Source organism: Streptomyces flaveus, from assembly GCF_014647675.1.
Lineage (GTDB): Bacteria > Actinomycetota > Actinomycetes > Streptomycetales > Streptomycetaceae > Streptomyces > Streptomyces flaveus.
This window is the reverse complement of the sequence record NZ_BMPQ01000033.1, coordinates 55,664-99,145: the sequence shown is the minus strand read 5'-3', so window position 1 is coordinate 99,145 and position 43,482 is coordinate 55,664. Positions and strand designations below refer to the sequence as shown.

Annotated in this window: 40 protein-coding genes and 1 pseudogene; 18 read left to right on the top strand and 23 right to left on the bottom strand. The window is 70.0% G+C overall.

The features are described 5' to 3' along the window. The 3 genes from IEZ21_RS39190 to IEZ21_RS39180 all read left to right on the top strand — a co-directional run. Nucleotides 1-680 (top strand): transposase family protein (locus IEZ21_RS39190; RefSeq protein ID WP_506004891.1); only part of this gene is annotated, 680 nt, incomplete at its 5' end. Between the two features lie 68 nt (nt 681-748). Further along, nucleotides 749-1,291 (top strand): DUF5753 domain-containing protein, encoded by a 543-nt coding sequence (locus tag IEZ21_RS47225; protein WP_308429690.1) that lies wholly within the window; start codon nt 749-751, stop codon nt 1,289-1,291. After that, nucleotides 1,288-1,485 (top strand): DUF397 domain-containing protein, encoded by a 198-nt coding sequence (locus IEZ21_RS39180; protein WP_189326586.1) that lies wholly within the window; start codon nt 1,288-1,290, stop codon nt 1,483-1,485. Before IEZ21_RS47225 ends, IEZ21_RS39180 begins: the two co-directional genes overlap by 4 nt. Before the next feature lie 149 nt (nt 1,486-1,634). Here IEZ21_RS39180 and IEZ21_RS39175 read toward each other — a convergent pair whose 3' ends face one another. After that, nucleotides 1,635-2,114 carry a helix-turn-helix domain-containing protein gene (locus IEZ21_RS39175; protein WP_189326585.1) on the bottom strand — a complete coding sequence of 160 codons (480 nt, stop codon included), beginning with the start codon at nt 2,112-2,114 and terminating at the stop codon, nt 1,635-1,637. Between the two features lie 192 nt (nt 2,115-2,306). Here IEZ21_RS39175 and IEZ21_RS39170 point away from each other — a divergent pair. Continuing rightward, nucleotides 2,307-2,645, top strand: a pseudogene (locus IEZ21_RS39170) (STAS domain-containing protein); the annotation flags it as partial. A 101-nt stretch (nt 2,646-2,746) separates the two neighbouring features. Here the strand turns inward: IEZ21_RS39170 and IEZ21_RS39165 are convergent. After that, entirely contained in the window at nt 2,747-4,249 is a 1,503-nt protein-coding gene (locus tag IEZ21_RS39165) for a carboxylesterase/lipase family protein (protein WP_189326584.1), read from the bottom strand. A 118-nt stretch (nt 4,250-4,367) separates the two neighbouring features. Between IEZ21_RS39165 and IEZ21_RS39160 the strand changes: the two genes are divergently transcribed. Both IEZ21_RS39160 and IEZ21_RS39155 read left to right on the top strand, forming a co-directional pair. Continuing rightward, on the top strand, nt 4,368-7,496 hold the full coding sequence (locus IEZ21_RS39160; protein WP_189326583.1) for an NACHT domain-containing protein: 3,129 nt from the start codon (nt 4,368-4,370) through the stop codon (nt 7,494-7,496). Between the two features lie 209 nt (nt 7,497-7,705). Beyond that, on the top strand, nt 7,706-8,353 hold the full coding sequence (locus IEZ21_RS39155; RefSeq protein WP_189326582.1) for an HAD family acid phosphatase: 648 nt from the start codon (nt 7,706-7,708) through the stop codon (nt 8,351-8,353). A gap of 93 nt (nt 8,354-8,446) precedes the next feature. Here IEZ21_RS39155 and IEZ21_RS39150 read toward each other — a convergent pair whose 3' ends face one another. Continuing rightward, on the bottom strand, nt 8,447-10,972 hold the full coding sequence (locus IEZ21_RS39150) for an ATP-dependent Clp protease ATP-binding subunit (RefSeq protein ID WP_033329255.1): 2,526 nt from the start codon (nt 10,970-10,972) through the stop codon (nt 8,447-8,449). A 433-nt stretch (nt 10,973-11,405) separates the two neighbouring features. Between IEZ21_RS39150 and IEZ21_RS39145 the strand changes: the two genes are divergently transcribed. Beyond that, nucleotides 11,406-11,987 (top strand): SCO3374 family protein, encoded by a 582-nt coding sequence (locus IEZ21_RS39145; protein WP_189326581.1) that lies wholly within the window; start codon nt 11,406-11,408, stop codon nt 11,985-11,987. Here the strand turns inward: IEZ21_RS39145 and IEZ21_RS39140 are convergent. From IEZ21_RS39140 to IEZ21_RS39095, 10 genes are all read right to left on the bottom strand, one after another. Continuing rightward, nucleotides 11,966-12,301 carry a histone-like nucleoid-structuring protein Lsr2 gene (locus tag IEZ21_RS39140; RefSeq protein ID WP_033329257.1) on the bottom strand — a complete coding sequence of 112 codons (336 nt, stop codon included), beginning with the start codon at nt 12,299-12,301 and terminating at the stop codon, nt 11,966-11,968. The genes IEZ21_RS39145 and IEZ21_RS39140 overlap by 22 nt on opposite strands. Before the next feature lie 239 nt (nt 12,302-12,540). Beyond that, nucleotides 12,541-13,113 (bottom strand): amino-acid N-acetyltransferase, encoded by a 573-nt coding sequence (locus tag IEZ21_RS39135; RefSeq protein WP_033329258.1) that lies wholly within the window; start codon nt 13,111-13,113, stop codon nt 12,541-12,543. Between the two features lie 9 nt (nt 13,114-13,122). Next, nucleotides 13,123-13,575 (bottom strand): BlaI/MecI/CopY family transcriptional regulator, encoded by a 453-nt coding sequence (locus IEZ21_RS39130; RefSeq protein ID WP_246568613.1) that lies wholly within the window; start codon nt 13,573-13,575, stop codon nt 13,123-13,125. 121 nt (nt 13,576-13,696) lie between these two features. Next, the gene (locus IEZ21_RS39125) at nt 13,697-13,888 is read right to left on the bottom strand and encodes a hypothetical protein (protein WP_033329260.1); all 192 of its coding nucleotides are present in this window, start codon (nt 13,886-13,888) and stop codon (nt 13,697-13,699) included. Between the two features lie 50 nt (nt 13,889-13,938). Further along, complete coding sequence (locus IEZ21_RS39120) at nt 13,939-14,565, bottom strand: hypothetical protein (protein ID WP_189326579.1); 627 nt, start codon at nt 14,563-14,565, stop codon at nt 13,939-13,941. A gap of 313 nt (nt 14,566-14,878) precedes the next feature. Further along, entirely contained in the window at nt 14,879-15,676 is a 798-nt protein-coding gene (locus tag IEZ21_RS39115) for a type III pantothenate kinase (RefSeq protein WP_033321657.1), read from the bottom strand. Nucleotides 15,677-15,685: 9 nt separating this feature from the next. After that, nucleotides 15,686-16,690, bottom strand: a complete 1,005-nt coding sequence (gene nadC / locus IEZ21_RS39110) for a carboxylating nicotinate-nucleotide diphosphorylase (protein ID WP_189326578.1) — start codon at nt 16,688-16,690, stop codon at nt 15,686-15,688. Next, entirely contained in the window at nt 16,687-18,417 is a 1,731-nt protein-coding gene (locus IEZ21_RS39105) for an L-aspartate oxidase (protein WP_189326577.1), read from the bottom strand. Before IEZ21_RS39105 ends, nadC begins: the two co-directional genes overlap by 4 nt. Continuing rightward, nucleotides 18,414-19,406: a pantoate--beta-alanine ligase gene (gene panC / locus IEZ21_RS39100; RefSeq protein ID WP_189326576.1), complete on the bottom strand. Its 993-nt coding sequence runs from the start codon at nt 19,404-19,406 to the stop codon at nt 18,414-18,416. Before panC ends, IEZ21_RS39105 begins: the two co-directional genes overlap by 4 nt. Beyond that, nucleotides 19,403-20,347 (bottom strand): Rossmann-like and DUF2520 domain-containing protein, encoded by a 945-nt coding sequence (locus IEZ21_RS39095; protein ID WP_189326575.1) that lies wholly within the window; start codon nt 20,345-20,347, stop codon nt 19,403-19,405. The genes panC and IEZ21_RS39095 overlap by 4 nt, the downstream gene beginning before the upstream one ends. Nucleotides 20,348-20,504: 157 nt before the next feature. On the opposite strand from IEZ21_RS39095, the gene IEZ21_RS39090 reads away from it, so the two are divergent. Beyond that, nucleotides 20,505-21,692 carry a threonine aldolase family protein gene (locus tag IEZ21_RS39090; RefSeq protein WP_189326574.1) on the top strand — a complete coding sequence of 396 codons (1,188 nt, stop codon included), beginning with the start codon at nt 20,505-20,507 and terminating at the stop codon, nt 21,690-21,692. 9 nt (nt 21,693-21,701) lie between these two features. Here IEZ21_RS39090 and IEZ21_RS39085 read toward each other — a convergent pair whose 3' ends face one another. Then, the gene (locus IEZ21_RS39085; RefSeq protein ID WP_033321663.1) at nt 21,702-22,373 is read right to left on the bottom strand and encodes a response regulator transcription factor; all 672 of its coding nucleotides are present in this window, start codon (nt 22,371-22,373) and stop codon (nt 21,702-21,704) included. A gap of 86 nt (nt 22,374-22,459) precedes the next feature. Continuing rightward, nucleotides 22,460-23,659, bottom strand: coding sequence for a sensor histidine kinase (locus IEZ21_RS39080; RefSeq protein WP_033321664.1), 1,200 nt, complete (start codon nt 23,657-23,659; stop codon nt 22,460-22,462). Between the two features lie 118 nt (nt 23,660-23,777). Between IEZ21_RS39080 and IEZ21_RS39075 the strand changes: the two genes are divergently transcribed. Further along, nucleotides 23,778-24,947, top strand: a complete 1,170-nt coding sequence (locus IEZ21_RS39075; RefSeq protein ID WP_189326573.1) for an SAM-dependent methyltransferase — start codon at nt 23,778-23,780, stop codon at nt 24,945-24,947. Here IEZ21_RS39075 and IEZ21_RS39070 read toward each other — a convergent pair. Next, nucleotides 24,912-26,063, bottom strand: a complete 1,152-nt coding sequence (locus IEZ21_RS39070; protein WP_189326572.1) for an NADH-quinone oxidoreductase subunit D — start codon at nt 26,061-26,063, stop codon at nt 24,912-24,914. The genes IEZ21_RS39075 and IEZ21_RS39070 overlap by 36 nt on opposite strands. A gap of 31 nt (nt 26,064-26,094) precedes the next feature. Here IEZ21_RS39070 and IEZ21_RS39065 point away from each other — a divergent pair, with 31 nt between their 5' ends. Both IEZ21_RS39065 and IEZ21_RS39060 read left to right on the top strand, forming a co-directional pair. Beyond that, entirely contained in the window at nt 26,095-26,613 is a 519-nt protein-coding gene (locus IEZ21_RS39065) for a PH domain-containing protein (RefSeq protein WP_189326571.1), read from the top strand. Next, entirely contained in the window at nt 26,610-27,944 is a 1,335-nt protein-coding gene (locus IEZ21_RS39060; protein ID WP_189326570.1) for a PH domain-containing protein, read from the top strand. The genes IEZ21_RS39065 and IEZ21_RS39060 overlap by 4 nt, the downstream gene beginning before the upstream one ends. A 112-nt stretch (nt 27,945-28,056) precedes the next feature. On the opposite strand, the gene IEZ21_RS39055 is transcribed toward IEZ21_RS39060, so the two are convergent. Beyond that, nucleotides 28,057-29,541: a coiled-coil domain-containing protein gene (locus IEZ21_RS39055; RefSeq protein ID WP_189326569.1), complete on the bottom strand. Its 1,485-nt coding sequence runs from the start codon at nt 29,539-29,541 to the stop codon at nt 28,057-28,059. Between the two features lie 305 nt (nt 29,542-29,846). Between IEZ21_RS39055 and IEZ21_RS39050 the strand changes: the two genes are divergently transcribed. The 6 genes from IEZ21_RS39050 to IEZ21_RS39025 all read left to right on the top strand — a co-directional run bounded on the left by IEZ21_RS39050 (nt 29,847) and on the right by IEZ21_RS39025 (nt 34,936). After that, the gene (locus IEZ21_RS39050; RefSeq protein ID WP_189326568.1) at nt 29,847-31,688 is read left to right on the top strand and encodes a phosphatidylglycerol lysyltransferase domain-containing protein; all 1,842 of its coding nucleotides are present in this window, start codon (nt 29,847-29,849) and stop codon (nt 31,686-31,688) included. Between the two features lie 106 nt (nt 31,689-31,794). Next, the gene (gene folP / locus IEZ21_RS39045) at nt 31,795-32,673 is read left to right on the top strand and encodes a dihydropteroate synthase (protein WP_189326567.1); all 879 of its coding nucleotides are present in this window, start codon (nt 31,795-31,797) and stop codon (nt 32,671-32,673) included. Then, a complete protein-coding gene (locus tag IEZ21_RS39040) occupies nt 32,670-33,200 on the top strand; it encodes a nuclear transport factor 2 family protein (RefSeq protein ID WP_189326566.1) in 531 nt (176 codons plus the stop codon). Before folP ends, IEZ21_RS39040 begins: the two co-directional genes overlap by 4 nt. A 236-nt stretch (nt 33,201-33,436) precedes the next feature. Continuing rightward, entirely contained in the window at nt 33,437-33,796 is a 360-nt protein-coding gene (folB, locus tag IEZ21_RS39035; RefSeq protein ID WP_033321671.1) for a dihydroneopterin aldolase, read from the top strand. Continuing rightward, nucleotides 33,793-34,404, top strand: a complete 612-nt coding sequence (gene folK, locus IEZ21_RS39030) for a 2-amino-4-hydroxy-6-hydroxymethyldihydropteridine diphosphokinase (RefSeq protein ID WP_189326565.1) — start codon at nt 33,793-33,795, stop codon at nt 34,402-34,404. Before folB ends, folK begins: the two co-directional genes overlap by 4 nt. Nucleotides 34,405-34,450: 46 nt before the next feature. After that, complete coding sequence (locus IEZ21_RS39025; RefSeq protein WP_033321673.1) at nt 34,451-34,936, top strand: DUF3180 domain-containing protein; 486 nt, start codon at nt 34,451-34,453, stop codon at nt 34,934-34,936. A gap of 162 nt (nt 34,937-35,098) precedes the next feature. On the opposite strand, the gene folE is transcribed toward IEZ21_RS39025, so the two are convergent. The 6 genes from folE to dacB form a co-directional block, all read right to left on the bottom strand. Beyond that, a complete protein-coding gene (gene folE / locus IEZ21_RS39020) occupies nt 35,099-35,704 on the bottom strand; it encodes a GTP cyclohydrolase I FolE (RefSeq protein ID WP_033321674.1) in 606 nt (201 codons plus the stop codon). A gap of 142 nt (nt 35,705-35,846) precedes the next feature. Then, nucleotides 35,847-37,889, bottom strand: coding sequence for an ATP-dependent zinc metalloprotease FtsH (gene ftsH / locus IEZ21_RS39015; protein WP_033321675.1), 2,043 nt, complete (start codon nt 37,887-37,889; stop codon nt 35,847-35,849). Between the two features lie 206 nt (nt 37,890-38,095). Beyond that, nucleotides 38,096-38,656 (bottom strand): hypoxanthine phosphoribosyltransferase, encoded by a 561-nt coding sequence (gene hpt, locus IEZ21_RS39010; RefSeq protein WP_033321676.1) that lies wholly within the window; start codon nt 38,654-38,656, stop codon nt 38,096-38,098. Between the two features lie 79 nt (nt 38,657-38,735). Further along, entirely contained in the window at nt 38,736-39,800 is a 1,065-nt protein-coding gene (gene tilS / locus IEZ21_RS39005; RefSeq protein WP_189326564.1) for a tRNA lysidine(34) synthetase TilS, read from the bottom strand. A 172-nt stretch (nt 39,801-39,972) separates the two neighbouring features. Continuing rightward, nucleotides 39,973-41,100 carry an Rv3626c family coenzyme F420 biosynthesis-associated protein gene (locus IEZ21_RS39000; RefSeq protein WP_033321678.1) on the bottom strand — a complete coding sequence of 376 codons (1,128 nt, stop codon included), beginning with the start codon at nt 41,098-41,100 and terminating at the stop codon, nt 39,973-39,975. A gap of 191 nt (nt 41,101-41,291) precedes the next feature. Further along, entirely contained in the window at nt 41,292-42,890 is a 1,599-nt protein-coding gene (gene dacB / locus IEZ21_RS38995; RefSeq protein ID WP_189326563.1) for a D-alanyl-D-alanine carboxypeptidase/D-alanyl-D-alanine endopeptidase, read from the bottom strand. A gap of 79 nt (nt 42,891-42,969) precedes the next feature. On the opposite strand from dacB, the gene IEZ21_RS38990 reads away from it, so the two are divergent. Next, nucleotides 42,970-43,461, top strand: a complete 492-nt coding sequence (locus tag IEZ21_RS38990) for an inorganic diphosphatase (RefSeq protein WP_033321679.1) — start codon at nt 42,970-42,972, stop codon at nt 43,459-43,461. Nucleotides 43,462-43,482: the final 21 nt, after the last annotated feature.

The following is a 43,482-nucleotide window of genomic DNA, read 5'->3' as shown; positions in this document are numbered from 1 at the left end:
CCCGAGGCACCACCGCGCGCCGGGACGCGCAGGTGCGGCACGCCTGCTCCGCACTGATCCGGCAGGCGAAGACCACCGGGGCGAGTGCGCTGGTGATCGAGGACCTCGGCTTTGACACCGGCCGCGAGCGGTGCGGCTGGATGGGCAGATCCGGCCGGGCGTTCCGCAGCACGGTGGCCGGGATGCCGACCGCGAAGTTCGCCGCCCGTCTGGTGGCGATGGCACACCGGGCGGGCCTGGCGGTGATCGTGGTCGATCCGGCGTATTCGAGCCGCTGGGGCGCCGCCTACTGGCGCGCCACCACCGGCACAACAACACATCAGACGTCCCGGCACGACGCTGCGGCGATCGTGATCGGGAGGCGTGGCCAGGGCCTGGGCGCGCGACGCAGGGCAGAGAAGACCGTACCCCTCAGGAAGAAGGAAGCCGCCCCAGCCGGTAACGGCGAACCGTGTGCGACGACACGCGGCCGGGCCGGTACGGAAGACCATCGCCCCCACATCGCGCACACACCCACCCGGCCCCACCACGCACCCAGGGTCCGCGCCTGCCCCGAGGACCGTGCACGCGATGCACGCCGCCGACGAAAACAGGCAACGGCCCAGCCCGCCGAAGACCGTTCGCGGCGGGCCACTGACAGGCAGTCCTGGACGCAGGACTGCCTATGGCTCAGTGAATAGGAACGGTGAACAGGGTGTAGGTGCGTGGAAGTTCCATTGCTGACGCCTCCAAGGCGCGATGCGGCTGAGTGCTGAACGTGGGATCTCGGAAGCGTCGTCGACGCGGGCGCCGGTCGCGGTGGCTCTGCCGCCCCCATGGGAACGGGCTCGTCCGGTACGGCCCGTGGATCCGGCGGTGCACTTCCGCGACGGCGAACGTCCCCCCGCGTCTGCACGCCATCATTCACGAGGCGGCCCTGCACATGGTGATCGGCGGCCCTCATGTCATGCGCGACCAACTGGCACACCTGATCCGCGCCGCCGCCCACGAACACGTGACGGTCCAGGTCCTCCCGTTCGACCGGGCCCATCACACCTGGGTCAGTGCCCCGTTCCTGTTCCTCAGCCCAGGTGTGCCAGGCTTGGAGACCGTGTTCATCGAGCACCCTGCCGCAGCACTCAGCCTCCACGAAGCCCAGGACCTGGCCCACTACCGTGCGACCGTCGCCACCCTGGCGCGCAACGCACTCCCGGCGATCGTCCCCACGGCCTCACCCGACCGTCATGAAGAACGCGACTCCTGGGGCCTCATCCAGCACGTGCTGTACACCCATCGAGGAGCACCCCAATGACCGAACTCACCTGGCAGAAGTCGTCGTTCAGCGAAGCCGGGGGCGCCAACTGCCTCTACGTCGCCACCACCCCCACCGGCACCGTCCACCTCCGAGAGAGCGACACCCCGGACGCCGTCCTCACCACCACCCCCACCACCCTGGCCACCCTCATACGAACGCTCGCCCGAACCCCACACGTTCGGGTGACATGAAACGGTTCGCCCCCGCGTAACGATCACCGTGCGCGAGCCTCGCCTCATGCACGAGAACGTCGAGGCCCTGCCCTCCTGGGACAAAATGGCCCGCACCCGGCCGGAGCCGATTGTCCAACAGCCTGTTGGACAATTGCCGCGTGGCCACATCACGGCCCTGCGTCGCCGGACCGTTCGGCCCCCGCCGCACTGCCCCCCGCCGTCACCCCCGCCACCTGCTCCGCCACCGCCCCGATCTTCGCCAGCCGGGCCAACGTGGGCCTCGACAGAACCTCCCCTATGTCATGCAGGGCCACGATCAGCTCGTCGACCCCGTCCAAGGGCGCGTCCTTGCCCGCGTACAGGAGGATCCCCCTGTACTCCTCGGGCGAGATGGTCCGGCCCGGCAGTTCGATCTGCTCCGCTTCCGCGAGGAACAGCGCGGGGACCGAGGTGTCCAGGGCCAGGGCGATGGCGGTCAGTTCGGCTGCCGTGAAGGCGCGGCGGCCCCGTTCGGCCTGGTGGACGGCCTGGCGGCTCCAGGGGCGGTCGAGGTACTGGCCCATCGCCTCGCCCAGTTCCGTCAACGAGAGCCGTCGCGCCTCCCTGAAGCGCGCGATCTGCTTTCCGATGGCCTCTTCGACCCGCACCCGTGCTCCTCGCGTCATCCCCCACAATCCGCTACGTCACTCTTCATGATGACAGCGAAAGTCCACCGTTGACAAGCCTCATCGGCCGCCCTACCGTAGTTCCACACAACTCGCTGTCACTCCACGGAATGACAGTGCGATGACGGCACAGTGCCGACTCAAGACGACCCAACGCCGACACAGGAGACCGACGTGCGCGACTTACACCTGAACTCCATCCCCGCCGGCAGCAACTGCGCCGTCCTTCAGGTCGCCGGCGAGATCGACGTCTACACGGCTCCGACGCTGCGCGAAGGCATCATCGACCTCCTCGACAAGGACGTCGTCCACGTCATCACGGACATGCGGAACGTGGATTTCCTGGACTCCACCGGCCTGGGCGCCCTCGTCGGCAGCCTCAAGCGGCTGCGCACCCGCGAGGGTTCGCTCAGACTCGTGATCGACAGCGACCGTATCCACCGCATCTTCCGGATCACCGGACTCGACCGCGTCTTCTCCATCCACCTCTCGCTCCAGGAGGCGATCACTGCCGACGGACACTGGCGAGCGGCCGTAGAAGGCGGCGGCCACAGCATCGAAGAGTGGTGCCATCGGCACGAGTTGCTCCCGGACCAGCCCGGACAAGCCCCGGACTAACCTCCCAGCGGCAACGCCCCGAACACATGCCCCCGCCAAACCCCTCGCGACCCCTCCTCCGGATACGCCGCCACAGCCGGACTCGTATCGAAGAGCTGGACGAGCCGTCGTTCCAGGTCGTACGCGGGCCAGCCGGGGCCATCACCGGACGCGAAGCCCGTCCATGCGGAGCGGAAGTGGGCGGACAGCTCCTCCGCCTCCGCAGGCGGCGTCTCGCCGAACAGCATCGCGGGCAGGCCCCCGTCCAAGTTGCCGAACACCAGCGGCACATCGAGCCCATGGCAGGCGCCGAGCCCTCCGCCCATACCCGGCGCGGCCCACGTCAGCTCGTAGAAGTGCGCGCTCCCGCCCGCCTCGACCTGCGCCTCGGCCAGCCGCAGCGACGGCATACGGAACAGCCAGTCGGAGTTGACGAGTTCGTACAGTTCCTCGGGGCCGGCGTCCGGGAAGGCGGCGCGGTACGCCTTCTCCCCACCGGGAGCGAACGCCTCCAGCGCCACAGTCGCCTGAGCCTCCGTCACCTCGCCGATCATCCCGCCGAGCGCCATGAAGAGGCGGTACTCGTCACGCGTGTGCCCGACGACGAGCTCGATCTCCCGCCCGGCCCCGTCGGCCAGCGCCTGCCACGGATCGACCGGCAGAACATCTCCGTCGACGACCGGCGCGAGCGGAACCGACGTAAGCGCGACCGGCCCCCACCGCTCCACGGACCGGCGCATGGAAGCACTCACCGCATCCCCCGCCGCGGGCAGCCGACTCGGCGCCACCGAGCCCAAATCGGCCACCGTCGGCCGCAGCCCCAGCTCGTCGGCGAAAGCACCGGCGAAATCGGCCGCGAGCTCGGCCGAGAAGAACGTACCGGGCACGCTCTGCGCGACAGCCCGCCGAAAGAGCCCGGCCGCGCGCGGCATCGCCAGCAGCGCGGCCACCGATCCGGCCCCCGCCGACTCGCCGAACACCGTCACCCGGTCCGGATCGCCGCCGAAGGCCCGGATGTTCTCGCGCACCCACTCCAGCGCGGCAACCTGGTCGAGCAGCCCCCGGTTGGCCGGCGCCCCTTCTATGAGCCCGAATCCCTCGATCCCCACCCGGTAGTTGAGCGTCACCACGACCACGCCCTCGCGGGCCAGCCGCGCGCCGTCGTACTCGGGCAGACTGGCCATCCCGATGCTGTACGCACCCCCGTACAGCCACACCATCACCGGCAGCCCGGCGCCCGAACCCGGGTCGGGCGTCCACACGTTGAGCGTCAGCCAGTCGTCACCCGCGTCCTGGGACAGCGCGTCCATCCCGAACGCCGACGACTGCGGAGGCGGCGGCCCGTACGCCACAGCCTTCCGTACGCCGTCCCAACCCCGAACGGCCCGTGGCGCCCCGAACCGCAGCTCACCGACCGGCGGCTGAGCGAAGGGAATCCCGCGGAACACCGCAAGCCCCGACTCCCCTTCCCCTCGCAACACCCCTGCTGTCGTACGGACTTCGGGTTCGTCTGCACTCATCGTGACTCCCTCTGAAGGCAGGTCGGACACCGCGGATCCTCCCGCGACCCGGCCCCCGGAGCCAATGGGTTTACCGGCTACGCTGATCACCCACCCGCCATGCCCTCGGGGGAGAGACATGGAACCAGCGTCCATAGGCGTCCGGTTGGCGTCGAGCGTGATCAGCCCGCTCGTCAGAAAGCTGTTCGTGACGGAGGGTCCGGGAGCGGGCCTGGTCGACAAGCCCGTACGCATATCGGCGTACGTCTCCTTCACCGGCGAGAAACGGTCCCTGACCGAGAAGGACGTCACCAAACTCGCCGCCGAGCTGGTCCGACGGGCCCTGAAGAGCGGCGAACGCCCCTTCCCCGCCGACGAGGAGCAGGCCGTGGTCCACGCCCTGGCCGGCACCCTCCACGCCCTCGGCGACCTCGCCATGACGGACGTACAGGCGGTGGAGCTCGGCCACTCGGGTCTCGCTCTCCACCTGCGCCAGGCCGCCGGGAACCCCGACCGTGACCTCGCCTTCGACTCGGCGCTCTTCTACGAGCGGCTCCTCGACACGGCCTGTCTGCACATCCTGCACTTCTTCACACAGCGGTCGGCCTTCGTACCCCGCACACTCGTCGAGCAGACCCGCCGCCAGGCCGAACTCCTGGCGAAGATGGACGAGTTGATCGCCCGAAACCCGCTTCCCAGCAGCGTGGACGAGACCTTCGAACGGCGCTACCTCTCATACGTAGCGACCAGACACAGTCAACTCACCATCTACGGCATCGACTTGGCCAACTCGCCCGACCGCTGGCCCCTGGACGCCGCCTACCTCACCCTCCAGGCCCTGCGCCCCACCGACGACCAGGAGCCGGAGGGCGGCGGCTACATCGCCTCGCCCGGCAGCCCGCTTCCCGCCGAAGAGGCCTTCGCCGACCACGGCCTGGTCCTGCTGCGCGGCGTGGCGGGCTCGGGCAAGACGACGCTGGTGCAGTGGCTCGCCGTGACGGCGGCGCGGGGTGAGCGCGGGGACCGCGTCCCCTTCGTACTGCCGCTGCGTACGCTCGTCCGCCGCGCCGACGGACTGCCCGCGCCCGCCGACTTCCTGGCCGCCGCCCGCGTCCCCATCCACGGCGCGGCCCCGGACGGCTGGCCGGACCGGGTGCTGACGGCGGGCCGCGGACTGCTGCTCGTCGACGGCCTCGACGAGATCCCGGAGCCCGACCGCGAACGCACCCGCCGCTGGCTGCGCGACCTGATCGACGCCTACCCGGGCAACCAATGGCTGGTCACCTCGCGCCCCTCAGCCGTACGCGAGGACTGGCTCGCCGCGGACGGCTTCACCGAACTGGCCCTCTCTCCGATGAGCCCCACCGACGTGGCCGCGTTCATCGAACGCTGGCACACGGCGGCCCGCATCGACGCCCCGGACCCGGAACGCCTCACCGCGTACGAGACCTCGCTCATCGAGGCCGTACGCACCAAGCCGGACCTGGGCCGACTCGCCACCAACCCCCTGATGTGCGGCCTCATCTGCGCCCTGCACCGCGACCGGCGCGGCTATCTTCCGCACGAACGGCAGGAGTTGTACGACGCCGCCCTCTCCATGCTCCTCGCGCGTCGCGACCAGGAACGCGACATGCTCCCCCAGGATCCGCGCGACGGCATCCAGCTCACCGAACTCCCCCAGATCCAGCTCCTTCAGCGCCTTGCCTACTGGCTGATCCGCAACAACCGGCTGGAGATGGACCGCGAACGCGCCGAACGCATCATCGCCGACGCCCTGCCGTCCCTGCCGGCCGTCGCAAGCCAGGGGGACGCCTCCGCGATCTACCGCTATCTCCTCATACGCAGCGGACTACTGCGCGAACCCGCCATGGGCACCGTCGAGTTCGTCCACCGCACCTTCCAGGACTACCTCGGCGCGAAGACCGCGGTGGAGGACGGCGACTTCGGGCTGCTGGTCCGGAACGCGCCCGACTCCCAGTGGTCGGACGTGATCCGTATGGCCGTGGCCCATGCTCGGCCTCGCGAACGGGCCGCGTTTCTGAGCGACTTGCTCGACTCAGCCTCGGCCGACCACATCGGCGGCGGTGCCCGTGACCGCATCCGGCTGGTCGCCCTCGCCTGCCTCGAACACGCCACGGAGCTCGACCCGACGGTCCGGGCCGCCGTGGAGGAACAGGCGGCCACGCTGCTTCCGCCGCGTTCTACGGAGGAGGCCCGGGAGCTGGCCTCGGTGGGTCCGCTCGTCCTGGAGCTGCTGCCCGGCCCGGAGGGCCTGTCCGACGCGGAGGCCAGGGCGGTGGTGGTCACCGCCTCGCTCATCGGCACGGACGCGGCCGTCCCGGTGCTGGCCCGCTTCCGCACGCACGCGTCCCTGTCCGTGCGCGCCCAACTCTCCTGGACCTGGCAGCGGTTCGACACCGAGCAGTACGCGACCGACGTCATCGCCCACCTGCTGCCGGACGAGCTCTTCTTCGTCGTCCACTCGACCGCCCAACTGCGCGCCCTGTACTCGCTCGGCGGTCGACCCCAAGTACAGGTCATGGGGGACATCGAGCCGGCGGAACTGAGTTCCTGGCTCGTGCCGGACGAAACCCGCCAGCTCGCCCTGCGGCGCAACCAGAAGCTGCGTGACCTGAGCTTCGTTTCGCGGCTGAGCAGGCTCGATTATCTGGACATTAGCGAGAGTCGGTACGTGGACGACCTGGCACCATTGGCCGAGCTGCCGCTGAAATGGCTGTCTTTGGACCTTATGGCGAGCTTGGAGAGGCCGGGTGCGCTGGCCGCGCTTTCGGCTTCGGCCACCCTGCGCGAGTTCGACACCGGCGTTCCCCTTCACGGTGATTCCGTCGATGCCGCACTCCCCGAGCTACCGCTCACGTATCTGCGATTCACCAAGAATGCCCTCAAGTTCACCGGACTGCGCGGACTGCGTCATATGCGCTCGGTGAAGACGCTGAGTCTGGGACGCCTCTTCGAACCGCTCGCCCCCGAGGACTACGAAGAGGTCGCACTGCTCCCGGAGCTGACGGAATTGCGCCTCAACTGGACCGCGGTCCCGTGGACCCGGGGACCTGTTCTGCCAGGCATTAGGCACCTTCACTTCAACAATTTCACCGGAAACGAAGATCTCTCGGCGGTACCGGCTTTCTTTCCAGGGTTGGAGTCGGTCTCATTCCGCCTCGCCCCGGAGGCGACCGAAGTCCCGGAACGCGTCCTCGCGCTTCTGCCCGGCACACACACCGTCCGGAAAGACCACATCGTGCTGTAGCCCTGCCCACGGCACAGCCGAGCACCGACCTCTAGCCCAACTCCACTTGGGCACCCTACAGTTACCAGCCGGTAAGGCCTTGGCCTCCCTGTGGCCTCACACGCCCGTGACGATGCAGCGCGACCCATGTCCCGCAGTACTTCCCGTAGTACTTCGCGCAGCGCTCCACGCGGTGCTCCAACGCGACTCAGACGCGAGAGGAACCCCCCATGACAGGAAGAACCTGGAAGCGCCTCATCGGCGTGACCGCCGCCGCCACGGCCGTCACGGCGGCCCTGATGACCCCGGCCGCCACCGCGAGCCCGGCAGCAGCCCCCGCCGCGGCACCGGCCGTGGCCACCACCACGGCCGCCGCAGCGGCCGACGTCGACTACGACACCTGGCAGAAGGACTGCCGGGCGGTCATGGACGAGGCACTCCCGTACCTCAAGCAGCGCATCGCCGACGCCGCCGCGGGCGAGAAGCAGGCGATCGTCTTCGACATCGACAACACCACGCTGGAGACCGACTTCGGCTTCAGCTACCCGTCCCCGGCCAACGCGCCCGTCCTCGAAGTCGCCGAATACGCCCAGGACCACGGCGTCGCCCTGTTCTTCGTCACCGCGCGCCCGGACATCATCGCCTCCGCGACCGACTACAACCTCAAGCACGCCGGCTACAAGGTGTCCGGGCTCTATGTCCGCAACTTCGGCGATCTCTTCAGGGACAAGGCCGAGTACAAGACCGCCAAACGCGTGGAGATCGAGGCCAAGGGCTACACGATCATCGCGAACATAGGCAACACCCCCACCGACCTCTCCGGCGGCCACGCGGAGAAGACGTACAAACTGCCGGACTACGACGGCCAGCTGTCGTGAGCCACCCGTAGCCCCCTGTCGGGCACGCGAAGGGGGCCGGTGCTGAAAAGCACCGGCCCCCTTCGCGATTCTCTGCGGCTCGACCCCGGAGGGTCAGGCCTCCTTGCTCAGGTTGGGACCAGCCCCACCAGCGGCCTGCTCGATCGGCGGGACGTCCGGCAGCGCAGCCTTCTCCTCGCCGCGGAAGGTGAAGGTCTTGGTCTCGCCCTCGCCCTCCGTGTCGACGACCACGATGTGGCCGGGACGCAGCTCGCCGAAGAGGATCTTCTCCGACAGGCTGTCCTCGACCTCACGCTGGATCGTGCGACGCAGCGGACGCGCGCCGAGCACGGGGTCGTAACCCTTCTTGGCCAGCAGCTCCTTCGCGGACTGGGAGAGCTCGATGCCCATGTCCCGGTCCTTGAGGCGCTCGTCCACCTTGCCGATCATCAGGTCGACGATCCGCAGGATGTCCTCCTGGGTCAGCTGCGGGAAGACGACGACATCGTCGACGCGGTTGAGGAACTCGGGCCGGAAGTGCTGCTTCAGCTCGTCCGAGACCTTGTTCTTCATGCGCTCGTAGTTGGACTTCTTGTCGCCCGAGGCCGCGAAGCCCAGGTTGAAGCCCTTGGAGATGTCCCGCGTGCCGAGGTTGGTCGTCATGATGATGACCGTGTTCTTGAAGTCCACGACCCGGCCCTGGGAGTCGGTCAGACGACCGTCCTCCAGGATCTGCAGCAGCGAGTTGAAGATGTCCGGGTGGGCCTTCTCGACCTCGTCGAACAGGACGACCGAGAACGGCTTGCGGCGGACCTTCTCCGTGAGCTGACCGCCCTCTTCGTAGCCCACGTAGCCGGGGGGCGAACCGAAGAGACGCGAGACCGTGTGCTTCTCGCTGAACTCCGACATGTCGAGGGAGATCAGCGCGTCCTCGTCACCGAAGAGGAACTCGGCGAGCGCCTTGGACAGCTCGGTCTTACCGACACCGGACGGACCGGCGAAGATGAACGAACCACCGGGACGCTTCGGGTCCTTCAGACCGGCACGCGTACGACGGATCGCCTTCGACAGCGCCTTGACGGCGTCGACCTGGCCGATGACCCGCTTGTGGAGCTCGTCCTCCATGCGGAGCAGTCGGCTGGACTCCTCCTCGGTCAGCTTGAAGACCGGGATGCCGGTGGCCGTGGCGAGGACCTCGGCGATCAGCTCGCCGTCGACCTCGGCGACGACGTCCATGTCGCCGGCCTTCCACTCCTTCTCCCGCTTGGCCTTGGCGGCCAGGAGCTGCTTCTCCTTGTCGCGGAGAGAGGCGGCCTTCTCGAAGTCCTGCGAGTCGATCGCGGACTCCTTGTCGCGGCGCACGCCGGCGATCTTCTCGTCGAACTCGCGGAGGTCCGGCGGCGCGGTCATCCGGCGGATACGCATCCGGGAACCGGCCTCGTCGATCAGGTCGATCGCCTTGTCCGGCAGGAAGCGGTCCGAGATGTACCGGTCGGCCAGCGTCGCGGCCTGGACGAGGGCCTCGTCGGTGATCGAGACGCGGTGGTGCGCCTCGTACCGGTCGCGCAGGCCCTTGAGGATCTCGATGGTGTGCGGCAGCGACGGCTCCGCGACCTGGATGGGCTGGAAGCGGCGCTCGAGCGCGGCGTCCTTCTCCAGGTGCTTGCGGTACTCGTCGAGCGTGGTGGCACCGATGGTCTGGAGCTCACCGCGGGCCAGCATCGGCTTCAGGATCGAAGCGGCGTCGATGGCGCCCTCGGCGGCACCCGCACCGACCAGCGTGTGCAGCTCGTCGATGAACAGGATGATGTCGCCGCGGGTGCGGATCTCCTTGAGCACCTTCTTCAGGCGCTCCTCGAAGTCACCGCGGTAGCGGGAGCCGGCGACCAGCGCGCCCAGGTCGAGGGTGTAGAGGTGCTTGTCCTTGAGGGTCTCGGGCACCTCGCCCTTGACGATGGCCTGTGCCAGGCCCTCGACGACGGCGGTCTTGCCGACGCCGGGCTCGCCGATGAGCACGGGGTTGTTCTTCGTACGACGGGACAGCACCTGCATGACCCGCTCGATCTCCTTCTCGCGCCCGATGACCGGGTCGAGCTTGGACTCACGAGCGGCCTGGGTGAGGTTCCGGCCGAACTGGTCGAGGACCAGGGACGTCGAGGGGGTGCCCTCGGCAGGCCCACCAGCGGCGGCGGTCTCCTTGCCCTGGTAGCCGGAGAGCAGCTGGATGACCTGCTGCCGCACCCGGTTGAGATCTGCGCCCAGCTTGACCAGGACCTGGGCGGCGACGCCCTCGCCCTCACGGATCAGGCCGAGCAGGATGTGCTCCGTGCCGATGTAGTTGTGGCCCAGCTGAAGGGCCTCGCGGAGCGACAGCTCCAGGACCTTCTTGGCACGGGGGGTGAAGGGGATGTGCCCGGACGGGGCCTGCTGCCCCTGCCCGATGATCTCCTCCACCTGCTGGCGGACCGCCTCGAGCGAAATCCCGAGGCTCTCCAGGGCCTTAGCGGCGACACCCTCACCCTCGTGGATCAGGCCCAGGAGGATGTGCTCGGTGCCGATGTAGTTGTGGTTGAGCATCCGGGCTTCTTCCTGAGCCAGGACGACAACCCGCCGCGCGCGGTCGGTGAACCTCTCGAACATCGTTAATCGCTCCTCAGAGCGGTCAGGCAGTAAGGGGACGCTCCCCTCCCTGTCCTTCCGCAGCTTAGTCCCGCAAGCGGGGACCGCTCATTCCATCTGCCGACACCCGTCCCTGGCCTCCCAATCGCCGAACGCCGACATCTGCTCCAACTCAAGCGTGCGAGACGATGTTCCCGCAGGCCAGGCAGATACCCTCACCACCTGTACGCCGATGGCGAACGTGAGATGCCCGAGCCTTGCGTGTCGCCCCTTCCCACTAGGGATGTCTTACCCGTACGTACTGACAGTCCATGCCGCGCGCACCCATTCCCTCCGCTATGGGCGAACATCCTTGCGCCGCCGAGCGCTTCCACACGCCCCCGTTTTGGACACACAGTGCGCACGCACGAACACCTGGCGTAACTCGAAGCCCGTTTTGGCGGTTGCTCCTGGCATGGTCCCCACCATTCCCCTCCCTCGCAGGCCACTGGACACCGACGATCAGATGCGCCATTGGTACGAGAACGAACTGGGCTGGGCGACAGTGCCCGGACCTCCCGTCGAGCTGCTGACGGGCCTGCGCTTCGACGTCCTGGAGGTGCCCGCGGAAGCGGGTTACGCGGCGCTGCGGCATCTGAGGCCGGGTTCTCCGGTGGCCGTGCGGGCGGACCGGATGCGGCTGCTGGTGGCCGCGGGAAGCGCGGACGAGCTGCCGGGGCTGCTCGACTGGCTGGAGTGGGGATCTCTCGCGCTGGACATCAGGGCGATCGGCGCGGGCGGGCGCATCGAGGCGCCGCTGCCGCGAAATACACGGAGCACGCGAACCAGCACGATGGACGGCTCGCAGGGGGCCGCCGTCTGGCTGCGGCCCCCAGAGCCGGACTGCGAGGTGGAGCCTGCGTTGCCGACACTGTCGGCGCTCGGCGGGGGCGGTGGGGGCGCCCCCGATCTCGTACGACTCGTGGACACGATGGCAACGCAGTGCCACCGGATCCGCCTGCGGCAAGGTCGCTCTCAGGCGTTGGCCTTCTCGTAAGCCTCGCGAATGGACGCCGGAACACGGCCGCGGTCATTGACCTCGTAACCGTTCTCCTTCGCCCAGGCGCGGATCTGCGCGGTGTCCTGACTCCCACCGGAAGTGACGCGCGCCTTGCCACGCCCCCCGGAGGCACGGCCTCCGGTACGACGGCCGCTCTTCACGAAGGGCTCGAGAAGGCCACGGAGCTTGTCCGCATTGGCAGTCGTGAGATCGATCTCGTACGTCTTGCCGTCCAGCGCGAACGTCACGGTCTCGTCCGCCTCGCCACCGTCGAGGTCGTCGACAAGAAGGACCTGAACCTTCTGTGCCACCGGATTTCCTTTCATCGATAACTTCAGGGCCGAGGGTCCGCGGCGGATGCCGCTGTTTCATGCCCCCTGTTATATGCACTACTGCAGTACGTCCGAAAGCAAACCGCTTTTGCTGGAAAAACACAAACCCCTGGGAGAGACCGGGAGAGACCGACCCGACCTGAGAAGACCGAAAACGTGCGCGTTTCGGACATAGAACCCTCGGGCAAGGGGTGCCGGGCGTATTCCTTCGCCGACGATCACAGATGCAGAAGCATCCGGCTGTTGCCCAAGGTGTTCGGTTTCACTCGTTCGAGACCGAGGAACTCTGCCACACCCTCGTCATAGGAACGCAGTAGCTCGGCGTAGACCTCGGGGTCGACGAGTGTCTCACCGATCTCCACGAAGCCGTGCTTCGCGAAGAAGTCGGCTTCGAAGGTCAGGCAGAATACCCGGCGAACACCGAGCCAGCGGGCGGTTTCCAGCAACTTCCCCAGCAACTGATGGCCGACGCCGGCGCCCTTGAGCGCGGGATCCACCGCGAGAGTACGGACTTCCGCGAGGTCTTCCCACATCACGTGCAGTGCGCCGCAGCCGACCACCTCGGACCTTGGGCCGGCATCACTCGACCCGGCATCACTTGAGACGGCATCCCGTTCCGCGACCCAGAACTCCTGGATGTCCTCGTAAAGCGTCACCGTCGCTTTGTCGAGCAGGATGCCGCCGCGGACGTACGCGTCAAGGAGGCGGCGTACCGCGGGGACATCGCTGGTCCTGGCGCGGCGGACGGTGAGGGCTTTACCGGTGGTGACTTCGGGCTGCTCTGCTGGCATGACCGGACGTTATCGCCCGGTGTCGCCCTTGGTGGCGGCGGGGTTCTCACCCGTGGTGTTCTGGCCGGTCGCCGTTTCGCCCGAGGAGGTTTCGCGGGCCACGCTTTCGCCGGTCGCCGTTTCGCCCGTCGCGGTTTCGGGGCCTTCCACGATGCGGAGGGCGTCGCGCAGTGCCGCCCGCTGTTCCGGGGACATCATGCCGAAGAAGGCGACGAGCGCGGCGGCCTGGTTGTCGCTCTGTGACCAGGCTTCGTTCATCAGGGCTGCCGCGTAGGCGGCGCGGGTGGAGACCGCCTCATATCGATAGGCCCGGCCTTCCGCTTCGCGACGCACCCAGCCCTTCTGATGGAGATTGTCCAAAACGGTCATCACCGTGGTGTACGCGATGGACCGTTCCTGCTGAAGATCTTCCAGAACTTCTCGAACGGTCACCGGGCGGTTCCACTTCCACACCCGCGACATGACCGCGTCTTCGAGTTCTCCCAAGGGGCGAGGCACGCTTAGCACCCTAGTGGGATATTTCAGTCACGGCATGGCGAACGTAGCTTTGATGAGCATTTGGCCACAAAAGTGGCGTACGAGTTCAGGCGCCGGTGGTGCGATCGCGTTCGCCGGAGGCCTGGCGGGTGTTCTCGGCGCGCGCGAGGGCGGCGTCGACGACCGCGTCCTCCTTGGCCTTGTTGGCACCGCCCTGGGTCTTCACGATCGTCACGATCAGACCGGTGAAGAACACAGCCATCACTACGGGGGGCAGAAGCGCGGAGACGTAGTCCATGCCTTTCAGAGTAGCCACGGTGTCGGGACGGGCCGATCGGGGGCCGTGGCCTACACGGCCGTGAGCTGCTGTGGGGGCTTGGCCGGTGGGGTGGGTGGCTTGCGCCTGGGCGGGAAGACCTCGCCCGGGGTGGGGATGGGACGGTTCGGGTGCGCGGGTTTGGGGGCGCGCTGCGGCTCGGTCTTCGGCTTCGGCTGGGGGGCGGGCTTTCCCGCCGGCTTCTTTTCGGGGTCCTCGGCTCCTGCACGCGTGCGCGTGCGGACGTTTGCGGCGAGGCCGCCGGGGAGGGCCGTCAGGTTGGGGCGCCGTGCCGCTCGGTTTCCGCGGGCCAGGAGGGTGGCCGCCACGGGGTTGCCGCGCAGGGCGCGCAGAGCGGAGAGGTCGGCGGGCTCCGGGCGGTACCCGGCACTGAGCGCCTCTTCCAGGAGCGTCAGGTACCTGGCTGCGGCGCCGGGCAGCGCCGCGCGATACCGGGCAAGGTCGGCCAGCAGAAAGGCGCGCAGCCGGGCGCCCTCGCGGGCCGCCTCGTCGACGGACTCGGCCAGGCGGAGACAGTCCTGGACCTCCTCGGCCGAAACGGGGGTGGGGTGAAGGGCGAGGGCGAGCGCACGGCGGAGCACACACAGCTCCTCCGCGCCGAACGCCATGCCGCCGCGGGATCCGTAAGGCGTGGGCATGCGGCGACGATACGCGCTAATCAGACAAAATGGGGTAGAACGCCTCCGGCGGTTGGGCCGGTTGAGTTCGCGGTTTGGTGCGGGTTCGTTGTGGCTGGTCGCGCCCACGCGGCGGAGCCGCAAATCGATACAGCCCCGCGCCCCTAAAAAGCCTGCGGCTTCCCGCGCCCCGAGGAGCCTGGGCCCCGCACAAGCCCGGGCCTGGGAAAGTCCGCACCCCCTCCCACCCAAGGGGCGCGGGGAACTGCGCGACCAGCCACACTCAACCTGCAGCCGACAACGAACCCAACCGCCCAACCGCCGGAGGCAAGCGTCACGTCCGCGAGACGTTCCGCTCATACACCAGCCGTAGCCCGATCAACGTGAGCCAGGGCTCATGCTCGTCGATGACCGAGGATTCGCCCAGAACCATCGGCGCGAGCCCACCCGTCGCGATGACCGTGACGTCATCCGGGTCGTCGGCCAGTTCGCGGGCCACCCGGTTCACGACGCCGTCGACCTGGCCGGCGAAACCGTAGATGATGCCCGACTGCATGGCCTCGACGGTGTTCTTGCCGATCACGCTGCGCGGCCGGGCCACCTCGATCTTGCGGAGCTGGGCGCCCCGGACGCCGAGTGCCTCGACCGAGATCTCGATGCCGGGGGCGATCACACCGCCCACGTACTCCCCGCGCGCACTGACGGCGTCGAAGGTCGTCGCCGTACCGAAGTCGACGACGATCGCGGGGCCGCCGTAGAGCTCGACGGCGGCGACCGCGTTGATGATGCGGTCCGCGCCGACCTCCTTGGGGTTGTCCATCAGGATCGGTACGCCCGTCTTGACGCCGGGCTCGACCAGGATGGCGGGGACGTCGCCGTAGTAGCGGCGGGTCACCTCGCGCAGCTCGTGCAGGACGGAGGGGACTGTGGCGCAGATGGCGATGCCGTCGATGCCGTCGCCCAGTTCGTCGCCGAGCAGCGGGTGCATGCCCATGAGGCCCTGCAACAGCACCGCCAGCTCGTCGGCCGTGCGGCGCGCGTCCGTCGAGATGCGCCAGTGCTCGACGATGTCGTCGCCGTCGAAGAGGCCGAGGACGGTGTGGGTGTTGCCCACGTCGATGGTCAGCAGCATGGCCCGTACCTACTCCGCCGCTCGCAGGTCGAGGCCGATGTCGAGGATCGGCGAGGAGTGGGTGAGGGCGCCCACGGCGAGGTAGTCGACGCCGGTGCGCGCGTACGCCGCCGCGTTGTCCAGGGTGAGGCGGCCCGAGGCTTCCAGGTACGCGCGGCCGTCGACGAGGGCCACGGCCTCCTCGCACTGGCTGGGCGTGAAGTTGTCCAGGAGGATCAGGTCGGCGCCCGCGTCCAGGACCTCGCGGAGCTGGTCCAGGGTGTCGACCTCGACCTCGATCGGTACGTCCGGGAAGGTCTCGCGTACGGCCTTGAAGGCCTGGGCGACGCCGCCCGCGGCGACCACGTGGTTGTCCTTGACCAGGGCCGCGTCCGAGAGGGACATGCGGTGGTTGACGCCACCGCCGCAGCGCACCGCGAACTTCTCCAGGGAGCGCAGTCCGGGCGTGGTCTTACGGGTGTCGCGTACGCGTGCCTTCGTGCCCTGAAGAACGTCCGCCCACGCGCGCGTGGCGGTCGCGATGCCGGAGAGGCGGCACAGGAGGTTCAGGGCGCTGCGTTCGGCCGTCAGGAGGTCGCGGGTGCGGCTGGTGATGCTCAGGAGCTTCTGGCCTGCCGCCACGCGGTCGCCGTCGTCGACGTGGCGCTCGACCTCGAACTCGTCCGTGCAGACCACCGAGACGACCGCCTCGGCGATCCTCAGGCCCGCCACGACGCCCGCTTCACGGGCTGTGAAGTCGGCGGTGGAGACGTCCTCTTCGGGGATGGTCGCGACCGTGGTGACGTCCACGCCGTGGTCGAGGTCCTCCTCGATGGCGAGGTGCGCGATGTCCTCCACCTCGACGGGGTCGAGTCCGGCGTCGGCGAGGAGTGCCGCGAGGGCCGGGTCGAGGCCGCACTCCAGGGGGTCGAGGTCGTAGTCCTCTTCGGCACCTGCGGCACCGCAGCCGCAGCCGTCGCCACAGCCACCGCTGGAGAGGAGGGGAAGATCGGGGGTGCTGCTCACTGCTGTCACTGCTCCTGAGGGCTGGGTGCCGGGCGGGGCTGCCGGGTCGGGGGGAAGTCTGGTGTGTCGGTGGTGTGTACGGCGAGGGTTCGGTCCGGATTCAGCCGTACGACGATGTGGCGGGACCAGTCGGTGTCGTCGCGGTCGGCGTGGTCCTCGCGCCAGTGGCAGCCGCGGGTCTCCTCGCGCAGACGGGCGGCGGCGACCAGGACGCGGGCCACGCACAGGAGGTTGGTGGACTCCCAGGTGTCGACGCCGGGCTCGGCCGTCTTGCCGTTCTCGGCGAGCGCGTCGCGGGCGTCGGAGTGCAGCTGCTCGAGGCGGCCGGCCGCCCGCTCCAGGGACTCGGCGGACCGCAGCACACCGGCGCCGTCGCTCATGACCCGCTGGATCGCGAACCGCGCCTCGGAGTCGAGGAGCGGGTGGACGGGCTGCTCCGGGTAGGCGACCGGCGCGGGCACGCGCGCGTAGAGGCGGTTTTCCTCGCGGCGCGTGGCGATGTCGGCGGCGATGCGCTCGGCGTAGACCAGGCCCTCCAGGAGGGAGTTGGAGGCGAGCCGGTTGGCGCCGTGTACACCGGTGCAGGCGACCTCACCGCACGCGTACAGGCCGGGGACCGTCGTACGGCCCTGAGAATCCGTACGGACGCCTCCGGAGGCGTAGTGGGCGGCCGGGGCGACCGGGACGGGCTCGGTGACCGGGTCGATGCCGTGGGCGCGGCAGGCGGCGAGGATCGTGGGGAAGCGGTGCTCCCACATGGCGGCGCCGAAGTGCCGCGCGTCCAGGTACATGTGCTCGGCGCCCTGCTCCTGCATGCGGCGCATGATGCCCTTGGCGACGATGTCGCGGGGCGCCAGCTCGGCCAGTTCGTGCTGCCCCTGCATGAAGCGCACGCCGTCCGCGTCGACGAGGTGGGCCCCCTCGCCCCGTACCGCCTCGGAGACCAGCGGCTGCTGGCCCTCGGCGTCCGGGCCGAGGAACAGCACGGTCGGGTGGAACTGCACGAACTCCAGGTCGCTGACCTCGGCCCCGGCGCGCAGGGCGAGCGCGACGCCGTCTCCGGTGGACACGGACGGGTTGGTGGTCGCCGAGAAGACCTGGCCCATGCCGCCGGTGGCGAGGACCACGGCGGGCGCGTGAACGGCTCCCACGCCGTCGTGCTGGCCCTCGCCCATGACGTGCAGCGTGACGCCCGCTGTGCGGCCGTCGGCGTCCGTCAGCACGTCCAGGACCAGGGCGTTCTCGATCGTACGCAACCCACGCGCGCGTACCGCCTCGACGAGGGCCCGGGAGATCTCGGCGCCGGTCGCGTCGCCGCCCGCGTGGGCGATACGGCGGCGGTGGTGGCCGCCCTCGCGGGTGAGCTCCAGGTCGCCCTGCTCGGACTCGTCGAAGTGCGCGCCGGTCGCGATGAGGCGGCGTACGGCGTCGGGCCCCTCGGTGACGAGGAGGCGTACGGCCTGCTCGTCGCACAGGCCCGCGCCCGCCACCAGCGTGTCGTCGAGGTGCTGCTCGGGGGTGTCGCCCTCACCGAGGGCCGCGGCTATGCCGCCCTGCGCCCAGCGTGTGGAGCCGTCGTCGAGCATGGCCTTGGTGACGACGACGGTCCGCAGGCCCGCGGCGTCGCAGCGCAGGGCCGCGGTGAGTCCGGCGACTCCGGAGCCGACGACCACGACGTCGGCTGCGATGAACCAGCCGGGGGCGGGCGCGTGCAGACGTATGCCTGTGCTGGTCACGGGGCGGCTCCGAAGGTCAGCGGAATGTTGTCGATCAACCGGGTCGTCCCGACCCGGGCGGCGACGGCGAGGACCGCCTCGCCGGTGTGGTCGTCCGGGATCTCGGTGAAGTCGGACGGGTCGACCAGCGCCAAGTAGTCCAGGGCGAGCGGGGGTTGCATACGGGCGGCGTCGTCGAGGACGAGGCGGGCGGCGGCCCGGACCGCGGCGGGGCCGCCCGGCACCGCTTTGGCGACGGCGTGCGCGTCGGCCGCCGCGCGGGACTCACCGATGGCGCTGAGGGCCTCGGCACGCGCGCGCGTGGCGGGCACTTCACGGGCACGCGCGCGCAGGGCCTCCTGTGCGGCGTGCCGGTCGCTGCCCGCGAACAGGGCCTGGGAGAGGGCGAGCGCGGTGCGGCGCTCGGCGGCCGAGAGGTAGCGGTTGCGGCTGGACAGGGCGAGGCCGTCCTCCTCGCGCACCGTCGGTACGCCGACGATCTCGACCCCGAAGTTCAGGTCGCGCACCATGCGGCGGATCAGGGCGAGTTGCTGGGCGTCCTTCTGCCCGTACAGCGCCACATCGGGCCGGGTGAGGTGCAGCAGCTTGGCGACGACGGTGAGCATGCCGTCGAAGTGTCCGGGCCGCGAGGCGCCTTCAAGGCGCTCGCCCATGGGGCCCGCACTGATACGGACCTGGGGTTCGCCGCCCGGATAGACCTCGTCCGCGAAGGGGGCGAACACGACGTCCGCGCCCGCCTGTTCGGCGAGCTTGACGTCGGCGTCCAGGGTGCGCGGGTAGCGGTCGAGGTCCTCGCCCGCGCCGAACTGGAGGGGGTTCACAAAGACCGTGACGACGACCTCTCCGTCGCCGCCCGCGGTCTCGCGGGCGGTGCGGATCAGCGTCGCGTGGCCCTCGTGCAGGGCGCCCATGGTCATCACGACGGCGCGGCGGCCGGTGCGCACGCGCGCGTGGAGCTCGTCAGCGGTGCGCAGCAGGGCGATGGTCATCGGGCGTCCCCCTCGGTGCCGTCGGTCCCGTCTGCCGGTACTCCGTCTGCCAGTACCCCGAGAAGGTCCTGTGCGAGCTCCGGCTTGAGAAGTCCGTGGGCGAGGGCCCGGTCGGCGGTCGCGCGGGCCATCGCCAGATAGCCGGCGACGGTCTGCGGGGCGTGCTTGCGCAACTCCGTGACGTGCGCGGCGACCGTGCCCGCGTCACCGCGCGCGACGGGTCCTGTGAGGGCCGCGTCGCCCGACCTGAGGGCGTTGTCCAGAGCGGCACCGAGCAGCGGGCCCAGCATCCGGTCGGGGGCCTCGACTCCCGCCGTACGCAACAGTTCCATGGACTCGGCGACCAGGGTCACCAGGTGGTTGGCGCCGAGGGCGAGGGCCGCGTGGTAGAGGGGACGGGCGGCCTCGGCGATCCACTCGGGCTCGCCGCCCATCTCGATGACCAGTGCCTCGGCGGCCAGCCGCAGCTCCTCGGGCGCGGTGACCCCGAAGGAGCACCCCGCCAGCCGCTGTACGTCCACAGGAGTGCCGGTGAACGTCATCGCGGGATGCAGCGCCAGCGGCAGCGCACCGGCCCGCAGCGCGGGGTCCAGGACCTTCGCGCCGTATCGCCCGGAGGTGTGCACGAGCAGTTGCCCGGGCCGCACCGCCCCCGTCTCGGCCAGCCCCTCCACCAGCCCTGGCAGGGCGTCGTCCGGGACCGTCAGGAGCACCAGGTCGGCACGCTCCATGACCTGCGCGGGCGTCACCAGCGGCACGTCGGGCAGCAGTTGCGCCGCACGTCGTACGGAGGCGTCGGAGACTCCGGAGACGGCCACCGGCCGATGCCCGGCGAGCTGGAGCGACGCGGCAAGAGCGGGCCCCACGCGGCCGGCACCGACGACGCCGATGGTGAGCCGCGCGGGGCGATCTTTGGGGTCTGGTTGTGGGACTGTACTCACTCGACGGCGGCCTTCCGTTCCAGTCCGCTCGGGGTACCGGACGATTTCTCGTCATGTTAACGCGATCGGTTCCGGCGCCGTTTTGTTGTCCACAGGCTGTGGGAAATTGCGGGAAATTCGCATGCCGGGCCGACACCGGGCCCGGCATGATCCAGGAATGAGTGATTCGGCGCAGCAGGACGAGGATCAGTCGGCCGAGCAGGGTGAGGAACACTCCCCGGAGCAGAAGCGGGCGCGGCGCTGGGCCGCCGCCCGAGGGGCCGAACGGACACTGTGGCGGCCCGGTTTCCACTTCACGGTCGGCGAGCGGCTGGAGCGGCTGACCGACGTGGCAGCCCAGGTGTACGACCTGGACCAGCCGGTGGACATGTACGGCGACGGGATCGTCGAGACCGTGGAGAAGCGGGTCGCGGGCCTCCTCGGCAAGGAGGCCGCCGCCTTCTTCCCCTCGGGCACGATGGCCCAGCAGGTCGCCCTGCGCTGCTGGGCGGGCCGTACGGGGAACACGACCGTGGCGATGCATCCGCTCTCCCACCCCGAGTTGTACGAACGGCATGCGTTCAGCACGGTCAGCGACCTGCGGATCATCCATCCGACGCATGAGCCACGGCTGCCGTCCGCCGCAGAGATACGCGACCTGGAGGAGCCCTTCGGGGCGCTGCTGCTCGAACTGCCCCTGGTGGGGGCCGGTTTCGTCCTGCCCACCTGGGAGGAGCTCTCCGAGGTGGCGGAAGCGGCGCGTGAACGGGACGCCGTGGTGCACTTCGACGGAGCCCGCCTGTGGGAGTGCACCAAGCACTTCGGCCGCCCCCTGGACGAGATCGCGGGTCTCGCGGACAGCGTCTACGTGTCGTTCTACAAGTCGCTCGACGGAATCGGCGGCGCCGCCCTCGCGGGCCCGAAGACGCTGATCGAGGAGGCGAAGGCCTGGCGGCACCGGTACGGCGGGCAGATCCTCCAGCAGTTCCCGACGGCCCTGTCCGTGCTGATCGGCCTGGACAGGGAGCTGCCCCGGCTGCCGGAATACGTGGCCCACGCGCGCGTGGTCGCCGCGGCGCTGCGCGAGGGCTTCGCCGCGGCCGGGGTCCCCTGGGTGCGCGTCCACCCGGAGGAGCCGCACACGCACCAGTTCCAGCTCTGGCTGCCGTACGAGGCCGACGCCCTGACCGACGCGGGGATGCTTCAGGCCGAGGAGACGAAGACCTCGTTGTTCCCGCTGCGCTGGTCACGGGGTGGACCGGGCCTGGCCTACACGGAGGTCACGGTGGCCGGGCCGGGGCTGGAGTGGACGGCGGAGGACGTCAGGACGGCCGTAGCCGACTTCGTGGCGCGGCTGCCCGGCTGACGAGCCCGCTCAGCCCTGCCCGCCCGCCCGTACAAGCCCCGTCTCGTACGCCAGAACCACCACCTGCACCCGGTCCCGCAGCCCCAGCTTGGTGAGGATGCGCCCCACGTGCGTCTTGACCGTCGCCTCCGAGAGGACGAGCCGGGCCGCGATCTCGCCGTTCGACAGGCCCTGCGCGACCAGGATCATCACCTCGCGCTCGCGGTCGGTGAGCCGTTCCAGCCCCTGGTGCTGGGGCTCCTTGCCGGCGCTCGGCAGCATCGGCGCGAACCGGTCGAGGAGACGGCGGGTCGTGGACGGTGCGACCACCGCGTCACCGCTGTGCACGGAGCGGATGGCGGCGAGGAGTTCGCCGGGCGGCACGTCCTTGAGCATGAAACCGGAGGCGCCCGCCTTCAGCCCGGAGAAGGCGTACTCGTCGAGGTCGAAGGTGGTCAGGATCAGTACCTTCGGCGGGTCGGGCTCCGAGCAGATACGGCGGGTCGCCTCGACGCCGTCCAGCTTCGGCATGCGTACGTCCATGAGGACCACGTCGACGTCGGTCGAGCGCAGCACCTGGAGGGCCTCGACACCGTCGCCCGCTTCCGCGACGACCTCCATGTCCGGCTGGGCGGCGAGCACCATCCGGAATCCGGTGCGCAACAGCACCTGGTCGTCGACGAGCATCACGCGGATCGGCATTCCTGGGTCCTCCGGTCGGATCATGGGCGGGCTGTGCGGGGTGGTCGGTGCGTGGGCGATCGGTCGACGGATGGAGCGTGCACGTGTCAGTTGGCGGGCTTCAGCGGGAGCAGTGCGCTGATCCGGAAGCCGCCGCCCGGGCGCGGCCCCGCGTCCAGGGTGCCGCCGACCATACCGACACGCTCACGCATACCGATCAGACCGTGTCCCCGGCCGTCGGCGCCACCGTCCTCGTACAACTCGTGCGGGGCGCCCTTCCCGTCGTCCTCGACAAGCAGCCCCAGGCCGTCGTCGAAGTAGACCAGGCGCACGCTCGCGCCCGCGTTCGGCCCCCCGTGCTTACGCGTGTTGGTGAGCGCCTCCTGCACGATGCGGTACGCGGTGAGCTCGACGCCGCTCGGCAGCGGTCGCGGGGTGCCCTCGATCTTGTAGTCGACGGGGAGACCGGCCGTACGGACCTCTTCGATGAGGTCGTCGAGTTGGTCGACGTCGGGCTGGGGGACGTACTCGCCGCTCTCCTGGTGCTCGCCGGTGCGCAGCACGCCGAGCAGCCGGCGCATCTCGGCGAGGGCCTGACGGCCTGTTCCGGAGATGGTCTCCAGGGCCTTCTTGGCCTGGTCGGGGGCGGTGTCCAGGACGTACGCGGCACCGTCCGCCTGCACCACCATCACCGACACGTTGTGCGCGACCACGTCGTGCAGCTCGCGGGCGATCCGGGCCCGCTCGGCGGCGACCGCGACCTTGGACTGCGCCTCACGCTCCCGCTCCAGCCGGGCGGCGCGCTCCTCCAGCTGAGAGAGGTAGGCGCGGCGGGTGCGGACCGAGTCGCCGAGGACCCAGGCGAGCGCGAAGGGAACTGTCTGGAAGGTCACTATGGCGATGCTGCTCCCGACGCCCTGCTCCGACGTCCAGCGCAGTTGTGCCAGGGGGGCGGCGCACAGGCCTGCGGTCAACGCGATCCGGGAGGACCAGCGGGCGCCGTCCGCCGCGACCGTGTAGATGATCACCAGGAAGGCGAAGTTGGCGGGCAGCGTCCCGACATCCGCGATCAGCTGCGCCAGGCCGACCACCATCGCCAGGATCAGCATCTTCTCCGGCATACGGCGGCGCAGCGCGACCACCAGGCTCAGCAGGATCATGACCGGAACCGTGACGGCCGGGAGATCGGCCCCCCGGGCCTCCTCCGTGATCGATCCGCCCAGCACCGAAATCCCGAGCAGGAGGACGGCCCAGAAGCTGTCGACCCACGTCGGGTGTATGCGGAGGAGTTCATAGAGGCGCTGCACGTAACCCAGCGTAGGGAAGGGTGCAGTGTGCAGGGGTCAACCGGAGGGCCGATCCGCGACCACCGTACGTACTCCCCAAGGTGGAGACCTGCTGATTCCCGGCGCTTAGCCTGGCCCCGTGGGACAAGCCGTGAGACAAGACGCACACGAGGCGGCGGGTGGCCGGCGCGGGTGGCGGCAGGCCGCCGAGGAAGCCCTGTACGGGCCTTCCGGGTTCTATCGCCGTCCCGAGGGGCCCGCGGGTCATTTCCGTACCTCGGTGCACGCCTCGCCGCTGTTCGCGGGGGCTGTGGCCCGGCTCCTGTGCCGGGTCGACGAGGCGCTCGGCCGGCCCGCCGAGCTGGCTTTCGTCGACATGGGCGCTGGCCGCGGCGAGCTGGTGACCGGCGTCCTGGAGGCGCTGCCCACCGAAGTGGCCTCCCGCGCGCGCGGGTACGCCGTCGAACGCGCCGACCGGCCCACCGCCCTCGATCACCGGATCGAGTGGCGCGCGGAGCCTCCGGCGGGGGTCACGGGGCTGCTGTTCGCGAACGAGTGGCTGGACAACGTGCCCCTGGACGTGGCCGAGGCGGACGCCGACGGAGTACCGAGGCTGGTCCTCGTACGGGAGGACGGCACCGAATCCCTCGGGGAGCCGCTCTCCGGAGCGGAAGCGGAATGGCTGGCGCGGTGGTGGCCGCTCCCTGAAGGTCAGCGTCCCGAAGCAAATGAAGCAAGCGGCGAAACAAATCAGCATCCCGAAGGGCTGCGTGCCGAAATCGGCCTCCCCAGGGATGCCGCCTGGGCATCCGCCGTGACCACCCTCGCCCGGGGTCTCGCCGTGGCCGTCGACTACGCCCACCACGCGGACGCGCGCCCACCCTTCGGAACGCTCACCGGCTTCCGTGAGGGCCGCGAGACGGCGCCCGTGCCGGACGGCTCCTGCGACATCACCGCGCACGTGGCCCTGGACGCGTGCGCACTGCCCGGAGCCCGGCTGCTGACCCAGCGGGACGCCCTGCGCGCCCTGGGCGTGAGCGGCGGCCGTCCGCCGTTATCGCTGGCCTCCACGAACCCGACGGCGTACGTACGGGCCCTCGCCGGCGCGGGCGAGGCCGCCGAGCTCACCGCTCCCGGCGGGCTCGGCGACTTCGGCTGGCTCGTGCAGCCGGTTGGAATTCCGAACCCACTGCCCGAGCCGATGCCCGATCCGCCGCCCGGCGAAAACAGCCCTCTACGGAGAGCGCAAAGGGCACAGAGAGCCGGGGAAGCCCTACTTGTCGATGTCCCCGACCACGAAGAACAGTGACCCCAAGATCGCCACCATGTCCGCGACCAGCGTGCCCGGCAGCAGCTCGGTGAGCGCCTGGATGTTGTTGTACGAGGCCGAGCGCAGCTTCAGCCGGTACGGGGTCTTGTCGCCCTTGCTGACGAGGTAGTAGCCGTTGATGCCGAGCGGGTTCTCGGTCCAGGCGTACGTGTGGCCCTCCGGGGCCTTGAGCACCTTCGGGAGCCGCTGGTTGATCGGCCCGGGCGGCAGCGACGCGAGCCGGTCCAGGCAGGCGTCTGCGAGGTCCAGGGAGTTGTGGGTCTGCTCCAGGAGGACCTCGAAGCGGGCGAGACAGTCGCCCTCCTGCCGGGTGACCACCTTCAGGACGTCGCCCAGTTCCCCGTACGCCAGGTACGGCTCGTCGCGGCGCAGGTCGAAGTCGACGCCGGAGGCGCGGGCGAGGGGACCGCTCACTCCGTAGGCGTGCACCGTCTCCGGGGACATCCGGCCCACGTCGCGCGTACGCCCGCGGAAGATCTCGTTGCCGAGCACCAGGTTGTCGTACACGTCCATGCGCGAGCGGACGTCCGCGACGGCCGCACGCGCGCGTGCGGTCCATCCGGCGGGGAGGTCCTCCTTGAGGCCGCCGACGCGGTTGAACATGTAGTGCATGCGCCCGCCGGAGATCTCCTCCATGACGGCCTGGAGCTCCTCGCGCTCCCTGAAGGCATAGAACACCGGAGTGATTCCGCCCAGCTCGAGCGGGTACGAACCCAGGAACATCAGATGGTTGAGGACACGGTTCAGCTCCGCGAGGAGCGTGCGCATCCACACCGCGCGGGCGGGGACCTCCATGCCGAGCATGCGTTCCACGGCGAGGACGACACCCAGCTCGTTCGAGAAGGCGGAGAGCCAGTCGTGGCGGTTGGCGAGCACGATGATCTGGCGGTAGTCGCGCGCCTCGAAGAGCTTCTCCGCGCCGCGGTGCATATAGCCGATGACCGGCTCCGCGTGCTGGATCCGCTCGCCGTCCAGCACGAGCCTGAGGCGCAGTACACCGTGGGTGGACGGGTGCTGGGGGCCGATGTTGAGCACCATGTCGGTGCTCTCCGCGGCGCCGCCGATGCCGACCGTGGTCTCCGACGTAGGAGTCATGGGAACAGTGTCTCGTACGTACGCTTGCGGCATGGAGACGGGGAGTACGGGGATCATGGGCGCCACCGGGAACACCGAGTCCGAGCCCGAGCCGGTGTGGACCGGCCTGCCGCCGGGACTGCTGCGAATGCGCCGGCTGCTGCTCGGCGTCTGGCTGGTGCCGCTGACGCTCGGTACGGGGCTGCCGCTCGGTCTGCTCGCCGGGCCCGGCTGGGCGGCGTTCGCGCTGCTGCCGCTGGCGCTGCTGCTGTGGGGCTGGCCGATGCTGGGGCGCAACTGGGAGTCCTGGCGGTACGCGGAGCGCGCGGACGACCTGCTGATCAGCCGGGGTGTGCTGTGGCGTGAGGAGACGGTCGTGCCGTACGGGCGCATGCAGCTGGTCGAGGTGAACTCGGGTCCCGTCGAGCGGCACTTCGGGCTGGCGAGCGTGCAGTTGCACACGGCCGCCGCGGCGACGGACGCGCGCATTCCGGGCCTCGACCCGGCGGAGGCGGAACGGCTGCGGGACCGGCTCACGGAGCTGGGCGAGGCCAGATCGGCGGGGTTGTGACGACTTCCGACGTCGAGCGCGACATACGCCAGGTGAAGCCCGTGACGGAGCGGCGGTTGCATCCCGTGACGCCGCTGCGCCGCGCCTGGGCGCCGATCGCCGTGATCGCCGGCTGGGCGGTGCACGACCCCGACCAGACACAGCGGCAGCTGACCCGGCTGACGACCTCCACCCTGCTGATCGCGATCGCCATCGTCATTCCGGCCGCCGCCCTGTACGGCTTTCTGACCTGGTGGTTCACCCACTTCGCGGTGACCGACACCGAACTGCGCATCCGTACCGGCCTGTTGTTCCGGCGCAGCGCGCACATCCGGCTCGACCGGCTCCAGGCCGTCGACGTCACCCAGCCGCTGCTGGCCCGCGTCGCGGGCGTCTCCAAACTCAAACTCGACGTCATAGGGACCGACAAGAAGGACGAACTCGCCTTCCTGGGCGAGGACGAGGCCCGTGCGCTACGGGCCGAACTCCTCGCCCGCGCCGCCGGTTTCGCCCCCGAGACGGCGCACGAGGTGGGCGAGGCGCCGGTCCGGCAACTGCTGCATGTACCGGCCCGGGTCCTCGCCGTGTCCCTGGTGCTGACGGGCGCCACCTGGGGTTCGCTGGCCGGCGCGCTCGTCGTACCGCCGCTGGTGTGGTGGGCCTCGCACAGTGTGTGGACGGTCCTCGCGGTCGCGCTGCCGCTGCTCGGCGCGGCGGGCGCGAGCAGCGTGGGGCGCTTCGTCGGCGAGTACGACTGGACCGTGGGCGACTCCCCGGACGGGCTCCGTATCGACCACGGACTGCTCGACCGTACGCACGAGACGGTGCCGCCCGGGCGCGTACAGACCGTCCGCATCGTCGAACCGCTGCTGTGGCGGCGGCGCGGGTGGGTCCGGGTCGAGCTGGACGTGGCGGGTTCGTCCAACTCCGTGCTCGTACCGGTCGCTCCGCGCGAGGTCGCAGAGTCGGTGATCGCGCGGGTGCTGCCGGGGGTGACGGTGCCGGGCTCGCTGTCTCGCCCGCCGCGGCGGGCGGGCTGGTGCATGCCGTTGTGGTGGCGGGGTTACGGGCTCGCCGTCACCGACGCCGTCTTCGCGTCCCGGCACGGGCTGCTGCGCCGCAGCCTCGCGCTCGTGCCGCACGGCAAGGTGCAGAGCGTGCGCCTGGAACAGGGGCCGTGGATGCGCTTCAAGGGGCTGTCCCACATCCACATAGACACCGGCGCCAACAAGACGGTGAGCGCCCGGCTGCGGGACGCCTCTCAGGCAGCGGAGTTGCTGTACGGGCAGGCGGACCGGTCGCGGACGGGGCGGCGGGAGGCTCGGCCGGATCGGTGGATGGCCGGAAGTTGAGCGGTGATGGCCCGAGTCGGGCCGGTGGACGGCTGAGGGCAGTGGCGTGTTGCGTTGCCACTGCCCTCATGAGCTGTTGCCGCTGACGCTCAGGAAACCGCGCTCCTGAGGTTCAGGAAACCGCGCTCCGCAGTTCCGCCACGTCGATCTGCTCCGTCTCGTCGTGCGCGGTCAGGTCGATGACCTGCTGACCGACGCCGCGGGACTCCTCGTCCGCCGGCTTGAACTGCGCCTCGGACTCGGCCTTGTGGAGAGCGAGCGCCTCCTGGCCCACCACGTCGGCGAGATCCTCGTTCTGTACGGCCTCCAGGGCGGCCTCGGACGCCTCCTGCTGCGTACCGAAGAAGTCGAAACCGCCCTCTACGGAGGGCCGCCGTACGGGAGGAGCCGGAGCGACCGCCACGGCCTTGGGCACGGTGAAGTGCCCGGAACCGAGCGCGGGCTTGAGGGCGGGCTTCAGAGCGGCCGCGGTGGTGTCGGACCCGGCGGGCGTCGGTGCGGTCGCGGCGGCCGTGCGCTCATGCCCGCCGACCGCCTCGGGCTTCCCCTGCGTCGCCTCGCCCTCCGTCCCGGCCTCGCCCGTCGCGGGTGCCTTCTTGCGAGCGCCGCCCTTCGGTGAACCGCCCGGCGTGGGCCCGCCCTTACCGGGACCGCCCGCCGGAGGCGCACCCTTGGGCGCACCGGACTTCACGGGGGCACCCTTGGCCGAACCACCCTTCGCGGGGCTGTCCTTCGGCGACTTGCCGGGGCCGGGCTCGTCCGTCGCCGCCGAACTGCTCTCCGTAGAGCCGCTCTTGGGGGACTCGCTCTCTACGGGCGCGTCCTGAGGCTCGTCCTTAGCCGAACCGCTCTCCGCAGAGCCGTCCACCGCGGACGAACCGCTCGCGTCCTCCGAAACGTCCTCGGCCGAACCGTCCTTGGTCGAACCGTCCTCCGCGACCTCGTCCTTCGACGCCCCGTCCGTCCAGGGCGCGCCCTCGGCCACGTGAGCGGCAGCCGCCTGGGCCAGCCGGTCCAACGCCGCGTTGGCCTTCGCGTAGAGCACCGCGGCCGCGGCACGGGCGGCCGGAGCCGGCTCCTCGATCACCTCGGCCACCGGGTCCGCCGAAGCCGCCGCGGGCAGGGCGGCACGAGCCGGAGTCGTCGCCTCTATGGCGAGGCGACGGCGGCTCTCCAGGACGCTGGCCCGCTCCGTCTCCGCCGTGGCGTACCGCCGCAGCAGGGCGGCGTGTTCGTTGCGCAGGCCCTGGAGCTCCGCCCGCTTCTCGCGGAGCCGGTGCTCCAGCTTGGTACGCAGTTCGCGCGACTCGTCGAGGTCGGTCTCGAGCTCGGCGACGCGCTCCTCGTGGCGCCACTCGTCGCTCGCACGCGCGCGCGTGAGGTCCGCGACGCGCTTGCCCGCGGACACGTCCCAGTGGCGCATGACGACCGCGCCCACGACAGCCGTCGCCGCGGCGCCCGCGGCCAGCCCGCGGAGCACCCACGCGTCCGAGAACAACCAGGGCCCGGCGGCACAGACGAGCGAGACGCCTGCGATCGCCGAGGGGGGCAGCAGCCGGTGCAGAGGTGGGGAATGACGGTGACGTCCACGTGGCATGGCCAGAAACTTACCGCGCGTAGGCGAATCTTGGAGCCCCGCCCCGTAAAAACCCAGCCACTCCCGAGGAATGACACCACCTCACCACTCGGCGGTCACGCCAAACAGTCACTCCGGTGACAACAGCACCGCGCAGAGGACCGCGTATGCGCCCGCTGCACCCGCACTCTTGAGACGCGCTTTTGACACGCTTTTCCAGAACCGGATGAACCAGGTCCCTCCCGACACCGTCCTAGAGGGCGCAATGTCGCCGGATGCCGTAAATGGCACTGGTTTCGAAGTCTCTCGCAGAAGTACGGGATGCGATGTCTGTCACGGTTGAAGGGGAAACATCGGCCAAGGCTCCGGACCACCGGAGGGGCCGACTGCGGCGCGTACTGAGCGGTCCACGCCCTGAGACCGTCCCCGCCCTGGTCGCCAGGGCCTGCACCCTCGTGGGGTTCCTGGACATCGCCGCGGGCGTCTTCCCGAGCTTCAGGCACAGCCGTGTGCACACGCTCGCCGAGGTGCTGCCCGGCGCGCTGGGCCCGTTCGCCGCCGCCCTGGCGCTCAGCGCTGGCGTCCTGCTGCTGCTCCTGGCCCACGGTCTGCGCCGCCGCAAGCGCCGGGCCTGGCGGGCCGCCGTGTTCCTCCTGCCGGCCGGTGCCCTCGCGCAGCTGACCTACCGGCACTCCCTCATCGGCGTCCTCGTCTCCCTGGCGCTGCTGGCTCCCCTGCTGCGGCATCGCGGCGAGTTCACGGCGCTGCCCGACCCCCGCAGCCGCTGGCGCGCGCTCACCAACTTCGTTCTCATGGGCGCCGGTTCACTCCTCCTCGGCCTGGTCGTCGTCAGCGCCCACCCGGACCGGATGCTCGGCTACCCGAGCCTGGCGGACCGCATCACCCATGTCGTGTACGGCCTGTTCGGCTTCGAGGGCCCGGTCGGCTACCAGGGCGACACGTCCTGGACGGTGGCCTTCTCACTCGGCGCGCTCGGCCTGTTGACCGCCCTCACCACCATCTACCTGGCATTGCGCCCCGAACACCCCGCCGCACGCCTCACCGAGGACGACGAGGCGCGACTGCGGTCACTCCTGGAGAAGCACGGCGGCCGTGACTCGCTCGGCCACTTCGCGCTGCGCCGCGACAAGGCGGTCGTCTTCTCGCCCAGCGGCAAGGCGGCGGTGACGTACCGCGTCGTCTCCGGGGTGATGCTCGCCAGCGGCGACCCGATCGGCGACGTCGAGGCCTGGCCCGGCGCGATCGAGCGCTTCATGGACGTGGCGAAAACCCACTCCTGGACGCCCGCCGTCATGGGCTGCTCCGAGACGGGCGGCGAGGTCTGGACACGGGAAACCGGCCTCGACGCCCTCGAATTGGGCGACGAGGCGGTGGTGGACGTCGCGGATTTCTCCCTGGCCGGGCGCCCGATGCGAAACGTGCGCCAGATGGTGAAACGCATCGAGCGGGCCGGTTACGAGACCCGGGTACGGCGCGTCCGTGACCTGGGCGAGGGCGAACTGGACCGGATACGCCGCGCCGCTCAGGACTGGCGCGGCACGGACACCGAGCGCGGCTTCTCCATGGCACTGGGCCGCGTCGGCGACCCGGCCGACGGGGACTGTCTGCTCGCCACCGCCCACAAGGCCGACGCCGAACCGGGGCCGTACGGCGATCTGAAGGCCGTACTCCACTTCGTCCCGTGGGGCACCGACGGCGTCTCCCTCGACCTGATGCGCCGCGACCGCGCGGCCGATCCCGGCATGAACGAGCTCCTCATCGTGGCCGCGCTCCAGGCGGCGCCGCGCCTGGGGGTGCGGCGGGTCTCGCTCAACTTCGCGATGTTCCGCGCGGCCCTGGCCCGCGGCGAGAAGATCGGCGCGGGCCCGGTCCTGCGCGCCTGGCGCGGACTGCTGGTGTTCCTCTCCCGCTGGTACCAGATCGAGTCGCTGTACAGGTTCAACGCGAAGTTCCGCCCCCGCTGGGAGCCCCGCTTCGTCGTCTACGGCTCCTCCCGCGACCTGCCGCGCCTCGGCCTTGCGGCCCTGCGGGCGGAGGGTTTCGTGGACCTCCCCCTGCCGCGGGCCCTGCGCCGCAGGACGCCCCCGCCGTGCACACACCGGCTGCCGGAAACCCGCCTGCCGGAACACGGCGTAAGAGCGGTCTAGAGCAGGCCTGAGCGAGGTCCCACTCCCCCCAAGCCCCGGGACCTCGCTCAGGCCACCACTCCCATGGACGAACCCAGCCCTCAACGCGGAGGCCTACGCTGGGCATATGAGCAAGAACAGCGGGCGAGGCCAAGTGTCCGGGCTCCCGGCATGGGACCGGTGCGCCGTCATGGGAGTCGTGAACGTCACCCCCGACTCCTTCTCGGACGGCGGCCGGTGGTTCGACACGACGGCAGCCGTCAAGCACGGCCTCGACCTGGTCGCGGAGGGCGCCGACCTCGTCGACGTGGGCGGCGAGTCCACCCGCCCCGGCGCCACCCGCGTCGACGAGGCCGAGGAACTCAAGCGCGTCATCCCGGTCGTCCGCGGCCTCGCCTCCGAAGGCGTCACCATCTCCGTCGACACCATGCGCTCCTCCGTCGCCGAACGGGCCCTCGCGGCGGGCGCCGCACTTGTCAACGACGTCAGCGGCGGCCTCGCCGACCCCGCGATGATCCCGGTCGTCGCGGACGCCGGCGCGCCCTTCGTGGTCATGCACTGGCGTGGCTTCCTGGAGGGCGGAAACATCCAGGGGAGGTACGAGGACGTCGTCTCCGAAGTCGTCGACGAGCTCCGCGCGCGCGTGGGGGCCGTTCTCGAGGGAGGCATCGCCGCGGACCGCATCGTCGTCGACCCGGGCCTCGGCTTCTCCAAGCAGGCCGAGCACGACCTGACCCTTCTCGCCCACCTCGACCGCCTCCTGGACATCGGCCACCCCGTACTGGTCGCCGCGTCCCGCAAGCGGTTCCTCGGCCGCGTACTGGCGGGCCCGGAAGGCGCCCCGCCGCCCGCCAGGGAACGCGACGCCGCCACCGCCGCCGTCTCCGCGCTCGCCGCCCACCAGGGCGCGTGGGCGGTCCGCGTCCACGAGGTGCGGGCCACCGCCGACGCGGTCCGGGTCGCCCAGGCCGTGGAAGGCGCCCGGGCGGCAGAGGGAGCCCAGTGAGCACACCCCGCACCGACGTCGAAGAGGTCGCCCGCGTCAACACCGCCTTCTACGAAGCGATGGAACGCGGCGACTTCGAAGAGCTGTCGACGCTCTGGCTGGCCCCCATGGACATCGACGGAGCCGAACACACCACGGACACGGACCCCGAGGACCCCGACGAAACCGCCGACCAGGGCGCCGAGGTCTCCTGCGTCCACCCCGGCTGGCCCGTACTGACCGGCCGCGGCGAGGTGCTCCGCTCGTACGCGCTGATCATGGCGAACACCGAGTACATCCAGTTCTTCCTGACGGACGTGCACGTGTCCGTCATCTCCGACACCGCCCTGGTGACCTGCACCGAGAACATCCTCAGCGGCGGCCCGTCCCCGGAGGACAGCGACGAACTGGGACCGCTCGTGGGCCAGCTCGTCGTCGCCACGAATGTGTTCCGCCGCACATCCGACGGCTGGAAGCTCTGGTCGCACCACGCCTCTCCCGTACTGGCCGAATCCGGCGAGGAAGAGACCGACGACTCCCCTTCCTGAGTGGGTAGGGGACACGTAGTGGTTGGGATCGCGGGCCCCTGGGTATGCGCGGCTACCAGCCCGTGAGCCGCCGTGTCCCCACAGAAGAACAGTCGATGAACCCTCCTGGCATGCGCCCGACGCCGAGTCCCCGTGACCGGGCGTTGTCAGTGTTCGCAGGTAGATTCGACTGTGGCTGGTGGGCCGACCGCACATGGCGGTGACCGCCGTTACCGACGACTGCAGGAGTGATTCGCGTGGATCGTGTCGCGCTGCGCGGCCTCAAGGCCCGCGGGCACCACGGTGTCTTCCCCAAGGAACGCGTGGAGGGCCAGACCTTCATCGTGGACCTCTCGCTGGGCCTGGACACCCGGCCGGCCGCGGCCGACGACGACCTGGCGAAGACCGTGCACTACGGCATCGTGGCCCAGGAGGTCGTGGCCGTCGTCGAGGGCGAGCCCGTCGATCTCATCGAGACGCTCGCCGAGCGCATCGCCCGCACGTGCCTGAAACACGACGCGGTCCAGGAGGTCGAAGTCTGCGTCCACAAGCCGGACGCGCCGATCACCGTCCCCTTCGACGACGTGACCGTCACCATCACCCGGAGCCGAGTATGACTGCCTCGTTGACCGAGGGTCAGAGCGACCCGACCGTACAGCCGGTGCCCGCCTCCGTCGTGGAACGCGTGGACGCCGCCGACACCACCCTGCACAACCCGGAACGTGCCGTGCTCTCCCTCGGCTCGAACCTCGGCAACCGCCTGGAGACCCTCCAGGGCGCCGTCGACGCCCTGGAGGACACGCCCGGCGTACGCGTCAAGGCGGTCTCTCCGGTGTACGAGACGGAGCCCTGGGGCGTGGAACCGGACAGCCAGCCGACGTACTTCAACGCGGTCGTCGTCCTGCGCACGACGCTCCCCCCGTCCTCCCTGCTGGAGCGGGCGCACGCGGTCGAGGAGGCCTTCCATCGCGTACGGGACGAGCGCTGGGGGCCCCGCACGATCGACGTGGACATCGTCGCGTACGCCGACCTGGTCTCCGACGACCCGGAACTGACCCTCCCCCACCCGCGCGCGCACGAGCGGGCCTTCGTCCTCGCTCCCTGGCACGACGTGGAGCCGGACGCCCAGCTCCCGGGTGTCGGCCCGGTGGCCGGGCTCCTGGCCGCCGTCCCCCGCGAAGGGGTCGCGCCCCGCGCCGACCTGGAACTACAGCTGCCCGACTAGTCGTTAAGGTCTACCGGACCATCTCCGGTTGCGACGAAGGGGCATCGTGAAAGAGCTGCGCATCAGGACACTGGCCGGCGTGTTCGTGGTCGCCGGCGTGCTGTCCTGGGCGGGCGCCCGCTTGTGGAACGCGGTGGGCACGCTGCCCCGGGTCCCCCTCGCCGCCCCCATCGTCCTGGCCCTGATCGCCGTGGTCCTCCTGGCCACGGCGCTCTCTCTCCGAGCCCGCCTCAAGGCCCAGCGCGAGCGCCGCCCCGGCGCCACGGGGGTCGACCCGCTGCTGGCGGCCCGAGCGGTGGTCTTCGGCCAGGCCAGCGCCCTGGTGGCCGCCCTCGTCGCCGGCATGTACGGCGGCACGGGCGCCTTCCTCCTGGAGTCCCTGGACGTCCCGGCCCGCCGCGACCAGGCCATCTACGCCGGCTTCTCGGTCCTGGCAGGCATCGCCGTCATAGCGGCGGCCTTCTTCCTGGAACGAGTCTGCAAACTCCCGGAGGACGACGAAACGAACGGCAACGCAGCCCCGGCGGCATAGGGCCGCGCCCCTAAGGAGGCCGCGGGGCGCGACCCGCGCCCGCTTGAGGGGCCGCAGGCCCCGATAGGGGCGCGGGGAACTGCGCGACCAGCCACAACGAACCCGCAGCCCCATACGAACAACAACCAGGCAGACGAAACGGCCCCCGCCCCAAGCGGAGCGCTACCGCGCCAAGATGAGGCTCATCGCCTCGGCACGCGTCGTCGCATCCCGCAACTGCCCGCGCACAGCGGACGTCGTCGTCTTGGCGCCCGGCTTGCGTATACCGCGCACCGACATGCACATGTGCTCGGCCTCGATCACGACAATCGCCCCCCGCGCCTCAAGAATCCGCATCAGCGAATCGGCGATCTGCGTGGTGAGTCGTTCCTGCACCTGCGGTCGCCGCGCGAACACCTCGACGAGCCGCGCCAGCTTCGACAGACCGGTGATCTTCCCGGTCTCGGCCGGGATGTACCCCACATGCGCCACACCGTGAAACGGCAGCAGATGATGCTCACACAGGCTCACGATCTCGATGTCCTTCACCAGGACCATCTCGTCGTGCCCCAGGTCGAACGTCGTCGTCAGCACATCCTCGGGCTCCTGCCACAACCCGGCCAGCAGCTCCCGATACGCCCGAGCCACCCGCCCCGGCGTCTCCCGCAGCCCCTCCCGGTCCGGATCCTCGCCGACCGCGATCAGCAGCTCTCGTACGGCGTTCTCGGCGCGCTTCTCGTCGAACTCGCCGATCACACCCTCGACGTCCAGCCTCACGGGGTCGATCATCTGGTGCCTCGTTCCTGTGCCTTCGACGCGTACGGATCACGCGCTTCATGTCCGCGCATACGAATATGCCGCGCCCCCCAGGCTAGACCAGGGGGGCGCGGCATCCGTTCCGGGCCGATCGAGGCGGCCGGGACTGGGTGGTTCAGCTCTCGGGACGCTCCTCCGGAGTCGGCTCGGCCACCGGAAGCGCCGCCTCGGCGGCAGGGTTCGACTTCGCGGTGATCGCCGGCGCCGCGCCGTTCGTCCCGCTCGTCAGCGACAGCTCCTTGGGGGAGAGCACCGGCGGGCGGGTGGACGGAGTGCGCCTGGCGGAGCCGGTCCACGCGGGGCGGGCCGGACGCTTGACGATCGGGGCGAAGATCTCGGCGATCTGCTCCTTGTTCAACGTCTCCTTCTCGAGCAGCGCGAGGACCAGGTTGTCCAGGACGTCGCGGTTCTCGACCAGGATCTCCCAGGCCTCGTTGTGCGCGGTCTCGATGAGCTTCTTGACCTCTTCGTCGACGAGCGCGGCGACCTCTTCCGAGTAGTCGCGCGGGTGACCCATCTCACGGCCGAGGAACGGCTCGGTGTTGTCACCGCCGAACTTGATCGCACCGAGGCGCTCGGTCATGCCGTACTGCGTGACCATCGCGCGGGCCGTTGCGGTGGCCTTCTCGATGTCGTTCGCAGCGCCCGTGGTCGGGTCGTGGAAGACGAGCTCCTCGGCCGCGCGCCCGCCCAGCATGTATGCCAGCTGGTCGAGCATCTCGTTGCGGGTCGTGGAGTACTTGTCCTCGTCCGGCAGGACCATCGTGTAGCCGAGAGCACGGCCTCTGGAGAGAATCGTGATCTTGTGGACCGGATCGGAGTTCGGTGAGGCCGCCGCGACCAGGGCGTGACCGCCCTCGTGGTACGCGGTGATCTTCTTCTCCTTGTCCGACATGATCCGGGTCCGCTTCTGCGGGCCCGCGACCACACGGTCGATCGCCTCGTCCAGCATGTGGTTGTCGATCAGCTTCTGGTTGCCACGCGCGGTGAGCAGCGCCGCTTCGTTCAGCACGTTCGACAGGTCGGCGCCGGTGAAGCCCGGCGTACGACGCGCCACTGCGGACAGGTCGACGTCCGGGGCGACCGGCTTGCCCTTCTGGTGGACCTTGAGGATCTCCAGACGGCCCTGCATGTCGGGGCGGTCGACCGCGATCTGGCGGTCGAAGCGGCCGGGGCGCAGGAGAGCCGGGTCGAGGATGTCGGGCCGGTTCGTGGCGGCGATGAGAATCACGCCGCCCTTCACGTCGAAGCCGTCCATCTCGACGAGCAGCTGGTTCAGCGTCTGCTCGCGCTCGTCGTGACCGCCGCCCATACCGGCACCGCGGTGCCGGCCGACGGCGTCGATCTCGTCGACGAAGACGATCGCCGGAGCGTTCGCCTTGGCCTGCTCGAACAGGTCACGGACCCGGGAGGCACCGACACCGACGAACATCTCGACGAAGTCGGAACCGGAGATCGAGTAGAAGGGGACGCCCGCCTCGCCCGCGACAGCACGCGCGAGCAGCGTCTTACCCGTACCGGGCGGGCCGTACAGCAGTACGCCCTTGGGGATCTTCGCCCCGACGGCCTGGAACTTCGCCGGCTCCTGGAGGAACTCCTTGATCTCGTGGAGCTCCTCGACGGCCTCGTCCGAGCCCGCGACGTCCGAGAACGTCGTCTTCGGGGTGTCCTTGGTGATGAGCTTGGCCTTGGACTTCCCGAAGTTCATGACTCGGGAGCCGCCGCCCTGCATCTGGTTCATCAGGAACAGGAAGATGACCACGATGAGGACGAAGGGGAGCAGGCTGATCAGAAGCCCGACGAACGGGTTCTGCTTCGACGGCGACACTGTGTAGCCGTCGGGGATCTGCTTGTCCTCGTACTTGGTCTGCAGTGTGTTGGCGAGGTTCACACCCTGGTCGCCGATGTAGCTCGCCTGGATCTTCGAGCTGCCCTCGACCTTTTCGCCGTCCTTGAGCTCGACCTTGATGATCTGCTCGTCGCCGGTGGTCAGCTTGGCCGACTCGATCTTGTTGTCATTGATCGCCTGGACGACCTGGCCGGTGTCCACTGTCTTGTGGCCGCCGGACGAGCCGACGACCTGCATCAACACGACCACGGCAAGGACGGCCAGCACGATCCACATGACCGGCCCACGGAAGTATCGCTTCACGTCCATCCATACGGAGCGGTGCCGCCCCGTCCCTCCTGCCATAGTGAGTTTGATAAGACTGTTCTTCGGACGGTACCTCAGCATTGTCACCCGAAGCCGCACGGTCCGGCTGACAAACCCGTCTACGCATGCTCCAACGGCGCGGAACCCGCAAGGGTTCCCGGACCGTCCTCCACTGCTGCGTGGGCTTCGCCACTGTCTACGAGAGTGCCTCAGCCACCGTAGACATGGGGAGCGAGCGTACCGACGAACGGCAGGTTCCGGTACTTCTCGGCGTAGTCGAGGCCGTAGCCCACGACAAACTCGTTCGGGATGTCGAAGCCGACCCACTCCACGTCGATCGCGACCTTGGCGGCCTCCGGCTTGCGCAGCAGCGTGCACACCTTGAGCGACGCGGGCTCGCGCGAGCCGAGGTTGGAGATCAGCCAGGACAGCGTCAGACCGGAGTCGATGATGTCCTCGACGATGAGGACGTGCTTGCCCTTGATGTCGGTGTCGAGGTCCTTGAGGATCCGCACGACGCCGGAGGACTGCGTACCCGCGCCGTACGAGGACACGGCCATCCAGTCCATGGTGACGGGGGTGGTGAGGGCGCGCGCCAGGTCCGCCATGACCATCACGGCGCCCTTGAGGACTCCGACGATCAGCAGGTCCTTGCCCGCGTACTCCGCGTCGATCTTCGCGGCCAGTTCGACCAGCTTGGCGTCGATCTCTTCCTTGGTGATGAGCACCGACTTGAGGTCGGTGCCCATGTCTTTCGCGTCCACCCGCATCACTTTCGGTCGTCCCGCATGTATGGCGGCCACTCGGGCCGCCCACGACCCGCACAAGGGGCCGGCGGAAGACCCGGATTCAGCCTTGCCGAATCACCAGTCTGCCACCCTGCCGCTGGACGACGACTTTGCCCGGCAGGTTGATGGCCCTCTGACCGCGCCAGCCGGTGATCAGCCGGTCGATCTCTTCGATGTGCCGGGCGAACAGTGAACCGGCGGGCGCCCCGGCCTCGATGGCGGCACGGCGCAGGATACGGCGGCGCACGGCGGGCGGCAGGGCGTACAGCTTGGCGCACTCCAGGAGGCCGGCGGTGTCCCGCACGGAGGCCTCGGCCTGGCGGGCCCAGGCGTCGAGAGCGTCGGCGTCGTCGCGGGACAGCTGTGCCGTACGGGCGAGGGCTTCGACGACGCCCTTGCCGAGGGCCTTCTCCAGGGCGGGCAGCCCTTCTTGGCGCAGGCGTGATCTCGTATAGGCCGGGTCGGAGTTGTGGGGGTCCTCCCAGACGGGGAGCGACTGGACCATGCAGGCCTTGCGGGCGGTCTGCCGGTCGAGGTGCAGGAAGGGGCGGCGGTAGCGGCGGGTGGCTCCCGGCCCTCCGGAGACCGCGGCCATGCCGGACAGCGAGCGGATGCCGGAGCCGCGGGCGAGGCCGAGCAGTACGGTCTCGGCCTGGTCGTCGCGGGTGTGGCCGAGCAGGACCGCCGTGGCGCCGTGGCGCTCGGCGGCGGCGTCCAGGGCGGCGTACCGCGCGTCGCGGGCGGCGGCCTCGGGGCCGCCGTTACGGCCGACAGAGACGCCGATGGACTCGGCCGGGCCCAGGCCGAGTTCGGTGAGTCGTACGACGACTTCCTGGGCGCGCAGGTCGGAGCCGGGTTGCAGACCGTGGTCGACGGTGATGCCACCGGCGCGGATGCCGAGTTTGGGGGCTTCGAAGGCGAGCGCGGAGGCGAGCGCCATGGAGTCGGCGCCGCCGGAGCACGCCACGAGCACGAGCGGCGGGGGCGACTGCTCGTGCGCGATGTCGGCGTGCGTGGGATCGGGGTGCGCGGTGTCGGGATGGGTGGGCGTGTGGTCGGTGAGGATGTCGTGGAGGACGCGGCGGACCGCCAGGCGTATCGCCGCGACCGCTGGATGGGGACCCATGTCCGGTTCCCTTCATGAAATTGTCGGGGGTGAGCCCGAGCTTCGGTCACGCAGAGTGCCTAGATGGTGACAGAAACGGGCCGTTCCCCGAGCATTGCACGCCTACCCATGCCCCACGGTCCCTCGGACGGGTGATAGCGGGGGCGCTCACCTGTCCTCGGCCGGATTCAGTTCACGACTCTGCCTTACGGTGCACCCGCGCAACCCAGTCCGCCGGTTTGGAGATCTCCGACTTGGTGGGGAGCGTGTTCGGCGAGGTCCACACGCGGTTGAACCCCTCCATGCCGACCTGGTCCACGACCGCCCGTACGAAACGCTCCCCGTCCCGGTACTGGCGCAGCTTGGCGTCCAGGCCGAGCAGCTTGCGCAGCGCCAGGTCGAGGCGGGAGGCCCCGCGCTGGCGGCGCTGCTGGAACTTCTCGCGGATCTCGGCGACGGACGGGACCACGGCGGGGCCCACGCCGTCCATCACGAAGTCCGCGTGGCCCTCCAGGAGGGACATCACGGCGGTCAGCCGGCCGAGGATCTCCCGCTGGGCGGGCGTCTGGACGATCTCGACGATGGACCGTCCACCGTCGTCGCCCTCCTCGCCTTCGGGACGGCTGCCGGCGAGCGTCTGCGCGGCCTCCCGGATGCGCTCGAGGACTGTCATGGGGTCGACCTCGGTCTCCTCCAGGAAAGACTGGATTTCGCCCTCGAGGTGGTCGCGCAGCCAGGGCACGGCCGTGAACTGCGTCCGGTGCGTCTCCTCGTGCAGGCAGACCCAGAGCCTGAAGTCGTGGGGCTGTACGTCCAGTTCGCGCTCCACATGCACGATGTTCGGGGCGACCAGGAGCAGCCTGCCGCCGCCGTTCTCGCCCGCCGGGAGTTCGCGGGTCGCCGGGGCGAAGGTCTCGTACTGGCCGAGCACCCTGGAGGCCAGGAACGACAGGAGCATGCCCAGCTCGACGCCGGTGACCTTGCCGCCGACGGCGCCGAGGACGGCTCCGCCGGGGGTGCTGCCGCGACGTTCCTGCATCTTGTCGAGGAGCGGTTTGAGGATCTCCCGGAACCCGGCGACGTTCGCCCGGATCCAGCCCGGGCGGTCGACGACGAGGATGGGGGTGTCACGCAGGTCCTCGCTGCCCATCTGCGTGTACTCGCGTACGTGCTGTTCCGACGCCTTCGCATGTCGGCGCAGCTCCGCGACGACGGCCCTGGCCTCGTCGCGACTCACCTCTGGGCCCGGCCTTACGAGCCGGGTCGCGGTCGCCACCGCGAGATTCCAGTCGACCATCTCGGCACCACCGATGCTCGTCATGCCCTCAACCGTACGTGAGCGCTGCCGCTGGGTGCAGGGTGTGGGGTTCGTGGGGGTTCTTGGTTGTAGCTCGGCTGCGGGTGCGTTGTGGCTGAGCGCGCCCACGCGGCGGAGCCGCATATGTCACAGCCCCGCGCCCCTGAAAGGAGGGCCTGCGGCCCCCTTTCAAAAGCGCAGCCACAGCCGCCTCCTCAGGAGCCGCAGCCGCAGTTCGCCAGCGCCGACGCCGCGCCGTCCAGCGTCTTCTGTGTTGCTGCCGGATCCGCCGGGCGGTCCGAAGACGTCAGGAAAGCGAAGGCCAGTAGGCGGCCCTCTGTGTCCACCACCGTGCCTGCCAGGGTGTGTACGCCCGTCAGCGTGCCTGTCTTCGCTCGTACGACTCCCGTGCCGGGCTGGTCCGTGTAGCGGTTGCGGAGGGTTCCGGTGAAGCCTGCTACGGGGAGGCCGGTCAGGGCGGGGCGGAGTTCGGGGTGGTCGGGGGCGCCTGCCTTGGCCAGGAGGGCGGTGAGCAGGTCCGCGGTGAGTCGGTCGGCTCGGTCCAGGCCGCTGCCGTCCGCGAACCGGGCGCCTTCCATGGGCAGTCCGAGCTTCTTCAGCTGCGTACGGATCGCCGTGGAGCCGCCTTCGAAGCTGGCCTGTTCGCCGGAGGCGAGTGCGGTCTGGCGGGCCAGGGCCTCGGCGATGTCGTTGTCGCTGTTGGTCAGCATCCGCTCGACCAGGGCGGACAGGGGCGGGGACTCGACCTTCGCGAGAGGCTCCGCGCGGCCCGTCGCCTTGGAGGGGCCGGGGGACTTGGTCTTGATGCCACGGTCGTTCAGGAGGGCCGCGAACTGCCGGGCCGCGTCCGCCGCCGGGTCCGTGCTGCGGTCCGCAGGGCCGGAGGACGAGTCGTTGAGGCGTCCCTCGTCGGTCATCAGGGCGGTGACCGGTGCGAGGTTGACGTTGCGACCGATGGGGTGCAGCGCTGGGCCGTCGTACAGCGTGGTGTCGTACGAGAGCGTCACCACGTCCAGCTTGCGGGCCTTGAGGGCCCGGGCGGTCTCGTCGGCGAGCGTACGCAGGCTGGCGTTGCCCTTCGTTTCCTCGCGGGCGGTCAGCGTGGGGTCGCCGCCGCCGACGAGGACGAGTTTCTTGGTGCCGGGATCGAGGACCGTGCGGGTCGCGATGCGGTGGTCGGCGCCCGCCGCGGAGAGCGCCGCGACGGCGGTGGCGATCTTCGTGGTGGAGGCGGGCGTCAGCGCCTCGCCCGCGGCCCTGCCGTACAGCCGCTTGCCGGTGGCCACGTCGACGACCGCGGCCGTACGTTCCGAACCCAGCGAGGGGTCGTCGAGCAGTGGGCCGAGGACATCGGCGAGGGCCTTCTCGGTGGGCGAGGAAACGGTGCCGGTCGTGCGCCCGAGGCCGGCGAGTACGGAGGGGGCGCTGGGTGCGGGGCGCGGCGCCTTCTCGGACGTACCGGATTCAGGGCCGGATCCAGGGCCGTGATCTGCGCCACCTACCCCCTCCCGCGATGCCGCCCAGTCCCGCTCGGCCGTACGCTGACCGCTGGAGTCCCAAGGGCCGGCCGCGGTCACCACGGTGGCCGCCAGTGCGAGGCCGAGGAGAGCGGCGCCCGCCGTGAACTGCACGGTGGTCAGCCGCGCGATCCGCGGCCGCACAGCCCCCAAGGACCGTACGAGCCACGGCCTGACGGCTTCCACGGCCCGTACGAGCCCCGGCCTCACGGCTCGCGCGATCCGCTCCACATGCGGTCGCGCGGCCCGCCAAGCCTTCAGCTCCGGCACGGACACCAACCCCTTTCGCGATCACACACCTGCGTGAGGGACACTTAACCACCAGACGTATGTGTTGATCATGGAGGAGCCACCGGTGGAGTTCGACGTCACGATCGAGATTCCGAAGGGTTCGCGGAACAAGTACGAGGTGGACCACGAGACCGGTCGGATCCGCCTGGACCGTCGACTCTTCACCTCGACCAGCTACCCGGCCGACTACGGCTTCGTCGAGAACACCCTCGGCGAGGACGGCGACCCGCTGGACGCCCTCGTCATCCTGGACGAGCCGACCTTCCCCGGCTGCCTCATCCAGTGCCGCACGATCGGCATGTTCCGCATGACGGACGAGGCCGGCGGCGACGACAAGCTGCTGTGCGTCCCGGCGCACGACCCGCGCGTGGAGCACCTGCGGGACATCCACCATGTGTCGGAGTTCGACCGTCTGGAGATCCAGCACTTCTTCGAGGTCTACAAGGACCTGGAGCCCGGCAAGTCCGTCGAGGGCGCCAACTGGGTGGGCCGCACGGACGCCGAGGCCGAGATCGAGCGCTCCTACAAGCGCTTCAAGGAGACCGGCGGCCACTGAGGCCGAATGATCGACCGGCGG

Bases quoted from the DNA above. Each gene is read 5' to 3' on its own strand.
- IEZ21_RS39180 (WP_189326586.1), top strand. From the start codon at position 1,288: ATGACCGAACTCACCTGGCAGAAGTCGTCGTTCAGCGAAGCCGGGGGC.
- IEZ21_RS39165 (WP_189326584.1), bottom strand. From the start codon at position 4,249: ATGAGTGCAGACGAACCCGAAGTCCGTACGACAGCAGGGGTGTTGCGA.
- IEZ21_RS39160 (WP_189326583.1), top strand. From the start codon at position 4,368: ATGGAACCAGCGTCCATAGGCGTCCGGTTGGCGTCGAGCGTGATCAGC.
- IEZ21_RS39155 (WP_189326582.1), top strand. From the start codon at position 7,706: ATGACAGGAAGAACCTGGAAGCGCCTCATCGGCGTGACCGCCGCCGCC.
- IEZ21_RS39150 (WP_033329255.1), bottom strand. From the start codon at position 10,972: ATGTTCGAGAGGTTCACCGACCGCGCGCGGCGGGTTGTCGTCCTGGCT.
- IEZ21_RS39145 (WP_189326581.1), top strand. From the start codon at position 11,406: ATGGTCCCCACCATTCCCCTCCCTCGCAGGCCACTGGACACCGACGAT.
- IEZ21_RS39135 (WP_033329258.1), bottom strand. From the start codon at position 13,113: ATGCCAGCAGAGCAGCCCGAAGTCACCACCGGTAAAGCCCTCACCGTC.
- IEZ21_RS39130 (WP_246568613.1), bottom strand. From the start codon at position 13,575: ATGTCGCGGGTGTGGAAGTGGAACCGCCCGGTGACCGTTCGAGAAGTT.
- IEZ21_RS39125 (WP_033329260.1), bottom strand. From the start codon at position 13,888: ATGGACTACGTCTCCGCGCTTCTGCCCCCCGTAGTGATGGCTGTGTTC.
- IEZ21_RS39120 (WP_189326579.1), bottom strand. From the start codon at position 14,565: ATGCCCACGCCTTACGGATCCCGCGGCGGCATGGCGTTCGGCGCGGAG.
- IEZ21_RS39115 (WP_033321657.1), bottom strand. From the start codon at position 15,676: ATGCTGCTGACCATCGACGTGGGCAACACCCACACCGTCCTCGGCCTC.
- panC (WP_189326576.1), bottom strand. From the start codon at position 19,406: ATGACCATCGCCCTGCTGCGCACCGCTGACGAGCTCCACGCGCGCGTG.
- IEZ21_RS39090 (WP_189326574.1), top strand. From the start codon at position 20,505: ATGAGTGATTCGGCGCAGCAGGACGAGGATCAGTCGGCCGAGCAGGGT.
- IEZ21_RS39085 (WP_033321663.1), bottom strand. From the start codon at position 22,373: ATGCCGATCCGCGTGATGCTCGTCGACGACCAGGTGCTGTTGCGCACC.
- IEZ21_RS39070 (WP_189326572.1), bottom strand. From the start codon at position 26,063: ATGACTCCTACGTCGGAGACCACGGTCGGCATCGGCGGCGCCGCGGAG.
- IEZ21_RS39065 (WP_189326571.1), top strand. From the start codon at position 26,095: ATGGAGACGGGGAGTACGGGGATCATGGGCGCCACCGGGAACACCGAG.
- IEZ21_RS39055 (WP_189326569.1), bottom strand. From the start codon at position 29,541: ATGCCACGTGGACGTCACCGTCATTCCCCACCTCTGCACCGGCTGCTG.
- IEZ21_RS39050 (WP_189326568.1), top strand. From the start codon at position 29,847: ATGTCTGTCACGGTTGAAGGGGAAACATCGGCCAAGGCTCCGGACCAC.
- folP (WP_189326567.1), top strand. From the start codon at position 31,795: ATGAGCAAGAACAGCGGGCGAGGCCAAGTGTCCGGGCTCCCGGCATGG.
- folK (WP_189326565.1), top strand. From the start codon at position 33,793: ATGACTGCCTCGTTGACCGAGGGTCAGAGCGACCCGACCGTACAGCCG.
- folE (WP_033321674.1), bottom strand. From the start codon at position 35,704: ATGATCGACCCCGTGAGGCTGGACGTCGAGGGTGTGATCGGCGAGTTC.
- ftsH (WP_033321675.1), bottom strand. From the start codon at position 37,889: ATGGACGTGAAGCGATACTTCCGTGGGCCGGTCATGTGGATCGTGCTG.
- hpt (WP_033321676.1), bottom strand. From the start codon at position 38,656: ATGCGGGTGGACGCGAAAGACATGGGCACCGACCTCAAGTCGGTGCTC.
- tilS (WP_189326564.1), bottom strand. From the start codon at position 39,800: ATGGGTCCCCATCCAGCGGTCGCGGCGATACGCCTGGCGGTCCGCCGC.
- IEZ21_RS39000 (WP_033321678.1), bottom strand. From the start codon at position 41,100: ATGACGAGCATCGGTGGTGCCGAGATGGTCGACTGGAATCTCGCGGTG.